General features: G+C 62.7%; 53 protein-coding genes and 1 pseudogene (1 of these 54 only partly in view). 29 read left to right on the top strand and 25 right to left on the bottom strand.

Annotation, left to right across the window (positions count from 1 at the left end; genetic code table 11):
• Positions 1-572, top strand: the 3' portion of a protein-coding gene (gene glmM, locus HHJ18_RS15045) for a phosphoglucosamine mutase (RefSeq protein ID WP_296916593.1). The gene continues 760 nt to the left of window position 1, outside the view; 572 of the gene's 1,332 nt are visible here — the last part of the coding sequence; its start codon lies beyond the left edge, outside the window; its stop codon occupies positions 570-572.
• A gap of 147 nt (positions 573-719) precedes the next feature.
• On the opposite strand, the pseudogene HHJ18_RS15040 reads toward glmM, so the two are convergent.
• From HHJ18_RS15040 to HHJ18_RS15025, 4 genes and pseudogenes are all read right to left on the bottom strand, one after another.
• Positions 720-876, bottom strand: a pseudogene (locus HHJ18_RS15040) (aldehyde dehydrogenase family protein); the annotation flags it as partial.
• A 17-nt stretch (positions 877-893) separates the two neighbouring features.
• Positions 894-2,591 (bottom strand): hypothetical protein, encoded by a 1,698-nt coding sequence (locus HHJ18_RS15035; protein ID WP_296916575.1) that lies wholly within the window; start codon positions 2,589-2,591, stop codon positions 894-896.
• Between the two features lie 74 nt (positions 2,592-2,665).
• Positions 2,666-3,154, bottom strand: coding sequence for a pyridoxamine 5'-phosphate oxidase family protein (locus HHJ18_RS15030; protein ID WP_296916573.1), 489 nt, complete (start codon positions 3,152-3,154; stop codon positions 2,666-2,668).
• Positions 3,155-3,353: 199 nt separating this feature from the next.
• The gene (locus tag HHJ18_RS15025; protein ID WP_296916651.1) at positions 3,354-3,884 is read right to left on the bottom strand and encodes a Uma2 family endonuclease; all 531 of its coding nucleotides are present in this window, start codon (positions 3,882-3,884) and stop codon (positions 3,354-3,356) included.
• Positions 3,885-4,084: 200 nt separating this feature from the next.
• Between HHJ18_RS15025 and HHJ18_RS15020 the strand changes: the two genes are divergently transcribed.
• The 11 genes from HHJ18_RS15020 (at position 4,085) to HHJ18_RS14970 (ending at position 13,232) form a co-directional block, all read left to right on the top strand.
• Complete coding sequence (locus tag HHJ18_RS15020) at positions 4,085-4,858, top strand: lytic enzyme (protein WP_296916572.1); 774 nt, start codon at positions 4,085-4,087, stop codon at positions 4,856-4,858.
• A gap of 6 nt (positions 4,859-4,864) precedes the next feature.
• The gene (locus HHJ18_RS15015; RefSeq protein ID WP_296916570.1) at positions 4,865-5,281 is read left to right on the top strand and encodes a hypothetical protein; all 417 of its coding nucleotides are present in this window, start codon (positions 4,865-4,867) and stop codon (positions 5,279-5,281) included.
• 586 nt (positions 5,282-5,867) lie between these two features.
• Complete coding sequence (locus HHJ18_RS15010) at positions 5,868-6,701, top strand: DNA-binding response regulator (protein WP_296916568.1); 834 nt, start codon at positions 5,868-5,870, stop codon at positions 6,699-6,701.
• Positions 6,702-7,050: 349 nt separating this feature from the next.
• A complete protein-coding gene (locus tag HHJ18_RS15005) occupies positions 7,051-7,491 on the top strand; it encodes a hypothetical protein (RefSeq protein WP_296916566.1) in 441 nt (146 codons plus the stop codon).
• Positions 7,488-8,144, top strand: coding sequence for a hypothetical protein (locus HHJ18_RS15000; RefSeq protein ID WP_296916565.1), 657 nt, complete (start codon positions 7,488-7,490; stop codon positions 8,142-8,144). Before HHJ18_RS15005 ends, HHJ18_RS15000 begins: the two co-directional genes overlap by 4 nt.
• 36 nt (positions 8,145-8,180) lie before the next feature.
• On the top strand, positions 8,181-9,707 hold the full coding sequence (locus HHJ18_RS14995; protein ID WP_296916563.1) for a hypothetical protein: 1,527 nt from the start codon (positions 8,181-8,183) through the stop codon (positions 9,705-9,707).
• A 19-nt stretch (positions 9,708-9,726) separates the two neighbouring features.
• A complete protein-coding gene (locus HHJ18_RS14990; RefSeq protein WP_296916561.1) occupies positions 9,727-10,311 on the top strand; it encodes a hypothetical protein in 585 nt (194 codons plus the stop codon).
• 17 nt (positions 10,312-10,328) lie between these two features.
• Positions 10,329-10,703, top strand: coding sequence for a hypothetical protein (locus HHJ18_RS14985; RefSeq protein WP_296916559.1), 375 nt, complete (start codon positions 10,329-10,331; stop codon positions 10,701-10,703).
• A gap of 22 nt (positions 10,704-10,725) precedes the next feature.
• Entirely contained in the window at positions 10,726-11,289 is a 564-nt protein-coding gene (locus HHJ18_RS14980; protein WP_296916558.1) for a hypothetical protein, read from the top strand.
• A gap of 15 nt (positions 11,290-11,304) precedes the next feature.
• The gene (locus HHJ18_RS14975; protein ID WP_296916556.1) at positions 11,305-12,729 is read left to right on the top strand and encodes a hypothetical protein; all 1,425 of its coding nucleotides are present in this window, start codon (positions 11,305-11,307) and stop codon (positions 12,727-12,729) included.
• A gap of 14 nt (positions 12,730-12,743) precedes the next feature.
• Positions 12,744-13,232: a HEAT repeat domain-containing protein gene (locus HHJ18_RS14970; RefSeq protein ID WP_296916554.1), complete on the top strand. Its 489-nt coding sequence runs from the start codon at positions 12,744-12,746 to the stop codon at positions 13,230-13,232.
• Between the two features lie 165 nt (positions 13,233-13,397).
• Here the strand turns inward: HHJ18_RS14970 and HHJ18_RS14965 are convergent, their stop codons facing one another.
• The 4 genes from HHJ18_RS14965 to HHJ18_RS14950 all read right to left on the bottom strand — a co-directional run bounded on the left by HHJ18_RS14965 (position 13,398) and on the right by HHJ18_RS14950 (position 23,625).
• Entirely contained in the window at positions 13,398-14,813 is a 1,416-nt protein-coding gene (locus HHJ18_RS14965; RefSeq protein WP_296916553.1) for an efflux transporter outer membrane subunit, read from the bottom strand.
• Positions 14,814-14,955: 142 nt separating this feature from the next.
• Positions 14,956-18,255 (bottom strand): efflux RND transporter permease subunit, encoded by a 3,300-nt coding sequence (locus HHJ18_RS14960; protein ID WP_296916551.1) that lies wholly within the window; start codon positions 18,253-18,255, stop codon positions 14,956-14,958.
• Positions 18,256-18,919: 664 nt separating this feature from the next.
• The gene (locus tag HHJ18_RS14955; RefSeq protein ID WP_296916649.1) at positions 18,920-22,171 is read right to left on the bottom strand and encodes an efflux RND transporter permease subunit; all 3,252 of its coding nucleotides are present in this window, start codon (positions 22,169-22,171) and stop codon (positions 18,920-18,922) included.
• A gap of 41 nt (positions 22,172-22,212) precedes the next feature.
• Positions 22,213-23,625 carry an efflux RND transporter periplasmic adaptor subunit gene (locus HHJ18_RS14950; protein ID WP_296916549.1) on the bottom strand — a complete coding sequence of 471 codons (1,413 nt, stop codon included), beginning with the start codon at positions 23,623-23,625 and terminating at the stop codon, positions 22,213-22,215.
• Between the two features lie 299 nt (positions 23,626-23,924).
• Here HHJ18_RS14950 and ltnD point away from each other — a divergent pair, with 299 nt between their 5' ends.
• From ltnD to otnI, 4 genes are all read left to right on the top strand, one after another.
• Positions 23,925-24,848 (top strand): L-threonate dehydrogenase, encoded by a 924-nt coding sequence (gene ltnD, locus HHJ18_RS14945; RefSeq protein WP_296916547.1) that lies wholly within the window; start codon positions 23,925-23,927, stop codon positions 24,846-24,848.
• 155 nt (positions 24,849-25,003) lie between these two features.
• The gene (gene otnK, locus HHJ18_RS14940) at positions 25,004-26,302 is read left to right on the top strand and encodes a 3-oxo-tetronate kinase (protein WP_296916546.1); all 1,299 of its coding nucleotides are present in this window, start codon (positions 25,004-25,006) and stop codon (positions 26,300-26,302) included.
• An 8-nt stretch (positions 26,303-26,310) separates the two neighbouring features.
• Positions 26,311-27,015 (top strand): aldolase, encoded by a 705-nt coding sequence (locus HHJ18_RS14935; RefSeq protein WP_296916647.1) that lies wholly within the window; start codon positions 26,311-26,313, stop codon positions 27,013-27,015.
• Positions 27,016-27,082: 67 nt separating this feature from the next.
• Positions 27,083-27,904, top strand: coding sequence for a 2-oxo-tetronate isomerase (gene otnI / locus HHJ18_RS14930; RefSeq protein ID WP_296916544.1), 822 nt, complete (start codon positions 27,083-27,085; stop codon positions 27,902-27,904).
• A 243-nt stretch (positions 27,905-28,147) separates the two neighbouring features.
• Here otnI and HHJ18_RS14925 read toward each other — a convergent pair whose 3' ends face one another.
• On the bottom strand, positions 28,148-29,044 hold the full coding sequence (locus tag HHJ18_RS14925) for a LysR family transcriptional regulator (protein ID WP_296916542.1): 897 nt from the start codon (positions 29,042-29,044) through the stop codon (positions 28,148-28,150).
• 139 nt (positions 29,045-29,183) lie between these two features.
• Between HHJ18_RS14925 and HHJ18_RS14920 the strand changes: the two genes are divergently transcribed.
• A complete protein-coding gene (locus HHJ18_RS14920; RefSeq protein WP_296916541.1) occupies positions 29,184-30,659 on the top strand; it encodes an MFS transporter in 1,476 nt (491 codons plus the stop codon).
• A gap of 164 nt (positions 30,660-30,823) precedes the next feature.
• Here the strand turns inward: HHJ18_RS14920 and HHJ18_RS14915 are convergent, their stop codons facing one another.
• From HHJ18_RS14915 to HHJ18_RS14885, 7 genes are all read right to left on the bottom strand, one after another.
• Positions 30,824-31,771 carry a ribokinase gene (locus HHJ18_RS14915; protein ID WP_296916539.1) on the bottom strand — a complete coding sequence of 316 codons (948 nt, stop codon included), beginning with the start codon at positions 31,769-31,771 and terminating at the stop codon, positions 30,824-30,826.
• Positions 31,772-33,070 (bottom strand): TRAP transporter large permease, encoded by a 1,299-nt coding sequence (locus HHJ18_RS14910; RefSeq protein WP_296916538.1) that lies wholly within the window; start codon positions 33,068-33,070, stop codon positions 31,772-31,774. It lies immediately after the preceding gene.
• Complete coding sequence (locus tag HHJ18_RS14905) at positions 33,067-33,546, bottom strand: TRAP transporter small permease (protein ID WP_296916537.1); 480 nt, start codon at positions 33,544-33,546, stop codon at positions 33,067-33,069. The genes HHJ18_RS14910 and HHJ18_RS14905 overlap by 4 nt, the downstream gene beginning before the upstream one ends.
• Before the next feature lie 25 nt (positions 33,547-33,571).
• A complete protein-coding gene (locus HHJ18_RS14900; RefSeq protein WP_296916536.1) occupies positions 33,572-34,588 on the bottom strand; it encodes a sialic acid TRAP transporter substrate-binding protein SiaP in 1,017 nt (338 codons plus the stop codon).
• A gap of 68 nt (positions 34,589-34,656) precedes the next feature.
• The gene (locus tag HHJ18_RS14895; protein ID WP_296916534.1) at positions 34,657-35,598 is read right to left on the bottom strand and encodes a dihydrodipicolinate synthase family protein; all 942 of its coding nucleotides are present in this window, start codon (positions 35,596-35,598) and stop codon (positions 34,657-34,659) included.
• A complete protein-coding gene (locus HHJ18_RS14890) occupies positions 35,595-36,302 on the bottom strand; it encodes a GntR family transcriptional regulator (RefSeq protein ID WP_296916532.1) in 708 nt (235 codons plus the stop codon). Before HHJ18_RS14890 ends, HHJ18_RS14895 begins: the two co-directional genes overlap by 4 nt.
• Positions 36,299-36,745: an RbsD/FucU domain-containing protein gene (locus tag HHJ18_RS14885; protein WP_296916530.1), complete on the bottom strand. Its 447-nt coding sequence runs from the start codon at positions 36,743-36,745 to the stop codon at positions 36,299-36,301. The genes HHJ18_RS14890 and HHJ18_RS14885 overlap by 4 nt, the downstream gene beginning before the upstream one ends.
• Positions 36,746-36,886: 141 nt before the next feature.
• On the opposite strand from HHJ18_RS14885, the gene HHJ18_RS14880 reads away from it, so the two are divergent.
• Genes HHJ18_RS14880 through HHJ18_RS14870 form a run of 3 tightly spaced genes read left to right on the top strand, consistent with a single transcriptional unit; the run spans position 36,887 to position 39,284 of the window.
• A complete protein-coding gene (locus tag HHJ18_RS14880) occupies positions 36,887-37,891 on the top strand; it encodes an aldo/keto reductase (protein WP_296916528.1) in 1,005 nt (334 codons plus the stop codon).
• Positions 37,888-38,721, top strand: coding sequence for an amidohydrolase family protein (locus HHJ18_RS14875; protein ID WP_296916526.1), 834 nt, complete (start codon positions 37,888-37,890; stop codon positions 38,719-38,721). Before HHJ18_RS14880 ends, HHJ18_RS14875 begins: the two co-directional genes overlap by 4 nt.
• 59 nt (positions 38,722-38,780) lie before the next feature.
• On the top strand, positions 38,781-39,284 hold the full coding sequence (locus HHJ18_RS14870) for a GNAT family N-acetyltransferase (RefSeq protein ID WP_296916524.1): 504 nt from the start codon (positions 38,781-38,783) through the stop codon (positions 39,282-39,284).
• 136 nt (positions 39,285-39,420) lie between these two features.
• On the opposite strand, the gene arsB is transcribed toward HHJ18_RS14870, so the two are convergent.
• From arsB to HHJ18_RS14845, 5 genes are all read right to left on the bottom strand, one after another.
• Positions 39,421-40,470, bottom strand: coding sequence for an ACR3 family arsenite efflux transporter (gene arsB / locus HHJ18_RS14865; RefSeq protein WP_296916522.1), 1,050 nt, complete (start codon positions 40,468-40,470; stop codon positions 39,421-39,423).
• A 37-nt stretch (positions 40,471-40,507) separates the two neighbouring features.
• Positions 40,508-42,280, bottom strand: a complete 1,773-nt coding sequence (gene arsA, locus HHJ18_RS14860; RefSeq protein WP_296916520.1) for an arsenical pump-driving ATPase — start codon at positions 42,278-42,280, stop codon at positions 40,508-40,510.
• A gap of 17 nt (positions 42,281-42,297) precedes the next feature.
• Complete coding sequence (gene arsD / locus HHJ18_RS14855) at positions 42,298-42,660, bottom strand: arsenite efflux transporter metallochaperone ArsD (RefSeq protein WP_296916518.1); 363 nt, start codon at positions 42,658-42,660, stop codon at positions 42,298-42,300.
• 58 nt (positions 42,661-42,718) lie between these two features.
• A complete protein-coding gene (locus HHJ18_RS14850) occupies positions 42,719-43,219 on the bottom strand; it encodes an arsenate reductase ArsC (RefSeq protein WP_296916516.1) in 501 nt (166 codons plus the stop codon).
• A gap of 121 nt (positions 43,220-43,340) precedes the next feature.
• The gene (locus HHJ18_RS14845) at positions 43,341-43,691 is read right to left on the bottom strand and encodes a metalloregulator ArsR/SmtB family transcription factor (protein WP_296916514.1); all 351 of its coding nucleotides are present in this window, start codon (positions 43,689-43,691) and stop codon (positions 43,341-43,343) included.
• Between the two features lie 87 nt (positions 43,692-43,778).
• Here HHJ18_RS14845 and arsC point away from each other — a divergent pair, with 87 nt between their 5' ends.
• From arsC to HHJ18_RS14805, 8 genes are all read left to right on the top strand, one after another.
• Complete coding sequence (arsC, locus tag HHJ18_RS14840; RefSeq protein WP_296916512.1) at positions 43,779-44,210, top strand: arsenate reductase (glutaredoxin); 432 nt, start codon at positions 43,779-43,781, stop codon at positions 44,208-44,210.
• Between the two features lie 88 nt (positions 44,211-44,298).
• A complete protein-coding gene (gene arsH / locus HHJ18_RS14835) occupies positions 44,299-44,946 on the top strand; it encodes an arsenical resistance protein ArsH (RefSeq protein WP_296916646.1) in 648 nt (215 codons plus the stop codon).
• A gap of 226 nt (positions 44,947-45,172) precedes the next feature.
• The gene (locus HHJ18_RS14830; protein WP_296916509.1) at positions 45,173-45,442 is read left to right on the top strand and encodes a hypothetical protein; all 270 of its coding nucleotides are present in this window, start codon (positions 45,173-45,175) and stop codon (positions 45,440-45,442) included.
• 135 nt (positions 45,443-45,577) lie between these two features.
• Positions 45,578-46,447, top strand: coding sequence for a GNAT family N-acyltransferase (locus tag HHJ18_RS14825; RefSeq protein ID WP_296916507.1), 870 nt, complete (start codon positions 45,578-45,580; stop codon positions 46,445-46,447).
• Positions 46,447-47,322, top strand: a complete 876-nt coding sequence (locus HHJ18_RS14820; protein ID WP_296916505.1) for a UDP-2,3-diacylglucosamine diphosphatase — start codon at positions 46,447-46,449, stop codon at positions 47,320-47,322. Before HHJ18_RS14825 ends, HHJ18_RS14820 begins: the two co-directional genes overlap by 1 nt.
• Positions 47,319-48,446, top strand: coding sequence for a glycosyltransferase family 1 protein (locus tag HHJ18_RS14815; RefSeq protein ID WP_296916504.1), 1,128 nt, complete (start codon positions 47,319-47,321; stop codon positions 48,444-48,446). Before HHJ18_RS14820 ends, HHJ18_RS14815 begins: the two co-directional genes overlap by 4 nt.
• Before the next feature lie 40 nt (positions 48,447-48,486).
• Positions 48,487-50,598 carry a polyphosphate kinase 1 gene (ppk1, locus tag HHJ18_RS14810; protein ID WP_296916644.1) on the top strand — a complete coding sequence of 704 codons (2,112 nt, stop codon included), beginning with the start codon at positions 48,487-48,489 and terminating at the stop codon, positions 50,596-50,598.
• A 3-nt stretch (positions 50,599-50,601) separates the two neighbouring features.
• Positions 50,602-51,075 (top strand): histidine phosphatase family protein, encoded by a 474-nt coding sequence (locus HHJ18_RS14805; RefSeq protein ID WP_296916503.1) that lies wholly within the window; start codon positions 50,602-50,604, stop codon positions 51,073-51,075.
• Positions 51,076-51,081: 6 nt separating this feature from the next.
• Here HHJ18_RS14805 and HHJ18_RS14800 read toward each other — a convergent pair whose 3' ends face one another.
• The 4 genes from HHJ18_RS14800 to HHJ18_RS14785 form a co-directional block, all read right to left on the bottom strand.
• Positions 51,082-51,558 (bottom strand): hypothetical protein, encoded by a 477-nt coding sequence (locus HHJ18_RS14800; protein WP_296916501.1) that lies wholly within the window; start codon positions 51,556-51,558, stop codon positions 51,082-51,084.
• Between the two features lie 85 nt (positions 51,559-51,643).
• Positions 51,644-53,143 carry an exopolyphosphatase gene (gene ppx, locus HHJ18_RS14795; RefSeq protein ID WP_296916498.1) on the bottom strand — a complete coding sequence of 500 codons (1,500 nt, stop codon included), beginning with the start codon at positions 53,141-53,143 and terminating at the stop codon, positions 51,644-51,646.
• Positions 53,144-53,215: 72 nt separating this feature from the next.
• On the bottom strand, positions 53,216-54,364 hold the full coding sequence (locus tag HHJ18_RS14790; RefSeq protein WP_296916496.1) for an ABC transporter substrate-binding protein: 1,149 nt from the start codon (positions 54,362-54,364) through the stop codon (positions 53,216-53,218).
• Between the two features lie 146 nt (positions 54,365-54,510).
• Positions 54,511-55,002: a fasciclin domain-containing protein gene (locus tag HHJ18_RS14785; RefSeq protein WP_296916494.1), complete on the bottom strand. Its 492-nt coding sequence runs from the start codon at positions 55,000-55,002 to the stop codon at positions 54,511-54,513.
• A 198-nt stretch (positions 55,003-55,200) separates the two neighbouring features.
• Here HHJ18_RS14785 and pstS point away from each other — a divergent pair, with 198 nt between their 5' ends.
• Complete coding sequence (gene pstS, locus HHJ18_RS14780; RefSeq protein WP_296916493.1) at positions 55,201-56,244, top strand: phosphate ABC transporter substrate-binding protein PstS; 1,044 nt, start codon at positions 55,201-55,203, stop codon at positions 56,242-56,244.
• The last annotated feature ends 97 nt before the right edge of the window (positions 56,245-56,341 follow it).

Genomic DNA, 56,341 nt, shown 5'->3' with positions numbered 1-56,341 from the left:
GCCGGCTTTTCAACGGCGATGAGGTGCTCTACCTGATGGTTACCGAGCGGCTGGCGCGCGGCGAACTGGTGCCTGGCACCGTCGGCACGCTGATGACCAACATGGCCGTGGAAGTCGCCCTCAAGGCCAAAGGCGTCGAATTTGTGCGCGCCCAGGTCGGCGACCGCTATGTACTTGAAGAGCTTGACAAGCGCGGCTGGCTGCTGGGCGGCGAAGGCTCGGGCCACCTGCTGGCGCTGGACAAGCACACCACCGGCGACGGCTTGGTCAGCGCCCTGCAGGTGCTGCAAGCCTGCGTGCGCAGCAAAAAGACGCTGGCCGAGTTGCTCAGCGATGTCGTGCTGTTTCCCCAGACGCTGATCAATGTGCGGCTCAAACCCGGCCAGGACTGGAAAGCCAGCGCGCAGTTGGCCGCCGCCAGCAAAGCCGTCGCAGCCGAGCTCGGTGACAGCGGTCGCCTGCTGATTCGCGCCAGCGGCACTGAGCCGCTGCTGCGCGTCATGGTCGAGGCGCGCGACGCCGTGCAGGCCAGGGCTTGTGCCGAACGCGTGGCCGACACGGTGCGCTCCTAAAAAACCGTCCAGAACGCTATTTCCCAAATAAATAAGCCTCTAGCCCACTAGCTATAAGCGTAGCCAGCTATCAATTACATAGCATATGCCCGGCGTGAGCCGGCCGTCGGGCGTCGCCCCGGCGCCATCGTTCAGTCCAGCGTATTGGGCCGTCTTCACCGCCGTGAAGAACTCCTGCGCATACTTGCCCTGCTCGCGTGAGCCGTAGCTCGATCCCTTACGCCCACCAAACGGCATGTGGTAGTCGACCTGGCCTCAAGAAGTAGCCACGCGGCTGATCAGGTAGCCCGCAAGCCAGGCGTTGAAGCCGCAAAAGCCCCATCAATCCGACCCCGGCCGCCACACCCGCGCCAGCGCGGCGAGCTTGCCACGTACGCTGAGACGATCGTTTGACAGCGCGTCGATGAAGTCTGACAGCCGCTGCGACTTGATCATTGTGTACAGGGTGAGCCAGGTGGTCGCGATGAACACCACGCCGAACCAGATGGCCTTGCGCCACAGCGGTGCATCGGCCTCGGCCAGCAAATTCATGCCGAGAAAGCCGGTGGTGACGGTGCCGATCAATCCGAACAGCGTGACCACGGTAAGCCGCACTACGGTGCTGGCCTGGCGGCGCAAGCTGTCAGTGTCGAGATAGGTGTTCATGTCGGCAATACGTTCCTTGACCTCGGCGTAGAGCGGATCGAGTCCGAGGTGCGTGGTGCACAGGTGCGACAGCGCGCGTACCTGGGCCTGTTCGGATATTTCGTGGAACCAGTAGCGGTGGGTAAAGCGCAGGAAGCGCTCAAAGCTCGCGCGGATCGCGCGCTTGAAGTCCTTGACGCTGGGCGTGCTGTGGATGTCAAGCCGCTTGAGCGCCTCGACCAGCTGGTCCGAGAACATCAGCAGCGAGGCCTTTTGAAAGTGCGCGATCAGGAACAGCAAAAAGTGCTGGTGCCGGAACTGCGCCAGCACGCCGCGTTCGGGGCCGCAGAAATATTCCGAGCGCGCGTCGCCGACCACGATCAACGCATGGCCGTTGCACAGGTAGCGTGTGTTGGGGGCCGCGCCGGCATCGGACCAGAAGCGGTCGTAGCAGTAGCGCTGCTCGAAATCGGCGAGGTGCTGCTCGGCGTAGGGCAACTCGGCGTCGCTCGCGCCGGCCCCTGTCACCAGCCCGAGCCGGATGAAGTCGTTGCGCGTGAGGCGGCGCGGGTCGTCGAGCGCCAGATAGGCCATCACCGGCATCCGGTAGTACTCGATCTGGCGGTAGCGCAGCGCGCCGGGCGCGTCGGAATTGTCACTTACCAGCGGCTGCATCAGGTAGGACCAGTGTGCCGCAACGCGTGGCGCGCGATGCTCCGCGACATGCGAAAGGAAGGCATCGCGCTGCTGCGCGTCGGAACTCGCCAGCACGCTGCCGTCGGCGGCCATCCATTCGACGCTGCTCATGCAGTGCAGCGCGCCACCCTGGGCGTCCCAGCCGGCCGGATAGGCGCGGCCGAAGCGGTAGATCTGCTCTTGCGCCTGCGCCAGGGTCAGGTGCTCGGCGCTGACTTCAAGGTTGAGCAGCACCACGTCGACATCGAAGAAGAAATAGAGGTCGCAATGCACTACGTTGAGCGTGACGGGCACGTCCCCGGGCTGCGCCACGACCCGCAGCGCAGCGATGTCGTGGCGCCGGAAGATCCGCATCGGTGAATCACCGTCATTGCCGGCGCTGTTGCCGCTGCGGTTGCGCGAGCGGCCTTCTCCATACAGGAAGCGCTGCACATAGGGCAGGAAGCTCACAAACTCGTTGTAATGGCGCTCGTGAAAGCGGCTGCTGTCACCGCTGTACTCGTCAACCTCCTCGCGCCAAGGCGAGGCATCGCCCATGTCGCGCAGCACCTGCCAAGGGCGATGCGTGCGCTTCGTGCCGGCAATCGGCATCAGCCGCACGGGCCAGAGCAGGGCCTGGCGGAAATGCTGTACGACCGGTGCACTGAAGGCGCCGGCTGCAGCCCCTGGGGTGGAAGTGATCGTCGGTGAAATCGGCATCGCGCCAGTGTAATTAATAAGCGGGCTGGTGTACCAGGCAATCCCTGATGCTTCTGTCAAAGCCGTTGATGCAGTCAGTCACTCAGCAATCGGGCCAGCTCGCTCGCATCCACGTTGCGAGCGGCCCCGAAGCCCGCCACCTGCCGCGCACCGGTGGGCCGCAGCAGTACAAACATGAAATCGCCCAGCTCCGTCATAGGCGCCGCCTCGGGAAAGCGCGCGAGGTAGGCCGTGCGTGCGGCGGTCCAGGCTGGGCTGTCGCGCTCGGGTAGTTGCGCCACCGCATCGAATGTCACGCGCGGCAGGGCGTGCACCGGCTCGGCGTCGGCTTCGGCGGCCATCACCAGCAGCGACACCTGCGGGTGCGCCAGCAGATTGCGCGTGTGCGCCGCCAGGGCGCTGACATGGATCACCAGGCAGGCCTCAGCGCCCAGCCGCGCGAACGGCACCATGGAGACAAAGGGCTGGCCAGGGTCGCTCGCGTCCAGCGTGCCCAGCGCCGCCACGCGGCGGCTGTTGAGCAGATCGCGCAGGGCGCGGGTCAGGCGGGGTTCGTGGGTCATGGTGGGGTAGCGTTGAAAAGAGAAGGTCAGACTGATTCTGGCACCACGCGCGGCTGCGTGGCGCTGCAAACTTTGATGTGATTGGCCTTGCAGCAACCCGGCGGATTCAGCGCGGCGAACGGATAGCGCTGTGTTCAGGTATCAAATCAGTGCCTAGCCCAATGAATACGGGCGCATGAAGCTACTAATTCAATAGCAATCAGATTTCCGGTACTTCCGGCACTTCGGCAAACAACTGCGCTGCGCTCAGTTCCAGCGCCACGCTAGCCAGCGTTACCTGTTCACCGCGGGCAAAGAGATGCAGCACCCACAGCCCGTCGGCGCCTTTGCGATAGCTGTCGGCGCTGCGGCTGTCCAGGTCGATCAGCAGGTATTCCTCCAGGCTGGCAAGGCGGCGGTACTGGCTGAATTTCAGTCCCCGGTCAAAGGCTGCCGTGCTTGGCGAAAGCACTTCCACGATCAGTTTGGGCTCGGTCTTGACTATGGAACTGGCCAGGTCAAGCGGACTGCAGGTCACCAGCACATCAGGGTAAAAGTAACTATTGGCAGCGGCCACGTGCAGCCGCATGTCGCTCATGAACGTGCGGCACGGGCTGCCGCTAAGATGCTGGCGCAGCGCAAACGCGACGTTCATGGACACCGTCACATGCCGGTCTTCGGCGCAGGCCATGGCAACTACGTCGCCATCCAGAAACTCATGCCGATACAGTTGCCCAGGCTTCCAGGCCAGATAGTCGGCGGCGGTAAAAATGGTTTTTTGTGCGGCTTGTCCTATGGCTATGTCCGTTTGCGTGAAACGTGGCTCAGTGACTTATTGTGAGGCCGTGCCAGAGCTGCCAGGGCATCGGCGACAGGGCAGCCGAAGCGCTTCCCCGGAACGCCCACGGCGTCCTATCATCGGGGACATGAAAGCGCTTTGCTTCGAGCCGTTTGGTCCGTCATCCTTTCTGCAGTACCGCGGATGTCGCCGATCCCGCTGCCGCTCTGAACCCGGCAGTCGTGGTCACTCGCGCCATCGGTCTTGATTCGAACTTGGTCCTCTTTTTTACAAGGAGCAATCTCATGACCGTCAATGTAAACCTTTCCCAAGTCCTTCATCTCGCACCCAATACGCGATCAAGCTATCGAGCCGCTTTTCAAAATGGCCAAACTGTTTTGGATCAGCACAAAATATCGGAAACGCCGCTGCGCGTGGCCCATTTCATGGCCCAGGTGCTGCACGAATCGGGTGGCCTGGCCATCCAGTTCGAGAACCTCAACTACAGCGCTGAGCGCTTGCCTAAAGTCTGGCCGTCCCGCTTCAAGCCCAGGGGTCCACTTGATCCAGACAACTATGCCCATAACCCGCAAAAACTCGCCAATGAAGTTTATGGTGGCCGCATGGGCAATACCGCTCCCAATGACGGTTTCACCTATCGCGGGCGCGGCCTGATGCAACTTACCGGCAAAGATAGCTACCGGGAAGCGACCACGATCCTGCGCAAGGAAAACCCCGCTGCCCCCGACTTTGTCGCGCTGCCAGACCAAGTCATCAGCGCCGAATGGTGCTTGGCCGTTGCGGCGTCTGAGTGGGTTTCCAAAGGCTGCAATGCGTTGGCCGACCTGGACGACATCAGAAAAATTACGCGCGCCATCAACGGCGGACTGACAGGTCTTGCCGAGCGGATCGAATGGGCAAGGCGCACCAAAGCGGTTTGGCGGTGACTCTGCATGTTGCAACCATTACGAAAGGACTGGGGGCTGAACCGCAGTGCAGCGCTGCCCATACCCATCGGTAAAACCATCACGTGGGCATCAGCCGTCAAGAGCGCGGTCTGTTTTATTCCTCTGCTTCTGGGCAGCATGGCTTACGGCGCGCCAGCACATCATTGTTCAAGCGCCGCAACGGAACAAGCCAAGAAACTGCTGGTGTTTCACTTTGGGCCTGATGACCGCATGGAAGTTTCCAAGTCCATGAGAAAACTCGCTCCCATGCAAAACCCCGCAAACAAGAAGCAATTATTCGACGTGTTGGAAGTGTGGGGATACATAGCTAAAGGTCAGTACCGGATGCGCTTGATCTACGCACGACTGCCAGGCGAATGCGTACTGATGGGCCAAGAAATCATGGAGTCTGCGGACTTGTGATGTGCAGCGGTCATGGCGGGGGATTTCGTATCTGAAGCTTATGACGAGGACCGGGGTCAATCCATTTCCTTGTGCAAGACTGGTGGCGATATTCGGGCCTGGGCTGCATGAGCGAGGCGACAACCTGGCTACGCGCCGCCCAAATTCCTTTGTACGCCGGCACCGTATTCACGACGCCAGTCAGGCGGCGTTTCGGCTGTTTTAAGGCATCAAATTAGCTTGTAGCCCAATGAATACGGGCGCAAGAAGCTATCAAAAACATAGCACACAGCCCGGCCAAACTACTTCCCAAGCTGCCAGCCGCCGACCAGCGACTGGATCAGCGCCCCTGCCGTGGCCTGCCGGTTCGCCATGGCTTGCACCCGCTTGCGGTGTGCAGCCAGTGTGCTGCCGCTGGGTGGCGTCGAAAGTTACAGATAAATGCACGAATGCAAGACGTGTAAATAGTTCTGTTTTCCGCGGACGAGATGAGGGACATCATGCATAACCCCAATTTAGTCGGCCGAGTTGAACCAAGGCGGCATTCCCGGCTATTCAGGCGCCCAGCCTGAATTTGCGCCGAGCAAAAAATGGAAGGGAGAAAACAATGTGCCCAGCGAATTTTCTGTGGCTTGATTTTCGACGAAACCTGTCCACCCCGGGACTCTTCCATTTGCTGCTTCCGGGGCACGATGTGCGCAATTTGGAGCATCCTTGCGACGCCACCCCTTACATTCAAGCGTGTCCGCCGTATTTTCTGTGCTTTGAGTTTGACTTCCCGAACGCAAGCGATCTGGCTGTTTTGCAGCAAACCAAACGGCAGCACCCCGAACTGCCGCTGTTGATGATTACCGAAAGCCATTCAGAGTCGTTGGCCGTATGGGCATTTCGTTCAGGTGTGTGGGACTACCTGGTCAAGCCACTGACGGCGGGCGATCTCAACAGACGCATCGAAACCCTCGCTGATCTTTGTCTTGAGCGGCCTCCTGGTGATCTTCGCCTGCCGCGGCATGCATCCATGCCTTGCTCCGTGCAGTTGGAGACACCACGGGAAATATCACAAGGGCATAAAACACTTTTGGCGCGTCAATTCGTCGAAAGCCACTTCGCGGAATCGGTGCGTCTGTCTGTCGTGGCCATGCATTGCCACATGAGCGAATCGGAATTCAGCCGAGTCTTCAAGAAAGAGCACGGCCACTCTTTCTGTGAATACCTGTTGAAATTCCGCATCAGCAAGGCCTGCGAGTCGCTGGCGGATCCGTCGATTCAGGTCAAGACGGTAGCCTTTGACGTGGGCTTCAATGACGTTTCCTATTTTGCGCGCACCTTTCGCCGCTACACGGGTGCGACGCCATCGAGCTACCAGCAGGTGCTGGCCATGAAAATTCCTGCGTCCTTCCATTCGTTGCAACCGGCGGCAACGTTGTCCAATCCGATTTGACATGCGATTGAGCGGAGCTTCCATGCAGGCGCCAGGAAGGGCGCGGGTGCGCAATAGCGAGCCGCTCAGGGCCACAGAATGCACCCCTCCATCCACGGCATTTGCGCAAGATAGTTCCAGCTTTGCGCGGAATTATCCTAACTGCTTCTTGCTTCTGTTTTTACAATTCAAAATGACATTTCAATTCGACGAAGACAAGTAAGGGTACCAAGGCAACACCATCCTTGTCGTACTTTTGGGCACAAGGGAAAAGTCATTGGCTTCAACGGCGGCGCCCAAGGGAAACGTCAATCCTAGACTGCACGCTCAACCCTCCCGGGCCATGGCGTGAGACAAAAAAGGCACTCACATGTCGCATCAGATATTCCTCATCAGCCTCCACGTGGCGGAACAGGACAACGATGCCGCGCGTGATGACCTGGCCGAGACGGTGCATCGCATCGGCGGCTTCATCCTGATGGCGACGGGGGCCGGCGCGCTGATTACTGCGTTCGACGAGCAATGGATGCCCCTGTTCAAGCGACATCCGGCGGTCGAGACGTGCGGCGCCCTCACGCTCGATCCGCACGGCGCGGCGGCTGACAAGTTGCGCCATTTGTTCGCAGCCAACGTGGCAGCCCAGCTGGCCGGCCGCGCTGGCCTGCAAAAGGAATGCGAGGCGCCGCCGGCGCAAGGCCCTCGTTACCGTCCGCTGGTCTGGCACAGGCCGGCGCTTCAGTACCAACCGGCCTACGCCACCGGCATCAGCGTCTCCACCAACCAACCCACTGCGAGGAGTAATCAATCATGAGCATCGGTCAGGAACTTCTGGATGTCCCCTTCCCCGACATGATCTACAAGATGGCGAACGCCATCGCCCAGGGACAGCGCAAGCTGGACAAGGCGTCGCTGGACACGGCGCGCGCGCTTGCCAAGGCCAAGGTCAAAGTGATTCCCGACATTTACGAGATCGTCGAGAAGAAAAAGCTCTCCGACACGCTGGAAGCCGGCGCCACGCTGCCCGGCGTGACAGCGGGCACGGCAACCGACCCCGACACCATCGCCGTGCGCACCGAGAGCGCCAAGGCGGTTGAAATGACACTGATGCAGGCCGGCTTGTTGCCGACCTTCTATCAGTTCACCGAGTCGCTGATCGAGGTCAAAATCTCGATCAGCCACCGCAGTTCGTCTTCAAGCGAGTTCGAGGCCGGGGCCGAATTCGAGATCAGCACCGAGGCTGAAGCGCATGGCTCGCTGTTCGGCTTTGGTGGCTCGGGCTCGGTATCGACCACTTTTGCCTCGCACGTCAACTACAAGAGCTCGTCCACCTACTCCTTTTCGGCTGAGGGCTCCAGCCTGCTGCGCACCACGCTCAAGCCGGTGCCGGCACCGGCACGCATCATCCCGCGCATCGTGACCGTGGACGCCACTGTGACGCCGACCAAGGTGACCTTCGGCGCTTGATGATGAACGCGCAGCACCGCCGTCATTCGTTCATTCATGTCTAGCCCACGGCATCCGCAGCTGGTAAGGTCGCGCCTCGACGCGGCAGCGCGGGCACGCCGGGCGCCGCAGCAGCGCCCCGAGCGACAACAACGCATGGACCGTGGTGCCAAACGCCGGCCCGGTTTGCCATTGCCGGCTCGCCAGCCGGTCGCCTCGCGAGCCGAACGTGCCGCGGGCCGTTCGCCGTTGCTGCCGAAGCGCGCTGCATCGCGCCCGACGCCGGCGCCACGCGCGCGACCGGCGGCGCTCAAGAAAGCGCAAGCGCCCGCGAAGCCGAAGGCACGACGCGTCGCGCCCGAACGTGACAAGGTGGCGGAGCACAAAACACGTTTGATGCCGCGTCCGTTGCCGCCGCCATTGCTCAGGCCCGGTGACCGGCCACCGCTAGCAGCGGCAGGCAAGGCGAGCGCGAGACAAGACCCCGTTCCTCGCCCGGCCCAAGGTGCTGGACGGCAGCGGGCTGCGCCGCGACTGGCCATCGAGATGGGTCGTGCGGCAGCGACAATCAGGCGCGCGACGCCTCCGGCGCCCCGGCCCTCTTCTTCTTCCACTGCCGCGCGACCTGTCTTGCGCAAGGCCGAGCGTCCTCGGCTCAGCGCCCGTGCCCGCGCGCTCACCCCGCGCCCCCGTCCCGATGCACGTCTCAATGCACGGCCTGCGATGACGGCGCGGCAGTCGTCGACCGTTGCCGCACCCATGCGGCCCAGGTTGAATGCGCTGCGCCGCACCGCCGCCGCCAATCGGGCCGAGGCGTCCAGCGACCTGGGCTGGCTCAGCGCCGCCGCCGGCAGCTTGCGTGGCGCCGACGGCGAGGCGGTGCGTTTGCTCGGTCTGCGCAGCCAGGGCGGCACGGCGGACGTCGATCTGCGCGATGCCGAGCTCCTGCTTGCCAGCGTCGCGCCGGGGCAGCGCTGTGTCGCCGTGTCGCTGGCACTGGTCGCGCAGATGAAGCCCGCCGCGCTCGCTGCGCTGGACGCGCGAATTGCCCTGCATGCAAGTGCCGGCATCTACACGCTGCTGCGCTTGGAGGCCCGCCTGTGGATGCTGGGGCACCACCTGCGGCTGGCGCGCCGCTATGCGCAGCAGCCAGCGGCGCTGTTCGCGTTGATCGGCCGCAATCCGCTCGCCGGGCGCTTGTGGGCCGCGGCGCAGACCTTGCGCACCGTACATCCGCGCGCCGTCGTGTGGCTGCCGCTGGAATCGGCCCATGTCGCGCTGGCCGCGGGTGCCGATGAAGGCGTGGGCTTGCTGTGGGATGCGGCGCGCCCCCAAGGCCCGCGCCATGCCGTGCTGCAGGGCACCTTGCGCCAGCCCGTGCTGCTCGATGGCTGGCAGCCTGGCGCCCACAACCCGATGGCGCACGACCGGCTGATCAGCCTGTGCCGCGAAGGCGGCGTCGGCTGGCTGGCGGCAAGCCCAAACGCGTGGCTGGTCAGTGAGCGCGGCACGCCAGTGCCCAGCCGCGCCGCGCGCGTGCTGCAACGCGCCGTGCACCTGAGCAACTTCGCGCCGTTCACTTAACCGATTCAAGGAGAGCTTCATGGCCATCGGACAAGAGTTGCTTGACCTCCCCATCGCCGACATGGTGCGCGACCTCGCCGCCGCGGTCGCTGAAGGGCAGTTGTCGCTGGATCGGGCGTCGATCGAGACGCTCAAGTTTTTGGCGAGCGACGCCAACGCGATTGAGCTGATCCCGCAGATCACGGAAGTGATCGCCCCGGCGCCCTCCATCGTGGTGGTGGGCGGCAGCAACGTGACCGTGCCGGGCTTCAGCGTGACGCAGCAACCGGTGGCCCCTGTCAAGACCACTTTGCTGCAAGCCGGACTGTTGCCGACCTTCTACCAGTTCACCGAAGCGTTGATCGAGGTCAAGCTGTCGATCACGCTCAAGGAAACCAGCGCCACGCAAACCGAGCGCCGACCCGGCTTCGCCAAGCGCGGCGTGATGGCGTTTGCGGCGCCGGTCAACTTTCGCAACGCGAGCACCTATTCGCACACGGCCGAGGGCTCCAGCCTGCTGCGCGTGACGATGAAGCCGGTGCCGGCGCCGGTGCGCCTGGCGCCTGACGTGGTGACGATCAACGCCACCGTGACCCCGCCCACGGTGACGCGCACAGAGCGCTGAACGCACAAGGAACTGTCATGGCCATCGATGTGAACATGGACGAAGTGCTGATCGCGCCGCTGTCGAGCATGGTGCGCGAGATCAGCGCCGGCGTCGCCGCCGCCCAGCGCGAGTTGGACGCCGCCGCGCTGGCGACCCAGACCCAGCTCGCCACCGAGCACCCCGAGCTGCAGGCGCTGGGCTACCAGGTGACCTGGTACCAGATCCCCGAGGCCACGGTCGAGATGCGCATGGCGCTGCACTTCGAAAAGAAGGATGCTGCCAGCCCCGCGCGCATGTACGTCGCGCCCTTCAACACCAAGTACCGCAACACCTTCAGCTTCAGTGCCGACGGCAGCAGCACCCTCAAGCTGAAGATCGTGCCCGTGCCCCCGCAGGGCCGCAGCGCCTGAGGCGCGAAGAAGGAATCAAGCTATGGCAACCACTTTCCTACCCTTCGAGCTCGGCGGGCTCACCGGCGACAACCTCAAGAACGTCGACCTGGTGCGCGGCAAGTTCAACGAGGCCTTGCAGGCCGTGAACGTGCGCGACGCCGAGATCCAGCGCCTGTCCAACGTCAACGGAGCGTTGCAGAAGCAGTTCACCGAGGCCAATCGCCTGGTGACAGCGCGCAGCGACGAGGTCACAGGTTTGCGCCAAGAGCTGGCGGTCCAGGCGGGGCGCGTGCAGGAGTTGAGAAACCAGCTCGAACAGCTCGCTATCAAGGTGCCGAAGATCGGCGTGCAGGATCTGGTGAGCCAGTTCAAGGGCAATATCGACCGCATCAACGCCGACGTCATCAGCCGCAAGACCACCGGCATGCTGGTCGACAGCGTCGAGGTCGAAGTGCGCGGCGGCATCGACGTGAGCGATGGCCTGCGCATCACGCAGCTGCCGCCGTCGGCACTCGGCGAGACAAGCGTCAGCGTGCTCAAGTTCAGCCTGCGGCCGACCTCGGCGCTGAAGATCGTTGAGGACGACGACGCGAGGCCGCGCTGATCGTTTGCTATTAATTTGATAGCTTTTAGTGCGCGCCAGCATGGGGTTGCAGGCTTTTTTCTTGAACTTGAAAAGCTTGCGCAGGCCCTTCCGGACAAACCGAACTTCAACAGGAGAACATCCATGTCGGACATTGATGTGAAATATGCTGCGCTCGGCGGCGCAGGCGGCTGGCTGGGCCCCGCGACAATAGCGGAACTGGGGGCGCCGGACGGCATCGGCCACTATCGGCACTACCGCAGCGGATCGATCTACTGGTCGCCGGCCAGTGGCGCGCACGAGATCCACGGCCGCATCCGCGACCGCTGGGCCGCTCTCGGCTGGGAGCGCGGCTTGCTGCACTACCCGGTCACCGACGAAACCGCCACACCGGGCGGCGGCGGCCGCTACAACCACTTCCAGGGCGGCTCGGTCTACTGGACCCCTGCCACCGACGCGCACGAAGTGCATGGCGATATCCGCGGCAAATGGGCCAGCCTGGGCTGGGAGCGCAGCTTCTTGGGCTACCCGCTGACTGACGAATCGACCACGCCAGACGGCATCGGCCGTTACAACCACTTCCAGGGCGGCTCGATCTACTGGACGCCCGTACTCGGCGCGCACGAGGTTCACGGCGCGATCCGCGGCAAGTGGTCGACCCTGGGCTGGGAGCGCAGCTTCCTCGGCTACCCGACCACCGACGAGTCGACCACGCCCGACGGTGCAGGCCGCTACAACCACTTTCAGGGCGGCTCGATCTACTGGACGCCGGCGACCGGCGCACACGAGGTGCATGGCGTGATCCGCAACCTGTGGGCCGGCATGGGCTGGGAGCGCAGCTTCCTCGGCTACCCGACCAGCGACGAGCTCAGCACCGAAGATGGCCTCGGCCGCTACAGCGAGTTCCAGCATGGCTCAATCTACTGGAGCCCGGCCACCGGCGCGCTGGCGTGCCGGGAAACCATGCGGCTGCATATCAAGTGCCTGACCGCGCCGACCCGCTTCAGCATCAACCAGATGATCTCCAACATGCGCCTGACCTATGCCACCGCGCAGATCGGCATCAAGTACGTGTCTTTCGAAGTGCTGAGCCTGCCGGCCCTGAACGACCTCGACGTGGGCGGCTGTACCATGGGCAGCGTGACGGCAGAGCAGACCGATCTGTTCTCGCACCGTAACTTCGTCAGCGGCAACGACGTGGTGGCCTACTTCGTTCGCAGCACCCAGCCGCCTTTCAACGGCTGCGCCAGCCACCCGGCAGGCCAGCCGGGCGCTGCAGTGGCCAGCGGCGCGAGCGCCTGGACTTTGGCCCATGAGATCGGCCATGTGCTCGGGCTCGCGCATGTCAACAACAACAACCGGCTGATGACCGGCAATGGAACCGACAACATCACCAACCCGCCGCCCGACATCGTCGCCTCCGAGAGCGCGACGATGCTGGCCAGCCCTTCGACCATCTAGTCTGGAGCCTCAAAATGTCCGTCACCATGCAACAAGTTCTTGCTGAGATCGACCGCGAGGAGCCCGTCTACGCGGCCTTCCCCAAACTCGGTCCCGAGGCTCTGCCACACCTGAAGATGATCATCGCCGCCAACGATCCACTGAAGGCAGCCAAAGCGGCCTATGCCGCCAGCCTCATCGGTGGCGCTGAAGCCATCGAGTTGCTGCGGGTTGCAGCCGAGCACCACGATCCGCAAGTGCGTATCGCCGTCGCCCACGGCTTGCAGAACCTGTCGAAGGCCGCGCCTGGCGATCTGGTCATGAAGGCGTTGAACGACGCGGATGCCGGCGTTCGCAAGCTCGCCTTGAACACTGCCGGCGTGCTAAAGCGACCCGAGTTCAGCGAGCGCGTGGCTCAGATCGAAAAAAGTGATCCGGCCGAGCACTTGCGCAGCGCCGCCACCGCCACCGCCAAGCAGTTGACACCCAGCGCACCGGCCAAGAAGGTGGCACCGAAGAAATAATAGAGAAAAGCGAAAAAGGGCAAGGCTCAAAATAAAGAGCGCCTTTTCTCTTTTTGACGTTCAGCGGGTGGCTAGCAAGTTTCAGGCATCAAATCAACGTACAGCTTAATGGGAATGGGTGCAACGCGCTATTAAAAACATAGCATTTGCCGGCACGTAGCGAAACTACTTCCCCATCTGCCAGCCGCCGCCCAGTGACTGGATCAGAGCCACTGCCGTAGTCTGCCGATCCGCCATGGCTTGCACCAATGCGCGGCGCGCATTGAGCGCGGTGGCCTGCGCGGTGATGACTTCGGTGAAGCTGACCTGGCCGCTGCGGTAGCGGTTGAGCACTTGCTGCTCGACCTGGTCGGCTGCGGTGGAGGCCTGGCGGCGCAGGTCCTGCTGGGTTTGCAGCACGCGGGTGGCGGCGAGCTGGTCTTCGACGCCCTGAAAAGCGCTCAGCACGGTTTGCCGGTACTGCGCCACGGCCTGCGCGTGCGCGGCCTGGCGGGCCTCTACGCGGGCGCCGGTGGCGCCGGCGTTGAAGAGCACTTGCGCGGCCGACAGACCTAGCGACCAGACGCTGCTGGAGGCGTTGAACAGGTCGGCAACGCGGCTGGCGCCGAATCCGGAAGACGCGCCCAGGGAAAGGCTGGGGTAGTAGGCGCTTTTGGCGATGCCGATCTGCTCGTTGGCGATGGCGACGCGGCGCTCTGCGGCGGCAATGTCGGGTCGGCGTTGCAGCAAGGTGGACGGCACGCCTACCGGAACCTCAGGCGCAACGGGGCTCCAGGCAGCGGGGGCGAGCGTGAAGTTGCCGGGCGCAACGCCTACCAGCACGGCAATGGCGTGTTCAAGCTGGGCGCGCTGGCGCTGCAGCCCGGCGTCGTCGGCCTGCGCATTGGCCAGCTGGGTTTGCGCCTGCAGCACATCGGTTTTGGCCGCAATGCCGGCGCTGTAGCGGTTTTGCGTGATCTCCAGGCTGCGCTGAAAGCCTTCAATGGTGGTTGTCAGCAGCGCTTTTTGCGCGTCGGTCTGGCGCAGCGACAGGTAATTGATTGCCAGTTCGCCCTGCGCCGACAGCCTGGCCGAGGCCAGGTCGGCGGCGCTGGCCTCGGCGCCTGCCTTCGCGCCCTCGACCGCGCGGCCCAGGCGGCCCCAGACATCGGGCTCCCAATTGCCGCCTATGCTGAGCTGGTAGCTGTTGCCGGTGCGCCCGCCGCTGCCGCTGCCGCTGCTGCTGGAACTGCTATGAGAGCGCGTGCCGCCGCCATCGAGCGTGACCACAGGAAACAGCCCGGCACGCTGCTCGCGCACCAGCGCGCGCGCCTGGGCGTAAGCGGCCACGGCAGCCGCCACATTCTGGTTGGACACCTCCACCCGCGCCGCCAGCTGGTCGAGCAGCGGGTCGTTAAACAACGACCACCAAGGGCCGCGCTCCAGCGCATCGGCGGGCGCGGCGGGAACCCAGCCCTCGGCTTCCTTGAAGGCGCTGACATCCACCGTGGCCGGGCGCTGGTAACTGGGGCCGACGGCGCAGCCGCTGAGCAGCACGGCCAATGCGGTGGCGCACTGGTAAGGGTGAAGGTTAGGGCGCATGGGCAACCTTATGGATTCGTCATTCCCGCGCTGGCAGAATCCAGCGCGCTTTGAACGAGGGGTGGGTGAGGTGCCGCGGCTTTTTGCCTGCGCGGCAATGACGGCAGCAGGGTGGTGACGCAGGCATGAGAACATAAATGACTCATTGCAGTTGCAGCGGCGGTCGCGGCGGTGGCTGGCTGGAATCAGCGGGGTGGCGGCTCAAATGGCGCTCCGAGGGATTGCGGCGGCGCAGCTTGTCGAGCAACACATAGACCACCGGCGTGGTCAACAGCGTCAGCAGCTGGCTGGCAATCAGCCCGCCGATGATAGCGATGCCGAGCGGGCGGCGCAGCTCGGCGCCCTCGCCAAAGCCGATGGCCAGCGGCAGGGCGCCCAGTATGGCGGCCAGCGTGGTCATCAGGATGGGGCGAAAGCGCAGCAGGCAGGCTTCACGCACCGCTTCAACGGCAGAAATGCCGCGCGCACGTTCGGCGTCGAGGGCAAAATCGATGATCAGGATGGCGTTCTTTTTGACGATGCCGATCAGCAGAAAAACGCCGATCAGCGCAATCAGCGAAAAATCGAGCTTGAACAACATCAGCGCCAGCACGGCGCCCACGCCGGCCGAGGGCAGGGTAGAGATTACGGTGAGGGGATGCACCAGGCTCTCATACAGAATGCCGAGCACGATGTAAATCACCACCAGCGCAGCCAGTATCAGCAGCGGCTGCTCGCCTTGTGATTCCTGCGCGCTGAGCGCCGTGCCTGAAAAACTGCCGCGCACATTGTTGGGCAGGCCAATGGCGGCTTCGGCCTGCCTGACAGCCGACTCGGCATCGCTGATGGTGCGGCCTTCGGCCAGGTTGTAAGAAACGGTGGTCGACAGCTCGCCGTCTTCGTGGCTGATGGAGGCGGCGGTGGAACCCTGGCTGAAGCGCGCAATGCTTGAGAGCGGCACCATGGTGCTGGCCGCTGTACTGAGCGACTGGCCGGAGGAGGGATCGCGCAGGGCCGGGTTCACCGGGATGGTGCTGGCCGCTGCGGGCGTGGCAACGGGCGATGTGGCCGCCGTGCCGTTGGCACTTGCACCGCTGTTGCCACTGACGTTTCTGGCCGGGATGTAGATGTCCTTGAGCGACTCGGGACTGCGCGTGAAGCGCGGCGCTACCTCCATGATGACGTGGTACTGGTTCAATTCGGCATAGACGGTGGCAACCTGGCGCTGGCCGAAGGCGTTGTAGAGCGCGTTGTCGACATCGCGTGAGCTGATGCCGAGTCGCGCCGCGCTTTCCTTGTCCACCGTGACCATGGTTTCAACGCCGTGTTCTTCCTGGTCGGTGTCCACGTCGGTCAGCGCCTCCTGCCGCTTCATCTGATCGGCCAACCGCGTGGCCCAGACCCGCAGGTCAGCGGCGTTGTCGCTTTTCAGGGTGTACTGGTAGGTTGAACTGCTCTGGCGGCCACCACCGCGCAGGTCTTGTACCGGGTTAAGGAAGAGTGAGACCCCGGTGACGCTCGCCAGCTGCGGGCGCAGCCGCGCAATGACGGCCTGACCGGCATCGCTGCGCTGCGCCACTGGCTTGAGGTTGATGAACATGAAGCCGCCGCCCGAGCGCGAGCCGCCGGTAAAGCCGACCACGGTGTCCACCGCCGGGTCACGCCGGATGATGTCGACCAGTTGTTTGAGCTTGCCCTGCGTGGCCTGGAAGGAAATGCTGCGGTCGGCGCGCAGGCCGCCGGCGATCTGCCCGGTATCTTGCTGTGGGAAAAAGCCCTTGGGTACCTTGACGTAGAGATAGACGTTGAGCGCGACAACGGCGAGCAGAATCAGCATCACCAGCAGCTTGCTGGCAAGTGCCCAGTCCAGCGCCACTTCGTAGCTGCGCAGCACGCGCTTGAAGCCGTTGTCAAACCAGCGGGAGATGCGTCCCGGCGGCTTGCGGTCTGTAGCGGGCTTGAGCAGCCAGGCGCACATCATGGGCGTGGTGGTCAGTGAAATCACCAGCGAGATCAGCACCGCCGCTGACAGCGTGACGGCGAATTCGCGAAACAGCCGCCCCATCTGGCCACCCATGAAGAGCAGCGGAATGAACACGGCTACCAGCGACAGGCTGATCGACAGCACGGTGAAACCGACTTCGCGTGCGCCCAGCAACGCCGCCTTGAAGCGGTCCATGCCAGCTTCGATGTGGCGGCTGGTGTTTTCCAGCACCACGATGGCGTCGTCCACCACAAAACCGGTGGCCACGGTAAGCGCCATCAGGCTCAGATTGTTCAGGCTGAAGCCGAGCAAATACATCACGCCAAAGGTGCCGAGCAGCGACACCACCGTGGCAACCGCAGGAATCAGCGTGGCGCGCGCGCTGCGTAAAAACGCGCTGACCACCAGCACCACCAGAGCAATCGATATCAGCAGCGTCAGCTCAATTTCGCGCAGCGAGGTGCGAATAGAGTTGGTACTGTCCGACGCGACCTGCAATTGCACGTCGGCAGGCAGCTGCGCCTGCAGGGCCGGCAGCAGAGCCCGCACGCCGTCCACTGTTGCAATCACGTTGGCACCGGGCTGGCGTGTGACCAATACGACGACGGCCGGCTCGCCGTTGAAAAGGCCCAGGGTGTTGGTGTTCTCAACGCCGTCCAGCACCTCGGCCACATCACCCAGCCGTATTGCCGCACCGTTGCGCCACGCCACCACCAGCCCCCGGTAATCGGCAGCACGACGCCCGCCGCTGGCGGTGTTGGCGCCCGAATAGATCTGCAGGCGCCGGCCGGCCCCTTCACCGCCTGCGTCGTTAACTTCAATGGCGCCCTTGGGCCGGTTGGCATTCGACGCCTGCAGGGCCGCCCGCACGTCCTCCATGCTGATGCCATAGCGGTTCAACGCCAACGGGTTCAGCTCAACACGCACGGCCGGCAGCGAACCGCCACCGAGTTCCACATCGCCCACGCCCGGCACCTGGGCAATCTTTTGCTGCAGCAGGTTGGAGACTTCGTCGTAGATTTGCCCGGGCGAGCGGCTTTTGGAAGTGAGCGCCAGGATGATGACGGGCGAGGCGGCCGGGTTGGCCTTGCGGTAGGTCGGGTTGCTGCGCAGTGTGGCGGGCAGGTCGGCGCGGGAAGCGTTGATGGCGGCCTGCACTTCGCGTGCGGCCGCGTCGATCTTGCGGTCCAGGTCGAACTGCAGCGTGACGCGGGCCGAGCCGGTGCCGCTGTTCGACGTCATCTCATTGACGCCGGCGATCACGCCCAGGCGCCTTTCCAGCGGCGTGGCCACGCTGCTGGCCATGGTGCTTGGGCTGGCGCCGGGCAGCGAGGCGCTGACCGAGATGACGGGAAAATCAACCTGCGGCAGCGGCGAGACGGGCAGCACAAACAGCGCGCCTATGCCCGCCAGCGCCAGGCCTATGGTCAGCAATACCGTGGCTACGGGCCGGCGGACGAAGGGCTCGGAGAGGTTCACTTCTTTGCTCCCACCTTGGCTGTCGTTCTTGGGTCCTGCTGCGCTGCTGAGGACTGCTGGCCGGGGGTAGCCCGGCGGCTAGTCACTTTCTTTTGCTTCGCCAAAAGAAAAGTAACCAAAGAAAAGGCGACCCTACTGTCTGCGTCCCTTCGCTGCGCTACGGGCAACCTGCGGTGCTCGGTCCAGTCGGGGTATCGTGCAAACTCGCTTCGCTCAGACAAGCACGATCCCTGATCCGTCTGGCCCTGCGCTCCTCGGCGCATACAGAAGGGCTTTGGGGTCGGATTCGGGTTCGAGTTTGGATTCGGGTTCAGGAATTTTTCGACTTCTTGCCAGCGCTGCCGGATCCGATCCCACCCCGTCCTGGCTGGGCCTGTGCTGCTTGAGAGAAGCGGGATCAGGGCCGGCACTTGTCTGAGCGAAGCGAGTTTGTGCCGGACCCTCGCTTTTCTCAAGCAGCGCAGGTTGCCTGAAGCGAAGCGTAAGGACCCAGACTGCGGGTCGCCTTTTCTTTGCTTACTTTCTTTTGGCGAAGCAAAAGTAAAGTGAGTCGCCGCCGGGCGACTCCCGGCCAACGCACCAAGAAAAGAAAGCACGCTATCAAATATATAGCTACTTACGCCCATGGATAATGGGCTAGAGCCATAAACAGCACAAGAAAGCATCAAACCCGCTCCCTTCCCCGAACCCGCCGCCCCAGCCGGTCAAACGCCAGATAAATCACCGGTGTAGTGAACAGCGTCAACACCTGACTCACGATCAAGCCGCCAAAAATTGCCAGCCCCAGCGGCCGCCGCAACTCGGCCCCTTCACCCCAGCCCAGCATCAGCGGCACAGCAGCAAACAGCGCCGCCAGCGTGGTCATCAAAATTGGCCGAAAGCGCAGCAGCGCCGCCTGGTGAATCGCTTCCTGCGCGGACTTGCCTTCGTTGCGCTCGGCGTCAATCGCAAAGTCGATCATCATGATGGCGTTCTTTTTCACGATGCCTATCAGCAAGATAATGCCGATGACGCCGATCACGCCGAGGTCAGAGCCGCTGATCATCAGCGCCAGCAGCGCACCCACGCCGGCCGACGGCAGGGTCGACAAAATTGTCAGCGGGTGGATGTAGCTTTCATACAGCACGCCCAGCACGATGTAGACGCAGATCACGGCCGCCAGAATCAGCCACAGCTGGTTGGCCAGTGACGACTGGTAAGCGCCCGCCGCGCCCAGAAAGGTCAGCGTGACGCTGGCCGGCAGTGCCATGTCATTGGCGGCCTGCTTGATCTGGTCAACCGCCTTGCCCAGCGACACGCCGGGCGCCGTGTCAAAGCCCAACGTGGTGGCCGGGTACTGGGCGACGCGGGTGATCTGCAGAGGCGCCGGGCGCTCGCTGATGCTGGCGATGCTGGACAGCGGCGTGGTGCCGCCCACGCCGGCTTTCAGTTGCAGGTTTCCCAGCGAAGCTACGGTGTTGAGCGGATCGGGCAGCGCCTCCAGAATCACGCGGTACTGGTTGGTCTCGGTAAAAATTGTCGAGACGATGCGCTGGCCAAAAGCGCTGTACAGCGCGTCGTCAATGGCCGAGGTGGTGATGGCCAGGCGTGCTGCGGTGTCGCGGTCTACCGTGATGAAAGCCGCGCTGCCGCTGGCGCCGGCGTCCGATGAAATATTGCTCACGCCGCTCAGTTGCTGCATGCGCTGTGCCAGCTGCGTGGCCCACTTCACCACCGTGGCGTTGTCGGAGCCTTCGAGCGACACGCGGAACTGCGTTGGGCCGGTTTCGGCGTCAATCGTCAAGTCCTGCGTTGGCTGCAGATACAGCGTGACGCCGGCGATGTTGCTGACGCGCCGCTTCAGCCTGTCCATGGTGGCCTGCTGGCTGCCGCTGCGCGTGGCCTTCAGGTTGATCAGCATGCGCCCGGTGTGCAGCATGGTGTTGTTGGCCGCGTCCACGCCGATGAAGGAGCTCAAGGTGGCGACGTCCGGGTCTTCCAGAATCGCCCGGGCGGCGGCCTGCTGCAGCTCGGCCATGCGGCCATAAGACACCGACTGGGCGGTTTCGATTCTGCCTTGCAACTGGCCGGTGTCCTGCGTCGGAAACAGGCCCTTGGGAATCAGCACATACAGCAGCACTGTGAGCGCCAGCGTGGCCAGGGCCACCAGCAGCGTGGCGGTTTGACGCGCGAACACCCAGCTGAGCGAGCGGTCGTAACGCACGATGACGCCCTCAAAAAGCTGCTGCAGCCGCGCGGCGACCGTGCGGTCAGGCATACCGGCTTCGGCCGCCAGCGCCGGGCCGCCCCAAGCCAGGCCAGCCCCTTCTTCCGATTCAAGGGGCAGCGCACCGCCGTAGGCTCGCGAAGCGACAAGCGTGGGGTTTTTTGCTTTGAGCCAGCGTGCCGACATCATGGGCACCAGTGTCAAGGACACCACAGCCGAGATCAAAATCGTGATGGCCAGCGTGATGGCGAATTCGCGGAACAGCCGGCCCACCACATCGCCCATGAAGAGCAGTGGAATCAGCACGGCAATCAGCGAGACCGTCAGCGAAATGATGGTGAAACCGATCTGTTTGGCGCCCTTGAAGGCGGCGGCCATGGGCTCTTCGCCTTTTTCGATGTAGCGCGAGATGTTTTCAATCATCACGATGGCGTCGTCCACCACGAAGCCGGTGGCAATCGTCAGCGCCATCAGGCTCAGGTTGTTCAGGCTGTAGCCCAGCAGATACATCGCGCCGCAGGTGCCTATCAGCGAAATCGGCACGGCCACGCTGGCAATCACGGTAGCGCGCAGGTTGCGCAGGAACGCGAAGATCACCAGCACCACCAGCAGCACGGCCAGCATCAGCTCAATCTCGACATGCAGCACCGACGCGCGTATGCCGGTGGTGCGGTCGCTCAGCACCTCGACCTTGATGGAAGCGGGCATTCCAGCCTGCAGCTCGGGCAGGCGCGCCTTGATGGCATCGACCGTGTCAATCACGTTGGCGCCGGGCTGACGCTGCACGTTCAGGATGATGGCTGGCTTCAACTGCTTGGCGAGCGCCCCCAGACAGTCATTTTCTTCCGTGGGCACGCGCGCAGCCGCCGGCGGGCAGTCACCGCCAGACCAGGCGCCGAGCTTGGTGTTTTCGGCGCTGTCCACCACCTGGGCTACATCGGCCACACGCACCGCGGCGCCGTTTTTGTAGGCAATGATGAGGTTTTTATAGTCGCTGGCGGCCAGCAGCTGGTCGTTGGAATTGATGGAATAGGCGCGCGTCGGGCCGTCTATGCTGCCCTTGGCGCCATTGGCGTTGGCCGCCGCAATGGCGGTGCGCAGCGCGTCAAGCGCCAGCCCGTAAGAGGCCAGCGCACGCGTGTCGGCCTGAATCCGTACGGCGGGGCGCTGGCCGCCGCTGAGCGACACCAGGCCGACGCCATTGACCTGGCTGATCTTCAGCGCCAGCCGCGTGTTGACGATGTTCTGCACCTCCGTCAGCGGCAGCGTGTCGGAGGTGATGGCGAGCGTTAGCACCGGTGCATCGGCCGGATTCACTTTGGCGTAGACCGGCGGCGCCGGCAGATCGGCCGGCAGCAGCGAGCCGCCGGCATTGATGGCGGCCTGCACCTGCTGCTCGGCCACATCCAGCGCCAGCCCGAGGTTGAATTGCAGCGTGACGATGGACACGCCGGCGGCGCTGGTCGAACTCATGCGCTGCAGCCCGGCCATCTGGCCGAACTGGCGCTCCAGCGGTGCCGTCACGGTTTGCGCCATCACCTCGGGGCTGGCGCCGGGGTAAAGGGTCTGGACCTGAATCGTCGGGTAGTCGACCTGCGGCAGCGCCGACAGCGGCAAGAATTTGAAACCGACCAGGCCCGCCAGCACGATGGCGAGCATCAGCAGTGCGGTGGCGACCGGCCGGCGAATGAAGGGACTTGAGGGGCTCATGTCGGGCGTGGGCTCGGATGGCTGGTAGTCCAGCGGCTGGTTCATGTGCCTTCGGCTTGCGAGGCGCGGCGGCGGCGTTGCGGTGCGGCCGCGCTGGCGGGTGCCTCAGCAGCAGGCGCGGATGCTGCCGCTGCAGCCGGCGGCGCCACGCCATCGGGCACGCCTTCGCGCTGGCCAGGGCGCTTGCCACCTTTTGCACCGCCCTTGCCACCGCCTCTTGCGTCGCTCGGCGCGTCGCCCGGCAGCACCACGCTGGCGCCGTCTTTCAGCCGGTCGGCGCCTTCAGTGATGACGCGTTCTCCGACCTGCAGACCGGAGGCGATCACGATCTTGTCCACCGTGGCCTGCCCGGGCCGCACCGGCCGCAAGGCCACGGTGCGTTCGGCGCTATTGAGCACATACACATAATCGCCGCTGCTGCCATGGCGTAGTGCCGTCACCGGCACCACCACGGCGTTTTCAATAGTTTTGACGAGCAGCTGCACATTGACAAACTGGCTCGGGAACAGCGCCAGCTTGCCGTTGGCAAAACGCGCCTTGGCCTTGACGGTGCCGGTCTGAATGTCCACCTGGTTGTCGAGCGAGGCAAACACCCCCGTGTCCAGCGTGCTGGAGCGGGTTCTGTCCAGCGCGCTGACCTTCATCGCAGTGCTGCCGCTGCTGGCCGCCTGCTGCAACTCGCTGGCCTGGTCCTGCGGCACGGCAAACACCACATCAATCGGCGTGACCTGCGTGATCAGCGCAATGCCGAGGACGTCGCTGCTGCTCACCACATTGCCGACGTCAACGCTGCGCAGGCCGACGCGCCCGCTGATGGGCGCCACGACGCGGGTGTAGCTCAGGTTCAGCCGCGCCGTGCCTTCGGCCGCCTTGTCAATCACCACCGTGCCCTCGAGCTGCTTGACCAGCGCGGCCTGCGTGTCGACCTCCTGGCGGGCAATCGAGTCCTGCTCGAGCAGGGTTTTAAAGCGTGTCAAGGTGACGCGGGCGCTGTCGAGTTGCGCCTCATCGCGCAGACGCTGACCGCTGGCCTGCATCAGCGCCATTTCAAACTGGCGCGGGTCGATGGTGGCCAGCAATTCACCGGCGCGCACCATCTGGCCTTCCTTGAACAATACTTTTTCCATCACGCCGGAGACCTGGGGGCGCACCCGCACGCTGGCTTGCGGCGTGACGGTGCCCAGGGCTTCCAGAACAATCGGAATGCTGGCGCGCTCTGCGGTGGCGACGCCCACGGTGGTGGCCGTTCTTCGGTTCGCGCCGCCCGGCCTGCCGGGACCGCTTGCCGAGCTGTCCGCCTCTGACGCAGGGCGCGTGAGGTGCCAGGCCAGCCAGCCGGTGCCGGCCAGCAGCAGCAACGCCAGTAGACTGCCGATCAAGGTCGCGCGGCGGCTCAATCGTTTGCGGGGCGTGGGCTGGGGGCCGGAGTAGGGAATTTCGGCGTTGGGGTCCATCAGCGGCGTCCTTGTTGCCTGCCGCGAAGGGGAATTGCGGCATTCTGGGTAATTGTTGTGGCGCCGTCTGCAACGCTTGCTGCAGAAGGCGGCGCATTTTTTTGAGCCAGCGCTGAATAATTATCACTGCAAGGCCACGCGAGCGGGTGTCGGCGTGGAAAGAGGTAAGTAAACGTGCGGTAAAGCGGCATCGTGGCCTGTGCCGCCCGCCGGGACAGACGAGCATGAGCGCCAGGTACTGGACGAAGAAGGACTTTCGTTGCAACAATCTGCCCCTAAGCTGAACTCAAGGAATCGGAATGAGCATAAAAAAAGACCAGAACGTGGGCCTGGTGGGCCTGGGCGCCATGGGCAGCGGCATGGCGCAGTCGCTGCGCCGGGCCGGCTACACGGTTCACGTGTTTGATGTGCGGCCCGGTGTGGCGCAGGCGTTTGCCCAGTTCGGCGGCGTGGCCTGCGACACGCTGGAGCAACTGGCCGCGCAATGCACGGTGGTGGTGTCGGTGGTGGTGAACGCCGCGCAGACCGAAAGCGTGCTGTTTGGTGACCCCCATGGCGCGAATCCCACCAAGGGCTGCGCCGCCGCCATGGCGCCCGGCAGCGTGTTTGTGATGTGCTCCACGGTGGACCCGCTCTGGTCGGTGGCGCTGGAGTCGCGCCTGGCCGAGCTGGGCCTCCTGTACCTGGATGCGCCAATTTCCGGCGGCGCGGCCAAGGCCGCGTCGGGCGAGATGACCATCATGAGCGCCGGCAAGCCGGCCGCCTATGCGCTGTGCGAGCCGCTGCTCAACGCAATGGCTGGCAAGGTCTACAAGCTCGGCGACAAGGCCGGTGCGGGCAGCAAGGTCAAGATCATCAACCAATTGCTGGCCGGCGTACACATTGCCGCCGCCGCCGAAGCCATGGCGCTCGGCCTGCGCGAAGGCGTGGACCCAGAGGCGCTGTACGAGGTGATCACGCACAGCGCGGGCAACAGCTGGATGTTCGAAAACCGCATGGCGCATGTGCTGGCAGCCGACTACACGGCGCTGTCGGAGGTGGATATTTTCGTGAAAGACCTGGGGCTGGTGCTTGATCTGGCGCGCGCCAGCAAGTTTCCGCTGCCGCTGTCGAGCACGGCGCACCAGATGTTCATGCAGGCCAGCACGGCGGGCTTTGCCAAAGAAGATGACAGCGCCGTGATCAAAATTTTTCCCGGCATCGAGTTGCCTAAAAAATCATGAGTAGCGAGCACAGCGAACGACGCGCAGCGGGGAGCGTAGGAGCGGTGGAATCGCCCGCGTCAGGACTACCCAAGCGAGGGCCGCAGAACAGGCTTTGCCGGGCTGCAGGCGCAGCGGCCCCCTCGGGGGGCAGCGAACCACACGCAGTGGGGAGCGTGGGGGCCCGCCTCCTTCTAGGCTGTATTGCCGACGATTTCACCGGCGCCACCGATCTGGCCAACAACCTGGTGCGTGCCGGCATGCGGGTGCTGCAAACCATAGGCGTTCCCGATGCGCCGCTGGACCGCGAAGTTGACGCTGTGGTGGTGGCGCTGAAGTCGCGCACCATCGCGCCCGAAGCGGCGGTGCGCCAGTCGCTGCAGGCCCTCGCATGGCTGCAAGCGCAAGGCAGCCGGCAAATCTACTTCAAATACTGCTCTACGTTTGACAGCACCGCGCAAGGCAATATTGGCCCGGTGACAGAGGCGCTGATGGACGCTTTGGCGAATGTGGAGGGTGGGGATTTCACCATTGCCACGCCCGCCTTTCCGGACAACCAGCGCACCGTCTTCAAGGGCCATTTGTTCGTCGGCGATGTCCTGCTGAGCGAAAGCGGCATGCAAAACCACCCGCTGACGCCCATGACCGATGCCAATCTGATCCGCGTGCTGCAGGCGCAGTGCCGCCGCCAGGTCGGGCTGATCGACTACCGCGTGGTGGCGCAGGGCGAGGCGGCAATCCGCGCGCGCATCGCCGAGCTGCGCGCGCAGGGCATCGGCATCGCGGTGGTCGACGCGCTTTCGAACGACGATTTGCTGCGCCTGGGGCCCGCGCTCAAGGAGATGGCGCTGCTGACGGCTGGCTCTGGCGTGGCAATCGGGCTGCCGGCCAACTTTGGTCTGGCGCCATCGTCGATCGCCAGCGCGCTGCCGGCGCCTACGGGTTGGCAGGCGGTGCTGTCGGGCAGCTGTTCGCTGGCGACCAATCGGCAGGTGCAGGCCTTCATCGCCTCTAGCCGACCGGCGCTGGCGCTGGACCCGCTGCGCATGGCCGAGCAACTGGCCGCGGGCGTCGATGTCGCCGCCGAGGCGCTGGCCTGGGCCACGCCGCTGCTGGCTGGCGGCCCGCTGCTGATTTATTCCAGCGCCGACGCCGAGGCCGTTAAATCGGTTCAGGCGCGGCTGGGCGCCGCAGAAGCCGGCACGATGGTCGAGCGCGTGTTGGCGGCCATCGCCCGCGTACTGGTCGAGCGCGGCGTGCGCCAGCTGGTCGTGGCCGGCGGCGAAACCTCGGGCGCCTGCGTGCAGGCGCTGCACATCACGCAAATGCAGATAGGCCCGCAGATAGACCCCGGCGTGCCGTGGTGCCACGCGCAGTCGGACGCCGCCGGGCAGGGCGGTTTGCACCTGACGCTGAAGTCCGGCAACTTTGGTGGCGATGACTTCTTCAGCAAAGCCTTCGCGGTGTTGCCATGAACGCGGCGCTGACAGAGAGCAAGGCCAGGGAAGAAATCTGCCGCATCGGCAAAAGCCTGTTCGACCGGGGTTATGTGCATGCCACGGCCGGCAACATCAGCGTGCGGCTGGGCGCGGCGCAGGGCGGCGGTTTTTTGATCACGCCCACCGACGCCTGCCTGGGCCAACTCGACCCGGCCCGGCTGGCCCGGCTGGACGACAAGGCGCAGCAGACCGGGGGTGAAAGTGCTAGCAAAACAATAGCGCTTCACGCCCATATCTATTGGGCTGCAGCATTATTTGATGATAAAATAAGCTGCGTTATCCATACCCACAGCGGCGCCTGCGTGGCCGCCAGCCTGCAGCCAGCGCAGCAGGCTGGCACCGAACAGCGCGAGTTGCTGCCGGCGCTGACGCCGTACTTCGTGATGAAAGTCGGCCATGTTCCGCTGATTCGCTACCACCGGCCCGGCGACCCGCAAGCCGCAGAACGGGTTGCGCAAGTCATCCAGCAGTATGGCGCCAGGGGTACGCCCATCCGCGCCGTCATGCTGGAGCGCCTCGGCCCCAACGTCTGGCACAACTCGCCCGCTGCCGCCATGGCCACGCTGGAAGAGCTGGAGGAAACGGCCAGGCTCTGGCAGCAGTGCCGAGCCAGCGGCCAGCCCATGCCCGCGCCCTTGTCGGCCTCGCAGATCGACGAATTGCGACAGAATTTTGGCGCGCGCTGGTAGCTTGCGCTGATAGCTCCTTTACGCTGCGTTTTTACGTTTCAACCCGCCACATCGAGGTCAAACCGCCATGCCCCAATTTGCCGCCAACCTCTCCATGCTTTACCCCGAGTTCAGTTTTCTCGACCGCTTCGAGGCCGCCGCCAGCGACGGCTTCAAGGCCGTGGAATTTCTCTTTCCCTACGACCATCCGGCAGCTGAAATCAAGGCGCGGCTGCAAGGCAACGGCTTGCAGCAAGTGCTGTTCAACGCGCCACCTGGCGACTGGGCCGGCGGCGAACGCGGCATGGCCTGCCTGCCCGGACGCGAAGCCGAGTCCCGTGACGGCATGGCGCGCGCCATCGACTACGCGCTGGCGCTGGAATGTCCGCGCATCCATGTGATGGCCGGTCTGGTGCCAGCCGGGGTAGCGCGCACCAGCCTGCAAGCCGGCTATATCGCCAGCCTGCAATACGCTGCGTCAGAAGCCGCCAAGGCCGGGCTGGATGTGCTGATCGAGCCCATCAACACCCGCAACATTCCAGGCTTCTTCCTGAACCGCCAAGACCAGGCGCATGAACTGATCGCGCTGATAGGCGCGCCCAATGTCAAGGTGCAGATGGATCTGTACCACTGTCAGATCGTCGAGGGCGACCTGGCCATCAAAATTCGCCAGTATCTGCCGACCGGCCAGGTCGGGCATTTCCAGATCGCCGGGGTGCCCGAGCGCTTCGAGCCCGATGTCGGTGAGCTCAACTTTGCCTACCTGTTCGACGTGATTGACGAGGTGGCACAAGCCTGCGGCTGGCAAGGCTGGATTGGCTGCGAATACAACCCGCGGCTGGGCGCGCAGCCCGGCGGCACCTCGGCCGGGCTGGGCTGGCTGAAAAAATTGCCTGGCATGGGCCGCTGATCAATCGCCCCGCTGGCCAGCAGAGTGGCGTGGTTGCTATCATTATAATAGCTACTTGCGCTCGCTGTTGTTGGGCTAGAGGCACTTTTAATGCCTTTTTTAGCTTCCCGGCTGACTGCAGGATGCGCTACGTGGGTCGCCTCAAAAAAAGAATATTCCGTGCACTTTGTCGGCTTCGCTAGCTATACGTCTGTACTGTCGTCGCTTCGCGTTCACGAATGATCTGGAAATGGAATGACCCCTTCAGCGCATCGCCGCACAGGTATCCAGAACAAGGCCGCGCAGCCAACGATGCGCTAAATCGGCATTCAGCCGTGGGTGCCATAGCAATGAAACCGTGACCTCGGGTGTGAAGAACGGAAGGGAAAAACTATGCATTTCGTCGCGCAGGTTTCCAGTGTGCCGTTCGGGGACACTGGCGATCAGGTCGGAAGCCCGAGCGAGAGCCAGCGCGGTCGAAAAGCCACCGACGATCGTGACGATCTCCCGTTCCAGCCCCAGCGTACTCAAAGCTTCATCAATCGGTCCTTTATCGAGACCTCGCCGCGAGATGCTGATATGCCTTCCAGCTGCATAACGGGAAAGGGTGACCTCGCCCTGGCTCAGCGCGTGCCCCATTCGCACGACGCCAATGAAACGGTCCCGGAACAAGGCCTGCGCTCGCACCTCCGGACCAGTCGCCATTCCGATAACTCCAGTTTCCAGATCGACAGCGCCGTCGCGAAGTGGCGTGCTGTCTTTGTTGGGCTTCTGCACAAAGCGCAGCCGCACGCCGGGTGCTTCCTTGCCGACGCGAGCAATCAGCGCCGGCCCGAAATTTTCCACAAAACCTTCACTGGTCCGCAGCGTGAAGGTTCTGACCAGCTGTTTGAGCTTGATCTTCCCGGCAGGGCGTAGAGCCGCTTCTGCGTCCTGCACCAGCTGGCTGACCCGCTCGCGGAGTTCGAGCGCTCGGGGTGTGGGAACGAGACCTCGTCCAGCCCTGACCAGCAGCGGATCGCCCGTCGTCTCACGTAATCGCGCCAGCGCCCGGCTCATCGCCGACGGGCTCAGCCGCAACCGCTGCGCTGCGCGCGCCACGCTGCCTTCCGCGAGCAGCACATCCAGGGTGACTAGCAAGTTGAGATCGGGTGTAGCCATGCATCGACCATAGCGCAGTTTGATCGTGATATGGCGTCAAACGCACGGATAAAGTGAAAACGGAGCGCCTTCCGCTATGTCAGACAAAGAACTACGCTTGCATATCAGCCATTTCGGGCGTCGTTAGAGGAAGGAATTCATGTTGAAGTCAATCATTGCAGGACGAGATGAGGCAGTCGCTGGAAGTGCCGGAAGTGCGCAACGGACATCTCCGGTTCGGTGGGCGCTTGCCAGTCTTTCGCTATCCATGTTGCTGTCCTCGCTCGGCACCAGCATCGCCAATGTGGGGCTGCCGACTTTGGCACAGGCATTCGATGCCTCCTTCCAGCAGGTCCAGTGGATAGTCCTGGCTTATCTGCTCGCCATCACCACCCTGATCGTCAGCGTCGGACGGCTCGGTGACATCATCGGCCGCCGCCGGCTGCTACTGGCCGGAATCTTCCTGTTTACGGTGGCATCCAGCTTGTGCGGCGTTGCGCCCACACTCTGGCTGCTAATTGCCGCCCGGGCGGCGCAGGGCTTGGGCGCGGCCATCATGATGGCCCTCACCATGGCTTTTGTCAGTGAGATAGTGCCGAAGGCCAAGACCGGTAGCGCCATGGGGCTGCTGGCAACCATGTCCGCGATTGGCACCGCGCTCGGTCCATCGCTTGGCGGCGTTCTTATCGCCGGACTCAGTTGGCGGGCCATCTTCCTCGTCAACCTACCGCTGGGACTCCTGGCTTTTTCTCTCGCGCATCACTACCTGCCGGTGGATCGCCGCGGGCCGAAGACCGACAGTGCCGGCTTCGACAAGGTGGGCACGCTGCTGCTGGCTCTGACGCTCGCGGCGTATGCCCTTGCCATGACGATAGGGCGGGGCAGTTTCGGTCCGCTAAACCTGGCGCTGCTGTCCGCTGCGTTCTTCGGTGTCGGCCTCTTCGTGCTCGCCGAGTCGAGAGCTGCGTCACCTTTGATCCGATTGGCGATGTTCAGCGATCCCGCGCTGAGTGCGAGCCTTGCCATGAGCGCGCTTGTCTCGACGGTGATGATGGCGACGCTGGTGGTCGGGCCGTTCTATCTCTCTCGTGCGCTTGGACTCGATGCGGCCATGGTTGGACTAGTGTTGTCGGTCGGCCCGCTTGCCGCCGCGCTGACCGGTGTGCCGGCCGGTCGCATTGCGGACCGTTTTGGCGCACAACGCATGACCCTTGTTGGGCTCATTGGAATGGTGGTTGGATCCTTCATTCTGTCCATGCTGCCGGCGACGCTCGGCATCCCCGGCTATATCGCTCCCATGGTCGTCATCACCGTCGGCTATGCGCTGTTCATGACGGCCAACAACACCGCCGTCATGACCGATGTTCGCGCAGATCAGCGGGGCGTCATTTCAGGCCTGCTCAGCCTGTCGCGCAATCTCGGGCTTATTACCGGTGCATCCGTCATGGGCGCCGTGTTCGCGTTTGCATCGGTGACGGCCGACATCACCACAGCGCTTCCCGAGGCCGTTGCCTCGGGTATGCGGATCACGTTCGCAGTCGCGGCGATTCTGATCGTCGTAGCGCTCGCCATCGCAGTGGTAACTTACCGCCGCACATTGCGCAACTTGGTACTTGCTCCGGAAGCAGAGTTGTAGGTGAACAAGAAAAAGTCGGATGACCTAGCGGCGCTTTAATTCGCTCGGGCTCGACCTTCAAGATCAAGCGTGAGTGTCCGTGGACCTTCGTCATCTTCGCTATCCGGGGTATGCGGCAGAACCCCGGAAAATTCTCTCGGGAAACATCGACACTGAAAAGACCTCTACGTCAGCAAGGCAGCCACCGCCGCCAGCGTCGGAATACCCTCAATCGCTCCCGCACGCGTGACCGACAGTGCCGCAGCGGCATTGGCCCACTGCATGGCGCCGGCCAGCGCTTCGCCGCGCGCCAGGGCGGCCGCCAGCGCGCCGGTGAAGGTGTCGCCGGCGCCTACGGTGTCGCGCACAGCCATGGCCCTGCCCGCGACTTCGACCGGCGCCTGGTCGCGCTGATAAAGCCGGCAACCGGCAGCGCCCAGCGTGACCAGCACGGCGCCAACGCCGCGTGTCAGCAACTGCGCCGCTGCCGCATCAATCGACCCCGCGTGCGCCGCGCCCGCCAGCTGAAACAGCTCGCTCTCATTGGGCGTGAGCACGTCCACCCGTGCCAGCAATTCATCGGGCAGCGGGCGTGCCGGTGCGGGATTCAAAATGGTGAGGGCCTTGCCAGCGCTGCCGTGGGCCATTTGAAAAGCCTGCAGCGCAGCTTCAATCGGGACTTCGCACGACGCCATGACGACGCGGCAGCCGGCCAGCAAAGCGCCGGCCGCCTGCACCTGCTGTGCGCCCAGACCGGCGCCGGCACCCGGATAGACGGCAATGCTGTTGTCGCCGTCGGCGTAGACCAGGATTTGCGCCACGCCACTGCGCTCGCCGGGGGCGCATTCGACATGGCCGGTGGCAATGCCTTCGCCGTGCCACAGCGCCAGGCCCATGCGCCCAAACTCATCGTCTCCAATGCGCGCAATCAGCGCCACGCGGGCACCCTGGCGGGCTGCGGCGACAGCGGCATTGCTGCCTTTGCCGCCGGGGCTGATGCTGAAAGCACTGGCCATCAGCGTCTCGCCGCGCGCCAGGGGTCGGGCGACGTGGGACACCAAGTCAGCGTTCCAGCTGGCGACGCAGACCACGTCAACCGTTTTGCGGCTGGACGCGCTTGAATCGCTGGTCATTTACTTGCCCCCGTAGCCCATGGTCTGCGGCAGCCACAGCACGATCTGGGGAAAGAATGTCATGGCCAGCAGCAGCAGTAAGAGCATGACCAAGAAAGGCCAGCCTTCCTTCATCATCTCGGCAATTGGAATGCCGGTCAGCGCCTTGGTGACGAAAAGCAGCATGCCGAAGGGTGGATGGATCAGCCCAATCATCATGTTCAGCACCACCAGCACGCCGAAATGCACCAAATCCACGCCCAGCAGCTTGGCCGCCGGCAGCAGCATCGGCACGAACACCAGCAGCAGCACCGACACATCCAGGAAGCAGCCCAGCACCAGGAACATCACGTTGACCATCAGCAAAAAGCCGATCTGGGAGAAATGCATGCTGTCCACCCACAGCGCCATGGCCTGTGGCACGCCTTCGGCGGTGAAGGCATAGTTCAGGATGAAGGAGCCCGCCAGAATCATGGTGATGACCGCGCTGCCCCGAGTGGACTCCATGACGACGCCCCAGAAGGTGCGCCAGGTCAGCGCCCGGTACACGACGCCGGCCAAAATCAAGGCATGGAAGGCTGCCACCGCCGCCGCCTCGGTCGGGGTGAAGGCGCCCGAATAAATGCCGCCCAGCAGCACGATGGGCATGGACAGCGGCAGGGCGCCCCGGTAGATGATGGCCGGCCATTCGTTCAGGGGTATCTTGGCTTCGCGCGGCATGTTGCGCTTCACGGCAATGAAATGCACGACCACCATCATCAAGATGGCCATCAGGAAGCCCGGCACCACACCGCCCAGGAACAGCGCGCCCACCGACGCGCCCGACACCATGGCGTAAATCACCATGGGAATCGACGGCGGAATAATGGGGCCGAGCGTGGCGCTGGCCACAACCACGGCGCCGGCAAAACCCCGGCTGTATTCGGGCTTTTTCAGCATCTGGCGAATCGTCACCAGGCCCGGCCCGGCGGCGTCGGCAATGGCGCTGCCGCTCATGCCCGAAAACACCACGCTGACCAGAATGTCAACTTGCGCCAGCCCGCCGCGCATGCGCCCGACCAGGATGCGGCAAAAGTCGAAGATCCGCTCGCTGACGGTGCCGGCATTCATGATGTTCGCGGCAAACACAAACAGCGGCACGGCCAGCAGCACGTAGCTGTTGTACAGCCCGTTGCCGACCTGCTCGGCCACCAGGCCGATGTCCTGCTGCTTGGCAATCAGGTAGGCAATGCCGGCAGCCAGCATTGAAAAGCCGATGGGCATGCGCAGCGCCATGCCCGCCACCAGGACGAGGGAGAGAACCAGAATTCCGGACGTCATATGCGCAGCTCCGCTTCAAGACCAATACCTAAAGCCGCGTTCCAGATGGCTAAAGCCGAGCGAATCACCAGTGCCGCCAGCAGCAGCACGAAGGGCAGAAAGACCCACATGAAGGACACGCCCAGCACCGGTGTTCCTTCCCGGGCCATGAAATGCACATAGTCCCAGCTAGCCGGGATGCTGTACAACGCCAGGCCGCCGATCAGCAGGTTGCCGACGATCTGCATCACTTGGCGGGCACGCTGGCTGACGCTGTTCCACAGCAGGTCGAACACCACATGCTCGCGCTCGGGCACCACAAACGCGGCCGCCCACAAGATGACCCAGACATACAAAATCACGGCGGCTTCGTCGGTCCACGCCATCGGCTTGTTGAAGCCAAAGCGCGCTGTGACCTGGACCACAAATACGATGAACAGGGTCAGGAACAGTCCGCCGCCAATCACATTGGCGGATTTTTGGAACCAGCTTTTCATGATGATTCAAACAGGCGCGCTGCGTTTACTTGGTCGCATTGATGCGCTCAAGCAAGCCTTTGGGCCAGACCTTGGCGTAGTCGGAATTCTGGTAGGTCGTTTGCACCGACTTGCGGAAGGCGTCCACATCCGGCGTGGTGACCTGCAGGCCCTGCTGCTTGAAGAAATCCACCAGTTGGCCTTCTTCCTTCAGGCGGTTCTCGTTGTTGTAGCCTGACGCGGCCTGTGCTGCCGCCTTGACCTTTTGCTGTTGCACAGGCGTCATTGCGTTCAGGGCCTTGCTGGAAATGGCGATGAAGATGCCATCGACAAGATGGCTGGTCAGCACGATCTGTTTGGTCACTTCATAGAACTTGGCGGCGCGCACCGAGGGCAGCGGATTGTCCTGGCCGTCGATGGTGCCGGTCTTCAGGCCCAGGTAGACCTCGCCAAACGCCAGCGGCGTGGCGGTTGCGCCCAGCGCTTCGCCCAGGAACAGCCATTCCTTCGAACTGGGCATGCGCAGCTTGATTCCCTTGAGGTCAGCCGGAACCTTGACGTTGCGCGGGTCACGCAGGTTGATCTGCCGGGTGCCAAGGTAGACGGTGGACAGCGGCGTCACATCCATCTTCTCCGCCACGGCCTTGAACATCTCGGCACCGATGGGGCCGTTAAACACCTTTTGCTGGTGCTCCGGGCCCGTGATGACGTAGCCGGCGGTGAAGATCGAGAACTCGGGCACCAGCTTGGCAATGTCGAACGCGGAGATTGACGACAGCTCCAGGTTGCCGCGCGCCATGGCCGTCGGCTCGGTGCCCTGCTTGAACAGCGTGGCGTTCAGGTTGATTTGCACGTCGAATTCGCCGGGCGCGGACTTTTCCAGGTTGTCCTTGAAGACGGTCCACATCTTGGCATGCCAGTCGTCGGGCACGGCTGGGGTTGAAACGCGCAGCAGCACCTTGTTCTGGGCCTGGGCCTGTTGGGGGTAAAGCAGCAGGGCGCCCATCAGCACGATGGCCGAAGCAGTGGCCAGCAGGGTGCGGCGAAGCAGGGAATGGGTCATGGTTGTCTCCTTGTCGTTAATCGGTTGGCTAATTTGTCAAAAAAATCGGGGCCATCGGCAGGCCGGGTTCAGTCGGATTCGGGATCGATGCCAAATGCCCGGATAGACTTTTCCAGCGCCTTGAACTCGTCGGCGGTCAGCGCCACCAGCGGCGCGCGCACGCGCAGCCACGCGGGCTCGCCGCTCAGCATGGCCATGATGCCCTTGAGCGCTGGCATCAGCGAATAGCCATCGAGCAGGCCGATCAGCTGGACCACGCGCTGGCGTTCGGCCGGCGTGGTGGGCTCATCAGGCTGCGTCACCAGGCGATCAACCACGCGCGGCATGAAGTTGGCCAGGCCGCTGATGGCGCCCGTGCTGCCGCGCCGGCCCATTTCCGGCAGGTCGGGCTCGAAGCCAACATACACCGTCATGTCCTTCATGAAAGCCTCGGCCAGGCCGATGGAATGCGCGGTCGTGCAGGCGCTGTCCTTGATGCCCAGAATGGTGTCGGGGTACTGCTGCTTGAGCGCGGCAATGACATGGTGCGACAGGCTGACGCCCGTCACCTGCGGGATGTGGTACAGGTAAAGCTTGAGTTTTGGCAGGTCCTGGCCCATGCCGTCGATCACGTAGCGGTAGCTGTCGATGACGCCCTGGTCGGACACGCCCTTGAGGAAAAACGGCGGGAGCATCAGGCAGCCGTGTACGCCGGCGTTGACCGCATGGCGCGTCAGCTCAAGCGTCTCGGGAAGGGCGGCGCAGCTGGTGGACACCATGATGTGCGCGGCCGGGATGCCATTGGCAATCAGCTGCTCGATGGCTTCCTTGCGCTCGGCCACGGAAAACGACGGACCTTCGCCGGTGGTGCCGAAGGCCGTCACGCCAGGACAGCCCCGGGCGATCAGCGACTTGCAGTGTGCCGCGAACCGGGCGTGGTCGATGCCCAGGTCAGCATTGAGCGGCGTGAGCAGGGCAGGCCAGATGCCGCGAAAGGCGTCAAGCTGGGCGGAATTGGGGGGTGTGGTCATCCAAGGTTCTCCAAAGACCACGGCATGGCGGGCCGTGGCAGTCCAAGCACGCGAAGGTGCGCGCTTTCAATGTGGTGGCCGAGCCGCTCCAGCACGGCCTGCGCATCGCGCCGTTTGAGGGCCTCGATGAACCAGAGGTGCTCTTCCATCGCTGGAACCAGCACCTGCGGCGACAGGGTCGAGCATTCGAGCTTGATCAGGCGCACGCGCAGGCTGTTGATGCGGTACACCTCGGAAATCAGTTCGTTGCCCAGCGCGTCGATCATCAGGTCGTGCAGGCCCCAGTCCACGGCGGTGGCGTCCTTGAGCAGGTTGTCGTCAATGCGGCCGCTGCGCGCGCGCCGCACGATGTCCAGGTGGTTTTGCTCAATGACGGCCAATTCGCGGTCGGACACGGTGGTAACAAAGCGGCTGGCGGCCTCCCCCTCCATCAGCCGGCGCAGCTGGAAGGCGTTGTTGATCAGCTTGAGATCTACATGGGCGACCTGCAGGCCGCGCTGCGGCACGGTTTTAAGCAGGCCCTCGGCTTCCAGGCGCGGAATCAGTTCGCGCACCGCGCCCAGCGGCATGCCCAGCAGCTGCATCAGCTCACGCTGCGAGATGAATTGACCAGGGCGGATGTTGGCATCGACGATCTGCTGCTGAAAGCTTGCATAGGCCTGCGCGCGCAGGCTGCCGGTGGCGACGGAGGAAGCGGTGCTCATGGCGAGTCGCTTGCGATAACGCCCTTGCGCAGCACAATATTGCCGTATTTGCGCGAGTCGCCGGTGCGCAGGATCACAAAGGCCGACTGCGCGCGCTGGTAAAAGTCAAACCGCTCCAACGTCGCGGCCGGCGCTTCGCCAGCCGCTTGCAACGCAGCGGCGAATTCTGCCACCGGCCCGGGCACCGTGACTGCATCGCCCACCATCTGCATGGTCCAGGCCGCTTCAGGCACGAAATCGTCCAGCGGCAGGATCTGCAGCACGGCTATCAGGGCCTGCGTGGCGTTGGCGCCGGCCAGCTGCACCAGCCGCGCGCCGCCTTGGCGGGCCAGGGCGGCTGCAGGAAAGTTCGCATCGACGATGGCCACGTCGTCGCCATGGCCCATGCTGGCCAGTGCATGCAGGGCATCGGGTGTCAGCAGCGAAGGAATCTTTTTCAGCATGGAAAAGGCGTTGTTTCTTGGTCAGCGCAACGTTGTGCCAAGGTGTGAAGTGCGTGGAATTTGTAGTCCGGGATTTCCCGGTGTTCACGACTGACATGTTAGTTATAGGATAGGTAAACTTTTATCGGGATTTACCCTGAAATGACATCTTTCTTTCCTCCCTGTGCCGACAGCGGCCTGCGACTTGGCTTGGGTGGTGCGCCGCTGGGCAACCTGTTCGCTGCCGTCAGCGATGAAGATACCAGCGCACTGCTGGATGCGGCCTGGGCCAGCGGCTGCCGCAGCTTTGACACCGCGCCGCATTACGGCCATGGCCTGTCCGAGCATCGGATGGGCCAGGCCCTGCGCAAGCATTCGAGGAATGACTTCATGCTGTCGAGCAAGGTGGGGCGCTTGCTGACGCCCGATGCCGGCGCGCCGCGCGCTCAGAACGGCTATGTCGAGATATTGCCATTCCGGCAAGCCTGGGATTTCAGCGCCGCCGGCACGCGCCGCAGCGTCGAAGACAGCCTGCAACGGCTTGGCCTGTCGCGGCTGGATGTAGCCTATGTGCACGACCCCGACGTGGCGACACATGGCGCGCGCGCGCCCGAGGTGTTGCGCCAGGTGCTGGCTGAAACCTTGCCGGCGCTGCAGCAGCTCAAACGCGAAGGCCTGGTCAGAGCCATCGGGCTGGGCACCAACGATGTGGCAGTGGTGTTGCAGGTGCTGCGCCAGGCCGACTTGGACGTGCTGATGCTGGCCGGGCGCTACAGCCTGCTTGACCACAGCGCGCTGCCCGAACTGCTGCCGCAATGCCGGGCGCGTGTCGTGCGAGTTGCGCTGGGTGGGGTGTTTAATTCGGGCATTTTGGCCACAGGTACGCGGGGCGGTGTGGCGACCTTCAACTATGCACCGGCTGCGCGTGATTGGGTCGAACGCACCGCGCAGATCGAAGCGCTGTGCCAGGTTTATGGCCTACCGATGCGGGCGGCGGCGCTGCAGTTTCCGCTGGCGCATCCGGCCGTGGAGATTGTGATGCTGGGCGCGCGCAGTGCGGCCGAATGGGCCGACGCGCAGGCCATGCTGCAGCACCCGATAGCGCCCGAATTCTGGGCGGCGCTGCGTGCGCAGGGGCTGATTCCTCCTGAATCGCCCACGCCATGAACATAGATGCCATAGACGCGCACTTTCATTGCTGGGAGCTGGCGCGCGGCGACTACGGCTGGCTGACACCCGCGCTGGCACCGATTTACCGCGACGTGACGGTCGGCGACTGGCAGGCCCAGTCGGCGCCGCAGGGCGTGAGCGGCGGCGTGCTGGTGCAGGCCGCACCGAGCGAGGCTGAAACGCACTTCCTACTGGCGCAGGCCGACGCGCATCCGGCCGTCCTCGGCGTCGTCGGCTGGGTCGATTGGCTGGCCGTCTATGCGCCCGCGCGCATTGAAGCGCTGGCGCAGCACGCCAGGCTTAAAGGTCTGCGCCCCATGCTGCAGGACCTGGGCGATGCGCGCTGGATCCTGCAGCCCGCGTTGGCACCGGCACTGCAGGCCATGTCCGATTGCGGCCTGGTGTTCGACGCACTGGTGAATGCCGTGCACCTGCCGCACATCGTGACGCTGGCCCGCCGTTACCCCGAATTGCGCCTGGTCATCGACCACGCGGCCAAGCCCGACATTGCAGCGGGCCAGTGGCAGCCCTGGGCCGACGGCATCGCGCAGCTGGCCGCTGAAACTTCTGCCCTATGCAAACTCTCAGGTTTGCTGACCGAGGCTGGCCGCCACCCCGCCGCTGGCGCCGTGCGGCGCTGGGCCGATCATGTGCTGGCCTGCTTCGGCCCCGAGCGGCTGCTGTGGGGCAGTGACTGGCCGGTGCTGGAATTCTCAAGCAGCTACGCGCAATGGTATGGCGAAACGCAGCAGTTGCTGGCCCACCTGAGCGCGCCAGAGCAGGCCGCCATCATGGGCGGGAACGCCAAGCGCCTTTATCGGCTTTGAACTATCGGTTTTGAGCAGTCTTTAGAATCACGCCATCATCCTTGACGGGGAAACATCGCGTGACCAAATCCACCCATTCCTACCTGCGCGTCTGCCGGGCCGACTACCACAACCCGGTGCATGCCAGCGCGCTGATTTTGCTGCTCGATGCCTACGCACGCGACCCGGCCGGTGGCGCCGACGCCCTCAGCGCCTTCACCAAAAAAAACCTGATCAAGGAACTGGCCGCGCGTCCGCAAGCCTTCAGCGTGCTGGCGTTTGACGACGTGCAGCCGGTGGGCCTGATCAACTGCATTGAAGGCTTTTCGACTTTTTCATGCCGACCGCTGATCAATGTGCATGATGTGGCCGTGCTCCCCAGCCATCGCGGCCAGCGCGTGGCCGAGAAGATGTTGGCACTGGTCGACCAGATCGCCCGCGAGCGCGGCGCCTGCAAGCTGACGCTGGAGGTGCTGCACGGCAACGCCAGCGCGATCAAGCTTTACCAGCGCGTGGGCTTTGCCGCCTACCAGCTTGATCCGGCGATGGGGCAGGCGCAGTTTTTTCAGAAGTGGCTGGATTGAGGCTTGGCTAGCAGCCGGTACGCAACTGCGTTGTCGAATTCAGGTGTCAAATCGGGCTTTAGGCCAATTCAAGATACAACCTCAAGCTGTAAAAACAGGCGGAAAGACATGGACTGGCGCATGGCCCGAGTTTTTGTCATGCTGGTGATTTCTCGTACCAGCCCTTTGAAGCGTTGACCACCCGTACAACCAGCAGCATCGCCGGCACCTCAATCAGTACGCCGACCACTGTCGCCAGCGCTGCGCCGGAGTGGAAACCGAACAGGCTGATGGCGGCGGCCACTGCCAACTCGAAGAAGTTGGATGCGCCGATCAAGGCGGACGGGCAGGCGATGTTGTGTTTTTCACCAACGGCGCGGTTCAGCCAGTAGGCCAGGGCCGAATTAAAAAACACTTGAATCAGGATCGGCACGGCCAGCAGCGCGATCACCAAGGGCTGCTTCAAGATCGCTTCGCCCTGAAAGGCAAACAGCAGCACGAGGGTTGCCAGCAAGGCGGTAATCGACCAAGGGCCGATCTTCGCCATCGCTGCGTCAAATGCCGCTTCGCCTTTGGCCAGCAGCGCCTTGCGCCAAAGCTGTGCCAGTATCACCGGAATCACGATGTAGAGCACCACCGACGTGATGAGTGTTGTCCACGGCACGATGATGGCCGAGATGCCCAGCAGAAACGCTACCAGCGGGGCAAAGGCGACGACCATGATGCTGTCGTTCAACGCCACTTGCGAGAGCGTGAATAGCGGATCACCGTTGGTGAGCCGGCTCCAGACAAAAACCATCGCCGTGCAGGGCGCGGCGGCCAGCAGGATCAGGCCTGCGATGTAGCTGTCGATCTGGTCCGCCGGCAACAGGGGCGCGAACAGGGTACGGATAAACAGCCAGCCGAGGAAGGCCATCGAGAACGGCTTGACCAGCCAGTTCACGAACAACGTGACGCCGATGCCGCGCGCATGCTGGCGCACTTCATGCAAAGCGGAAAAATCAACCTTCATCAGCATCGGGATGATCATGACCCAGATCAGCAGCCCGACCGGCAGGTTGACATTAGCGATTTCCAGGCGGCCGATTGCCTGAAAGAGTCCTGGCAACAACTGGCCAAGGGCGATGCCGATGACGATGCACAGGAACACCCACACCGTCAGGTAGCGCTCAAATACGCTCATCGGCGCGCCCGACGTTTTTTTCATGATGATTGCACATTGGGCAGACAAAGCATTGGCCTTTTCAAGTTGTCGGTTGCGTGATGCAGCCGGCGAGTTTCAGCAGACGCTCAACGCCGACCGGTTCTTCTCTCAGAAGCGGCACAAGCGCATAGCGCTGGGCGTGGCGGGTGGCTACGGCGTCGATTTCCCGCAGCTCGTTGCGCGCACGCTGACGCAGCAAGGGGGCGTTTGGCTGCGCGGCTGCCACGCTGTTATTGATGATCCAGGCCCAGGGCTCGATGCCGGCCCGGCGCAAGTCGGCCTGCAGGTTGGCCGCTTCCAGCACCGGCGTGGTTTCCGCCAATGTCACCAAGAGCACCTTGGTCTGTTTTGGATCTTGCAACTGCATCATTGGCGTGGTGAAGTGCACGGAGGTAGAACCCATCTGGCGCTCTATTTCACGATGGTAGGAACCGGTGGCATCAAACAGCAACAGCGTATGGCCGGTGGGGGCCGTGTCCATCACCACGAACTTTTTGCCGGCCTCGCGGATGATGCGCGAAAACGCCTGGAACACGGCGATTTCCTCGGTGCAGGGCGAACGCAAATCTTCCTCCAGCAGAGCCCGGCCCGCCGCATCGAGCTTAGCCCCTTTGGTCGCCATAACGTGCTGCCGGTAGCGCTCGGTCTCAAGCTGCGGGTCAATCCGGCTGACCGTCAGATGGTCGAGTGCGCCAGGCAGCGTTTCGGCCAGATGAGCAGCCGGATCGGACGTGGTGAGGTGGACCGGCAGGCCGCGATGGGCCAGTTGCACTGCGACGGCTGCGGCCAAGGTGGTTTCGCCAACGCCGCCTTTGCCCATCAACATCAGCAGGCCATGGCCGCCTAAGGCGATCTCATCAACCAGCGCCGAGAGACTCGGTGCTGCCAGGGCAATGGGCGGTTCTTCGTGGACCGCCAACTCGGGGCCTGTATCGGCGAGCAATTGCTGCAGGGCATCAAGCCCCACCAGATCGAAAGGTTTGAGCGCCACCTGATCGCACGGCAAGGCCTTGAGTACATCGGGAATAGCCGACAAAGCGGCTTGTTCGCGCTCGCAGATCGCCGCAGCCAGCGCATCGGTCGCCGCTTCGCTGCGGGGGAGAATGCCGTTGATGACGAGATACTGCTGCGACAGGCCGATGGCAGCGAGTTCGTCATGCGTGCGGGCGGCTTCGCGCAAGGTGGCCGCTTGCGCACGAGCGACCAGCACCAGGCGCGTGCGCCTGGCGTCGGCCAGGGCATCGACGGCGGCCTTGTACTGACTGCGATGTTTTTCAAGGCCGGCCAATGGGCCGAGGCAGGACGCGTCGCCTTTGCCTTCTTCCAGAAAGTCGCTCCAGGCACCGGGCAGCTGCAGCAGCCGGATGGTGTGGCCGGTCGGCGCGGTGTCGAAAATGATGTGGTCGTAGTCGGCATTGAGGGCCGGATCGGTCAGAAACGACGTGAACTCATCGAAGACCGCAATTTCGGTGGTGCAGGCGCCGGAAAGTTGTTCTTCGATGCTCTTGACCACGGCTTCCGGCAGTACGCCGCGCACCGGGCCGACAATGCGGTCGCGGTAGGCCTGTGCCGCTGCCTGCGGGTCGATTTCCAGCGCGGACAAACGCGCAACGGCAGGAATGGCGGTAACCCGGTTGCCGATGCTGACACCGAATACCTGCCCGACGTTCGACGCCGGATCGGTGCTGACCAGCAGCACGCGCTGCCCGGCTTCGGCGAGCGCGATGGCTGTGGCACAGGCGATCGATGTTTTGCCCACGCCGCCCTTGCCGGTGAAGAAAAGGAAACGCGGGGGCTGTTCGAGAAATTTCATGACGGCGGCCCCTTGGTTCAGCAGCAATTGCCGCCGGAGCAGCAGTTGCTGGCAGGTTTCGATTCGGCCCCAGGCTGTGCAATGCCCGCCCAGCGGGCCAGTTCGGCACGGCTGGGGTAGCGGCCGGCCAAGGCAACTTCGCCATCCAGAAGAATCAGTGGCAGCGCCTCGTGGCCGGAGCGTTCCAGGAAACTCTTCACAGCCGGATGTTCAGCAAACGCCATTGGTTGCTGGGCCAGGTTGAAGCGCTGGATCTGCGCGCCATTTTGTTTGGCCCAATCCGCGTCGGCCGAGAAGCTGAGCAAAGCCTGATCGATCTCGACACCGCACACACCGGTGCTGCAGCACAGCGCCGGGTCAAATACTTGTATGGTTTTCATTTTGAGCTCCATCTAACGTTGAAATAATGATTTGGACACTGACCGTTTCATGACTGGCTCAGGACTGGGTCAGATCGCGCGCGCTGGTCTGCAGCATCAGTTTGCCGACGCCGCTGGGCGGCAGATTGACCAGCAGGTCCAGGCGGCGGCGCATGGCGTGCAGGGTCAGCCGGAAAGCCTCCAGCTTTTGCGCGTCGTCACCGCCGCCTTTGGACGGGTCGGCATAAGCCCAATGGGCCGTGGCAGGCTGGCCGGGCCAGCAGGGGCAGACTTCGCCCGCCGCGTTGTCGCAGACCGTGATCACCAGATCCATGTGGGGGGCGTCGGGATGGCCAAACTCATCCCAGGTTTTACTGTGCAGGCCCTCTGTCGAAATGCCTGCGTTTTGCAGCACCTGCAAGGCCAGCGGGTGCGGCTGCTGATTCTCGCGCGGGCTGCTGCCTGCCGAATACGCTTTGAAGCGCCCCTTGCCTATATGGTTGAGCGTGGCCTCGGCCAGGATGCTGCGGGCCGAGTTGTGGGTGCATAGAAATAACACGTTGATGGCTTGGTCGGACATGGCATTTACCTTAAGGGGTTGGTTGGACAGTCGTGAGGCCATGGTGCTATAAAATAAATAGCGGCTTACGCCCGTGTCTATTGGGCTAGAGGCCTAAATCGTTGTTATTCGTCATGAATTTTCAGCAAGCGGCCGGCTTCGGGCCGCAGACCTGGCCTTCGCAGCAATGCTCGGTCAGATAGGCCAGCAGCGCGTTCATCTGCGCGATGTCGGCGCGGTAAATCAGGTTGCGGCCGCGTGGCTCGCTGCTGACCAGGCCGGAGTGCGCCAGCTCCTTGAGGTGAAAAGACAGCGCGCTGGGCGCGATGCCCAATTGTTCGGCCATGACGCCAGGCGTCAGCCCGTCAAGACCGGCTACCACCAGCGCCCGGAAAGCGCGCAGGCGCTGCGCCTGCGCCAGCGCCGCCAGCGCCTTGACGGCGGAACGCTCATCGAGTGAGATCATGGCTTCAGTCAGGGATATTGTTTCCATAATTCAAATATAATTGAATAATTAAATCGTTGCAAGTTTTCCCAATTTTTTTGTCCGCGGGAAGCGCTTTCAAAGGAGCTTCAAACCATGTCCAGCATCACAATCTTTCACAACCCGGCATGCGGCACCTCGCGCAACACGCTGGCGCTGATCCGCAATACGGGCGCTGAGCCCGAGGTGATCGAGTACCTGAAAACGCCGCCCACACGCGACCAGCTGCTGGAGTTGATTGCGCAAATGGCCGTGCGCATCCGGGACGTGATGCGGCGCAAGGAAAAAGCCTATGACGAGCTGAATCTGGACAACCCGGCGCTAGGCGACGACGCGCTGCTAGATGCCATGCTGACCCATCCGGTATTGATCAACCGGCCCATTGTGGTGACGCCGCTGGGAACGCGTTTGTGCCGCCCGTCGGAAGCGGTGTTGGACATCCTGCCACTGCCGCAGCGCGGCGCTTTCAGCAAGGAAGACGGCGAGGCGGTCATCAACGAGCGGGGAGAGCGTGTTGCTGGACACTAATCCTTTTAATCTGGTTAATCCCATTTCATCCGATCTGCCGAATATTGACGCAGCCTCGTTTGAAGTGCCTGCCACGGCGCGGCCGCAAATGGCACCACCCAGCAGCCACGCGCCGCGCGTTCTGCTGCTTTACGGCTCTTTGCGCGAACGCTCTTACAGCCGACTGCTGAGCGAGGAGGCGGCCCGCCTGCTGCAGGCCATGGGCGCCGAAACCCGCACTTTTGACCCGCGCGGCCTGCCATTGCCCGACGACGCGCCCGACACCCATCCCAAAGTGCAGGAACTGCGACAACTGGCGCACTGGGCCGAAGCCATGGTCTGGACCTCGCCCGAACGCCACGGCGCCATGACCGGCCTCATGAAGGCGCAGATCGACTGGATTCCGCTGGCCGACGGGGCTGTGCGGCCCACGCAGGGCAAGGCGCTGGCGGTGATGCAGGTGTCGGGCGGCTCGCAGTCCTTCAATGCCGTCAACCAGCTGCGCGTGCTGGGCCGCTGGATGCGCATGCTGACCATTCCTAACCAGTCATCGGTGGCCAAGGCCTTCCTTGAATTTGACGAAGCCGGCCGCATGAACCCGTCGGCGTATTACGACCGGGTGGTGGACGTGATGGAAGAGCTCGTCAAGTTCACCTTGCTGACGCGCGACCTGTCGCCCTGGCTGGTGGACCGCTACAGCGAGCGCAAGGAAAGCGCCGAGGCGCTGTCCAAGCGGGTGAACCAGCGCGCTTTGTAGGCGCACATCAGCACTTTTTAGACACTCAGCGGCGTGTTGCCGGTCGTATGGTTGGCGCGCCTTGCGTGCTCAGGCCTGCATGCATTTTAGGCCTGTAGCCCATGACTGACGGGCGCAAGCAGCTCCTGATTTGATAGCAAATGAGTTGTTGTGCCGCGCCGGCGCTGTCACACAACTGCCATTGAACTGACACGCCCACGTCACCCCCGGCTTTCACAATCACCGCATGACTTGCACCAAGGAGCACGCGATGATGAATTTGAACCCGGTCGGTGGTATTGAAAAAAGCCTGGCGCACGTCGCCCACGCCGCACGCCTGGCGCTTCACGATTTCGACCAGCAACGCCTGCGAATTTTGCGTTGCACGGCGCACGCCATGGCCGCCAGCCCAGGTGGCTTGCGCTTCAAGGCGGGTACCAAACCCTGGCTTGAAGGTTTGTCGGCTGCAGCGTCTGGCCGACGCCAGAAAGGCGCTGAACAAGTCGCCGCTGCTTGAAGAGTCAAAGCCCCGTCGCCGGGGCTTTTTTACAGCGCGTTTGGTGTTGGTGTTGGTGTTGGTGTTGGTGTTGAAGTTGCCTGTGGGTTAGCAGGTTGTGTTGTGTCCGGACATCCAAAAAACAAGGAGTTATTCATGAAAGAACTGCCCAATCCAACCTTTGCATTGTCGCCAGTCGCAATGCCACGGGGGTCACTTCATCAAAGCTGTCATGCAATCATTCCAGCAGCCGCTTTTCAAAGGCCTGCCGTGGGCAAAATCGAGGTCACCTGGGCCCACCATCAAGACGAGGTCCGACAGGCGCAGCGCCTGAGGTACCAGGTGTTTGCGCTGGAGATGGGGGCCAAACTGTCCAAAAAACTGCCCGGCCATGACGTGGACCTGTTCGATGACTACTGCGAACACCTGCTGGTGCGCGACGCCGCCAGCCAGCAAGTCATAGGCACCTACCGGGTGTTGACGCCGACGCAGGCCAAGCGCGTGGGCAGCACTTACAGCGACACCGAGTTCGACCTGACGCGGCTGCGCGGCCTGCGCGAGCGCATGGTCGAGCTGGGCCGCAGCTGTGTGCATGCTGATCATCGGCATGGCGGCGTGATTCTGGCTTTGTGGGGTGCGCTGGCCGAGTTCATGGCGCGCAACCAGCTTGACACCATGATTGGCTGCGCCAGCATTCCGATGCAGCACCAAGGCGTTTCTTGCGGCCACGCGGCGGCCAGCATCTGGCGCCAGGTCAAGCAGACGCATCTGGCCGCCATCGAATACCGCGTGACGCCGCGCCTGGCCTTGCCGGTAGAGCAGCTTGATGATTCGCTGGAGGTGGAGCCACCGGCACTGATCAAGGGCTATCTGCGCCTGGGCGCCAAGGTGCTGGGTGCGCCGGCCTGGGACCCGGACTTCAACTCGGCGGATTTGCCGATGATGATGCGCATCGCCGATTTGCCGACGCGCTATTTGAAACACTTCTCCGGCAAAGTCTTGCCCGGCCACCCAGCGGTGGCGTGATGCGAAGCCTATTTGACGCCATGGGACCACTGGCTGCGGGCTTCGGTCCGGGGTTTGGCTCAGGCGATCAAGACCCGGACGATGATGAATCGCAGCGCCAGCGCTACCGCACGATTTTCATTTCCGACATTCATTTGGGCACACCCGGCTGCCAGGCCGCGGCGCTGCTGGACTTTTTGAAGGCTCACCCCAGCGACAACCTGTACCTGGTGGGCGACATTGTTGACGGCTGGCAGCTGCGCCGCAAGTGGTACTGGCCGCAAGCCCACAACGACGTGGTGCAAAAGCTGCTGCGGCGCGCCCGCAAAGGTTGCCGCATTATTTTTGTCCCCGGCAACCACGATGAGTTTGCGCGTGAATTTATCGGCCACCAGTTCGGCGGTATTGAGGTAATGGAGGAGGCCGTGCACACCACCTTTGATGGCCGCCAGCTGTGGGTCATCCACGGCGACTACTTTGATGCCGTGGTGCAGTGCGCCAAATGGCTCGCCTACGTGGGCGACAACCTCTATGAATTCACGCTCAAACTCAACCGCCACCTGAACCGGCTGCGCGCCCGCATGGGCTTGCCCTACTGGTCGCTGTCGGCTTACCTCAAGCACCGGGTCAAGAGCGCGCTCAACTACGTGACGGACTTTGAAGTGGCCGTCGCCAATGAAGCGCGCCGCCGCGGCCACCAGGGCGTGGTCTGCGGTCATATCCACCGCGCCGAAATGCGTGACATCAACGGCGTGCTTTACTGCAACGACGGCGACTGGGTCGAAAGCCGCAGCGCACTGGTCGAGCATTTTGATGGTTCACTGGCGCTGGTTTATTGGGCGCCGGCGCACGAAACGCAAGGCCGCAGTCATGCCGGTCTGGCGGTGACCGCATGAAAATCGCTCTTATCACTGACGCCTGGCTGCCTCAGGTAAACGGGGTGGTGACGACGCTGGTGGAACTGGTGCGTGAACTGGAGCAGGGCGGGCATAGCGTGGAAGTGATTCAGCCCGGCCAGTTCACAACCCGCCCTTGCCCGGGCTATGCGGGCATCGATCTGGCGGTGCGCCCCAAGCGCGCCCTGCGCGCAAAACTCGACGCGTTTCAGCCCGAAGCGATCCACATCGCGACCGAAGGGCCGCTGGGCTGGGCAGCCCGCCGTTATTGCTTGCAACGTCGCCTGGCTTTCACGACGGCGTTTCACACCAAGTTTCCCGAAATCCTCAACGCATACCTCAAAATTCCGCTGGCCTGGGGCTACGCGCTGTTTCGCCACTTTCACAAGCCGTCGGCCGGCGTGATGGTTCCGACCAACGGTGTGCTGCGCATGCTGGAGCAGCGCGGCTTTCGCAAACTGCGCAGCTGGACGCATGGCGTGGACACGCAGCTGTTTGCCTATCAGCCGCAGCCGCGCCTGTATCCACCGTTTGCCCCACCCACCGGAACGCTGGCGCGCCCGCTGTGGATGTTTGTCGGGCGGGTGTCTCACGAGAAGAACATTGAGGCTTTTTTGCGACTGGACCTCCCTGGCAGCAAGGTCGTTTGCGGGGTAGGGCCGTTGGAAGGAGCGCTGCAGCAGGGCTATCCCCAAGTGCACTGGATGGGTGTGCTGGCCAGGGATGAGCTGGCCAAAGCCTATGCGGCGGCCGATGTCTTTGTGTTTCCGAGCAAGTCGGAAACCTTTGGCCTGGTCATGCTGGAAGCCATGGCAAGCGGCACACCGGTGGCGGCCTATCCGGTCGACGGCCCGCTGGAGGTGCTTGGAAAACCCGACGGCAGCTGTCACGGTGGCGTCATGCATGCTGACTTGCGGCAGGCTTGTGATGGCGCGCTGGCCGTGCCCAGGCGCGAGGCCCGTTTGCGAGCCTTGGACTTCAGCTGGGCGCAGTCGGCACAGCTGTTTGAGACCTACCTGGTAGCGGCCCGGGCCGGCAGTGAAGCTGAAGGTGCTTGCCAGCCGCTCCATGCTGGTGCAACATCAGTCAAAAATACTGTCACACAATTGTCATCAAACCAGTAAATACTGGGCTTACTTTTGATAACAATAATCTCTTTTGTTGATACCCACTCCACCCGCTGCGCTGGCCTTGTCCGCGCCACCCGTTCAGTTTCTGGACCGCGATCACAGCATTCTTGCCTTCAATGAGCGGGTTTTTGATTGGGCCCGGCGCCCGAGCGTTCCTTTGTTGGAGCGGCTGCGATTTTTATGCATTGTGTCGTCTAATCTTGACGAATTTTTTGAGGTCCGCGCGGCGCCGCATCTGACAGCGGCTCTGAGCAATGAGCAAAAAGGCTCCTACACCGCCCAATCTTTCGAGACGCTAGCCTCTGCCGCGCACGACATGGTGGCACGCCAGTACAGCCTTTACAACGATGAGCTGCTGCCCGCGTTTGCGCGCGAGGGTATTCGCATCGTCGCGCACGGCGAGCGCAACGCTGCGCAGCGGCGCTGGGTCAAGGACTATTTCGAGCGAGAGGTGCAGCCGCTGCTGATTCCGGTCGGGCTGGATCCCTCTCACCCGTTTCCGCAGGTGGCCAACAAGTCACTGAACTTTATCGTCCGGCTCGGCGGGCGCGACGCCTTTGGACGAGAGAACGAAATTGCCATCGTCAAAATACCGCGCGTCCTGCCGCGCTTCATCCGCATGCCGGGCAGCGGCAAGGCCGCAAGCAAGGGCAGCAGCAAGGAGCGGCTGTTTGTCTCTCTGTCCAGCGTCATTCGCGCCCATCTGACCGAGCTGTTTGCGGGGCGCAGTGTCGGGCAGTTCTCGCAGTTTCGCGTCACCCGTCACTCCGATCTAGCAGTGGATGAAGACGACGTGAAAAACCTGCGCACCGCTTTGCGCCAGGGTCTGGAGCAACGTCACTACGGCCAAGCCGTTCGGCTGGAGGTGTCGGCTGGCTGCTCGGACTACCTCTCCGAGTTTTTACTCCAGCAGTTCAACTTGCCGGCGCTCGCCTTGTACCGGGTGCACGGCCCGGTCAATCTGGTGCGGCTGACCCAGCTGGTGGACCTGGTCAATGATCCCAAGTTGCTGTTTTCGCGTTACAGCGCCTGCTACCCGACCCAGTTGCAGCCCGGCCAATCTTTTTTTGAGCGGCTAAAGCAGGGTGACGTGTCTGCCCACCAGCCATTTGAGAGCTTTGACGCAGTGCTGGACTTCTTGCGCGAGGCGGTCAACGACCCCCAGGTGCTGGCGATCAAGCAAACCATTTACCGCACCGGTACTGATTCGGAACTGATGGCGCTGCTGCGCGAAGCGGTGCGCCGCGGCAAGGAAGTTACCGTGGTGGTGGAGCTGAAGGCGCGCTTTGATGAGGAGGCCAACATCAATTGGGCCGAAATGCTGGAGTCGATTGGTGCGCAAGTGGTTTACGGCGTGGTGGGCTTGAAGACACACGCCAAAATGCTGCTGGTGACGCGGCGCGAAGGCCGCAAGCTGGTGCGCTACGGCCACCTGTCTACCGGCAATTACAACCGGAACACGGCGCGCCTTTATACCGACGTGAGTTATCTGACGGCTGATCCTTTGCTGACGGCTGACATCGACAACGTGTTTGTGCATCTCGCCAGCCAAAGTCGCTTGCCCAAGCTGAACTATATTTTGCTGGCGCCGTTCCAGTTGCAACGCAAACTGGTCGAAAAAATTGACGCGCTGGGCGAGGCCGCGTTGCAGGGCAAAGACACGCGCATTGTGGCCAAGATGAATGCACTGACCGACGAAGACCTGATGCTGGCGCTGGTCCGGGCGGGGCAACGCGGAGTCAAGATTGATTTGATCGTGCGCGGCGCTTGTATGCTGCCGGCCCAGGTAGCCGGCGTGACGGACAACATCCGGGTGCGCTCGGTGATTGGGCGTTTTCTGGAGCATTCGCGCGTGTTTTATTTTCGGTGCGGCGGGGAAGAAAACCTCTACCTCTCCAGCGCCGACTGGATGAATCGCAACATGTTGCGCCGGGTCGAACTGGCCTGGCCGGTGACTGATCCTGTGCTGCGCCAGCGCATCATTGATGAGTGCCTGGTCGCCTATTTACATGACGGCGTTGACGCCTGGGACTTGCAGCCCGACGGCACTTATGCGCTCGTCAATCCGGCCGACCCCATGCAGCGCCTAGGCGCGCAAGCTGCGCTGATGGCCCGCTATTCACCCCTTCACAACACCGGAAAGTAAACCATGGACCTGATCTTGTGGCGCCATGCAGAGGCAGAAGACTGGCAGGAAGGGGGTGCGCATGGCGCCAGTGATCTTGAGCGTTCACTAACGGCCCGAGGGGAGAAGCAGGCCTTTCGCATGTCTGGCTGGCTGGACCGGCAATTGCCCGAAGGTGTGCGCATTGTGGTGAGCCCGGCGCGACGCTGCGAGCAGACCGCGATGGTGCTGGGGCGTAAATACAAGATCCGTCCCGAGCTGGCACCGGGTGCAACGCCGGCGCAATTGCTCGAATTAGTGCAGTGGCCCTTGAGCAAATCCCCGATTCTGGTGATAGGGCATCAACCCACGCTAGGGCAAACCATTGCGCAGTTGTTGGGCTTGCAGGCCCATGATTGCCCGGTCAAAAAAGGCGCTCTCTGGTGGCTACGTAGCCGGGACCGTGATGGTCACAGCCAAACCGTCGTGGTGACGGTGCAGTCACCCGAGGTGCTGTGATCAGAATTAATTTTTCGAGGCCGGGCGGCCGGTCTTGATGGTCGGAACCTGCGCCAAGGCTGTCAGCAATGCGGCGTCGGACAGGGTGGCTAAAATTTTGATGCCGGCACGCAGCAGTTCGCTCTTTTTTGCGGGGCGGCTCAGTTTGTCTGCGCGCTGCTTGAGCGCGTCGAGCACACCGTATTCGGCTTTGGGAATGGTAAAACTGTCTCGCACCAATTTGGGTTTCTTCTGCTTGACGGCCTGTTGGGGCTTGGACGGGACCATGGTTTTAAAGATAGGAGCCGTCAGAGCGGCTTTCCTGGGTGCAGCCTTCTTGACCGGGGCCTTTTTTACGGCAGCTTTTTTGACAGGAGCCTTGCCTGTTACGCCCTTGACGGCAGGTGATTTTGCCGCTGCTTGAGCCGCTCTTTTTTTTGCCGGCGCTTTGGGCGTATCGGCCGGTGCTGTCGTTGTTACGGCTATTGGGTTTGCGGTTGCCATGACGATGTCTTTCTAATATAAACGGTTCAATTAAACGGTTTATATAGTTTAAATCACCGCTGGAAATGCTGTCAAGTCCGCTGCTTTACAGGCCGCAAACGTTCAGCGTCCAGGGCGTTTTTTGCCAGGCCACGACTTCTTCGCGCAGCAAATGGGCTGATTGAGGAAAAGCTTCGCCCCAGCCTAGCCTGCAGTTGAGAACAAAAATTCGACCGGACTCGGTGCCTGATTCAAGCTGCAGGCCTTTTAGGTCCGGGTCGCGCCTGGCATGACACAAAATGACCGCCAAGCGCAAGCAGAGCAGTTGCTGCACAAAGCCCCGGTCTTCAAAGTCAACTTCGAGCTTGCGCAACTTGCCGCGGTGCCCCAACACAAGCTGGCTCAGGCGGTGCAGCTCGGGCTGCGCAAAGCCGGGTGTGTCGGCATTGTCCAGAATGTAGGCGCCATGCTTGTGGTAGTCGCTGTGTGAAATCTGGCTGCCAATTTCATGGAGCTGCGCAGCCCATTGCAGTTTGCGGTGAAAGCGTCCGGATCCGGTTTCTGATAGGCCTGCGCGCGCCATCAGCAAGAGGTGCCGCGCGACCTTACTAACGCGCTGCGCCTGCAAGGCGTCCGTATTGAATTTGCTGGCCAGGCGCTGCACTGCCGTGGAGCGCAGGTCGGTGCATTCCTGCTCCCGGGCAAGCAAGTCGTAGAGTGCGCCATGGCGCAGGGCGCCTTGCGCTGCCTGCATCCGCTCGATGCCGAGCAAGTCAAAAACGGCGCGCAGCACACTGACGCCGCCGCCAATTACAGCGCGCCGGTCGTCCTTCATACCATCGATTTTCAGGCGGTCAGCGCTTTGCGCCTTTAGCAAACGGTCAAGCAGCCAATCCAGGCCTTCTCGCGTGACCAAGCCTACTGGCGCGCCAGCGGCGGTAAGCACGTCGCTGACGGCGCCAATGGTGCCAGACGACCCGTAGGCCACCTCCCATGCGCCGGCTCGGTAGGTTTGAACCGCCTCGTCCAGTACCGCCTTGGCGGCAATTTCGGCTGTCTCGAAAGCGCGTGCGCTGAACTGCCCGTCAGGGAAATATTTCATCGACCAAGCCACGCTACCGACCCGATAGGACTCCATGGCATGTGCTTCCAGGCCCTTGCCTACGACCATTTCGGTTGAGCGACCGCCTATGTCCACCACCAGCCGGCGCTGGTCTGACTGCGGTAGCAGGCGCGCCACGCCCTGGTAGATCAGCCGGGCTTCTTCCCGGCCCGAGATTACGTCAATGGGAAATCCGAGGATCTTGCAGGCAGGCTTTAAAAATTCTTCCCGGTTGCGTGCTTCGCGCAAGGTTTGGGTGGCTACCGCCCGGATCTGCGCTCGTTTGAAGCCGGCCAGCCGCTCGCCAAAGCGGGCCAGGCAGTCCCAGCCGCGCTGCATCGCTTCGGCCGTCAGGTTGCGGTCTGCGTCGAGTCCGCTGCCCTGGCGCACCGTTTCCTTAAGGTATTCGGTGCGGTGGATACGACCGTGTTCAAAGCGGCCAATTTCTAGGCGAAAGCTGTTGGATCCTAGATCCACAGCGGCAAGCAGCGTTCCGTTTTGCATGTCTGGGTTTCTTTTCTCGCGCTCAGCATAGCATTCACGCGACACCCGTTTCATCGTTTTAGCCGCCTAACCCTAACCTATTAGACGGCCGTCCAGCGTCATCATGCTTTGCGTGACATAGGCGTTGCTTCGGCGCTGGGGGTTGAAGCTGATTCGAAAACCGCCCAGGTCGAGGCTGCTGCGCTGCTGAAAGGCCGTCAGTGCGCTCTGGCGTGTCAGCGGGCCCACCACGTCATTGAGCACCTCGTAGGTGTAGCGTGCGGCAATGAAACCAGCCAGGCTTAATGGGGTGGGCGGCTCATCAAACAAGCGCCCCAGCGTTTCTCGGTAGCTTCGGACTATGGGCATGCGCGCATTGACGAGCGGCACCGGCTGGGTCGCAATTACAGGCGTGTGGCGGGCAGCGCCCATTTGCAGCAAGGATTGCAGGTTAACGTCGGCGAGTGCCACGATGTAACGCTGGCGTGCCTGCTTTTCCAGCCCCTGGGTGAATCCGGCAAGTTCCGGCGTTCCACCGACAAAAATCAGTATTGCCGGGGTGCCCGACGTCAGCTTCTGGCCGAGTGCTCGCGCATCACCGGTACTTTGGAACGATTGCAGTTTGAGTTGCATGCCGCTGGCAATGCGTTCAAGCTCGCCGTGGTAGGCGCTGTAGTCCTGCGCGGTGCCGTAAACCGCGCCCAGATCCTTCAAACCCATGACGGACAGCGTTTTCAGCGCATAGGCGATCTGTTCCTGACGCGCAGCAAAAATCGGAAAGGTCTTGTCGTCTATTTCTAGGTTTGAGTTTTGCAGCCAGGGTGCAACGTGGGCGATGTTCAGATTTCCCTGACGCGACAAGGCGGCGACCTGGCTGGCGATCTGGTCGCCGGCGCTGCCGGACAGGACCACGCACGCCGGATTGTCCCTGACCGAGGCCAGCGCAGCACCCAGGCTGGCAGGCGTGCCATCGGTTTCGAGCGCCAGATGTTGCACTGGCTTGCCGCCAATCCCCCCGCGCAAGTTAATCTCCTGCCAGGCGGCACGCGAGCCGATCAGGAAGTCCTTGGACACGTCCTGCTGCGCCGGCGAAAAGTCAACGATTTGCGCAACGACAATGCTGCGTGTTGCGGCGACCGCTTTGCCCGGCTGCGCCCAGCCTGGCGTGGCGGCTGCCGCCGTCAGCGCGCTGGCGCGCTGCAGCATCTGGCGACGATTGAGAACTGGTTTTTGGAATGGCATGTCTGGATTGGTCAGCGGGGCAGCGCCCGCCGCTTTGTTTTGTCTGCTATTAAATTCATAGCTGTTAGCACTCGTACTTATTGGGCTGCAGCCTTATATTGTAACTTTTTAGGAATTTCGGCCGGCTATTACTGTCCGGCATTCCATTAGCGCGCAGCTGGAGGAATCAGAACGCTGTCAACAATATGGACAACGCCGTTGGTCGCGGAAATGTCGGCCGTTTGCACCATCGCATCTTCAACGGTGACGAAGTCGCCAGCTTTGGAGAGTGCTAGGTTGGCGCCGTTGACTGTTTTGCTGTTGCCGTTTTTGACATCGGCAGCCATGACCTTGCCGGGAACCACGTGGTAAGTCAAAACTGCCTTGAGTTTGGCCGGATCCTTGGCGAGATCGTCCATCGTTTTTGCCGGGACCTTGGAGAAGGCTTCGTTGCTGGGCGCAAAGACCGTGAAGGGCCCCGTGCCTTTGAGTGTGTCTGTGAGCCCGGTTTTGGCTACCAGCCCGTTAAGCGTGCTTAGTTGCGGCTTGGCAGCGATAGTGTCGGCTACCGACACCGGGCTGGTTTGTGTCGCGCAGCCCGTGAAGGCGATGGCGGCAAGCACAGCTGCGGTGATGGACAGAATACGGCGGTTTGGCATGGAGTTTCTCCGAGTTAAGACAGCGCCAAGCGTAGGAGGAATTAATGACAGATTAGTGACAGAAATTTGAAGGTTCTGTGACATGTTTTTTTTTGGGGCACTGCTTGAATAGGCGATAGAACGGCGGTTTGTCACATCTTTGTCACATAAGCTTCCTACAGTTCAAGCATCTTTCCTACCAACCCAAAAGGTGTCCCGATGAACTTGTATTTCAAAGCTTCCATCACTGCTGTGACGGGTGTTGCTGTTATGTCGTTTGCGACTCTGTCGTCTGCCCAGGACGTCACCGGCGCAGGCGCTAGTTTCCCCGCACCGCTTTATTCCAAATGGGCTTCTGACTACAACAAGGCGACTAACGTCAGGATCAACTATCAGTCCGTAGGCTCTGGCGCCGGCATGCGTCAGATTGAAGCCAAAACGGTGGATTTCGGCGCGTCCGACATGCCGCTGAAAGATGACGAGCTCACCAAGAAGGGCTTGGTGCAGTTTCCGACGGTGATCGGTGGCGTGGTGCCCGTTGTCAATATCAAGGGCATTGCCCCCGGCCAGCTCAAGCTGAATGGTCAGGTGCTGGGTGATATCTATCTGGGTAAGATCACCAAATGGAGCGATTCCGCCATCAAAGCCCTGAATCCATCGCTGCCATTGCCTGATGTGGCCATTGCGCCAGTTCGTCGCGCGGACGGATCCGGTACCAGCTTTATTTTCACCAACTACCTGAGCAAGGTCAATGCCGAGTGGAAGTCCAAGGTCGGCGAAGGCACGGCCGTGAATTGGCCCGTTGGTGCGGGTGGCAAGGGTAATGAAGGCGTGGCTGCGTTTGTCGGCCGCCTGCCCAACTCGATTGGTTTTGTTGAATATTCCTACGTCAAGCAGAACAAGCTGACTTTTGCCCAGATGAAAAACGCTGCCGGCAATTTTGTGTCGCCTGACGACACGGCCTTCAAGGCGGCCGCTGCCGGCGCTGAGTGGTCCAAGAGCTTCTACCAGATTCTGACCGAGCAGTCCGGCAAGGATGCGTGGCCAATCACGGGCGCAACCTTCATCATGATGCACAAGTCGCAAGACAAACCCGCGCAGGCCGCTGCATCGCTCAAGTTCTTTGAGTGGGCCTATAAAAATGGCGACAAGACCGCAGACAGCCTGGACTATGTGCCCATGCCCGACGGCGTCAAGACCATCGTCGAGAAAGCCTGGGGCGAGATCAAGGATACCTCGGGAAAAGCGGTCGCTTACAAGTAAGCAGGCTTCGCGTTTCAGCAACAAACCTTAGGGATTTTTATCGTGTCCTCTACAATTCCGGTCAGCCGGGACGCTTTTGACTCCCCGGGAAAAGTGA

The sequence above is a fragment of the Polaromonas sp. genome, from assembly GCF_012927455.1.
Lineage (GTDB): Bacteria > Pseudomonadota > Gammaproteobacteria > Burkholderiales > Burkholderiaceae_C > Polaromonas.
Note: the sequence above shows the minus strand (reverse complement) of the source record. Positions and strands in the feature narration are given on the sequence as shown.

Excerpts from the sequence above, each read along its gene's own strand:
- HHJ18_RS15035 (WP_296916575.1), bottom strand. The coding sequence starts at position 2,591 with ATGCCGATTTCACCGACGATCACTTCCACCCCAGGGGCTGCAGCCGGC.
- HHJ18_RS15030 (WP_296916573.1), bottom strand. The coding sequence starts at position 3,154 with ATGACCCACGAACCCCGCCTGACCCGCGCCCTGCGCGATCTGCTCAAC.
- HHJ18_RS15015 (WP_296916570.1), top strand. The coding sequence starts at position 4,865 with ATGTTGCAACCATTACGAAAGGACTGGGGGCTGAACCGCAGTGCAGCG.
- HHJ18_RS15010 (WP_296916568.1), top strand. The coding sequence starts at position 5,868 with ATGTGCCCAGCGAATTTTCTGTGGCTTGATTTTCGACGAAACCTGTCC.
- HHJ18_RS15005 (WP_296916566.1), top strand. The coding sequence starts at position 7,051 with ATGTCGCATCAGATATTCCTCATCAGCCTCCACGTGGCGGAACAGGAC.
- HHJ18_RS15000 (WP_296916565.1), top strand. The coding sequence starts at position 7,488 with ATGAGCATCGGTCAGGAACTTCTGGATGTCCCCTTCCCCGACATGATC.
- HHJ18_RS14995 (WP_296916563.1), top strand. The coding sequence starts at position 8,181 with ATGTCTAGCCCACGGCATCCGCAGCTGGTAAGGTCGCGCCTCGACGCG.
- HHJ18_RS14990 (WP_296916561.1), top strand. The coding sequence starts at position 9,727 with ATGGCCATCGGACAAGAGTTGCTTGACCTCCCCATCGCCGACATGGTG.
- HHJ18_RS14985 (WP_296916559.1), top strand. The coding sequence starts at position 10,329 with ATGGCCATCGATGTGAACATGGACGAAGTGCTGATCGCGCCGCTGTCG.
- HHJ18_RS14980 (WP_296916558.1), top strand. The coding sequence starts at position 10,726 with ATGGCAACCACTTTCCTACCCTTCGAGCTCGGCGGGCTCACCGGCGAC.
- HHJ18_RS14970 (WP_296916554.1), top strand. The coding sequence starts at position 12,744 with ATGTCCGTCACCATGCAACAAGTTCTTGCTGAGATCGACCGCGAGGAG.
- HHJ18_RS14965 (WP_296916553.1), bottom strand. The coding sequence starts at position 14,813 with ATGCGCCCTAACCTTCACCCTTACCAGTGCGCCACCGCATTGGCCGTG.
- HHJ18_RS14955 (WP_296916649.1), bottom strand. The coding sequence starts at position 22,171 with ATGAGCCCCTCAAGTCCCTTCATTCGCCGGCCGGTCGCCACCGCACTG.
- HHJ18_RS14950 (WP_296916549.1), bottom strand. The coding sequence starts at position 23,625 with ATGGACCCCAACGCCGAAATTCCCTACTCCGGCCCCCAGCCCACGCCC.
- ltnD (WP_296916547.1), top strand. The coding sequence starts at position 23,925 with ATGAGCATAAAAAAAGACCAGAACGTGGGCCTGGTGGGCCTGGGCGCC.
- otnI (WP_296916544.1), top strand. The coding sequence starts at position 27,083 with ATGCCCCAATTTGCCGCCAACCTCTCCATGCTTTACCCCGAGTTCAGT.
- HHJ18_RS14925 (WP_296916542.1), bottom strand. The coding sequence starts at position 29,044 with ATGGCTACACCCGATCTCAACTTGCTAGTCACCCTGGATGTGCTGCTC.
- HHJ18_RS14920 (WP_296916541.1), top strand. The coding sequence starts at position 29,184 with ATGTTGAAGTCAATCATTGCAGGACGAGATGAGGCAGTCGCTGGAAGT.
- HHJ18_RS14915 (WP_296916539.1), bottom strand. The coding sequence starts at position 31,771 with ATGACCAGCGATTCAAGCGCGTCCAGCCGCAAAACGGTTGACGTGGTC.
- HHJ18_RS14910 (WP_296916538.1), bottom strand. The coding sequence starts at position 33,070 with ATGACGTCCGGAATTCTGGTTCTCTCCCTCGTCCTGGTGGCGGGCATG.
- HHJ18_RS14905 (WP_296916537.1), bottom strand. The coding sequence starts at position 33,546 with ATGAAAAGCTGGTTCCAAAAATCCGCCAATGTGATTGGCGGCGGACTG.
- HHJ18_RS14900 (WP_296916536.1), bottom strand. The coding sequence starts at position 34,588 with ATGACCCATTCCCTGCTTCGCCGCACCCTGCTGGCCACTGCTTCGGCC.
- HHJ18_RS14895 (WP_296916534.1), bottom strand. The coding sequence starts at position 35,598 with ATGACCACACCCCCCAATTCCGCCCAGCTTGACGCCTTTCGCGGCATC.
- HHJ18_RS14890 (WP_296916532.1), bottom strand. The coding sequence starts at position 36,302 with ATGAGCACCGCTTCCTCCGTCGCCACCGGCAGCCTGCGCGCGCAGGCC.
- HHJ18_RS14885 (WP_296916530.1), bottom strand. The coding sequence starts at position 36,745 with ATGCTGAAAAAGATTCCTTCGCTGCTGACACCCGATGCCCTGCATGCA.
- HHJ18_RS14880 (WP_296916528.1), top strand. The coding sequence starts at position 36,887 with ATGACATCTTTCTTTCCTCCCTGTGCCGACAGCGGCCTGCGACTTGGC.
- HHJ18_RS14875 (WP_296916526.1), top strand. The coding sequence starts at position 37,888 with ATGAACATAGATGCCATAGACGCGCACTTTCATTGCTGGGAGCTGGCG.
- arsB (WP_296916522.1), bottom strand. The coding sequence starts at position 40,470 with ATGAAAAAAACGTCGGGCGCGCCGATGAGCGTATTTGAGCGCTACCTG.
- arsA (WP_296916520.1), bottom strand. The coding sequence starts at position 42,280 with ATGAAATTTCTCGAACAGCCCCCGCGTTTCCTTTTCTTCACCGGCAAG.
- arsD (WP_296916518.1), bottom strand. The coding sequence starts at position 42,660 with ATGAAAACCATACAAGTATTTGACCCGGCGCTGTGCTGCAGCACCGGT.
- HHJ18_RS14850 (WP_296916516.1), bottom strand. The coding sequence starts at position 43,219 with ATGTCCGACCAAGCCATCAACGTGTTATTTCTATGCACCCACAACTCG.
- HHJ18_RS14845 (WP_296916514.1), bottom strand. The coding sequence starts at position 43,691 with ATGGAAACAATATCCCTGACTGAAGCCATGATCTCACTCGATGAGCGT.
- arsC (WP_296916512.1), top strand. The coding sequence starts at position 43,779 with ATGTCCAGCATCACAATCTTTCACAACCCGGCATGCGGCACCTCGCGC.
- arsH (WP_296916646.1), top strand. The coding sequence starts at position 44,299 with ATGGCACCACCCAGCAGCCACGCGCCGCGCGTTCTGCTGCTTTACGGC.
- HHJ18_RS14830 (WP_296916509.1), top strand. The coding sequence starts at position 45,173 with ATGACTTGCACCAAGGAGCACGCGATGATGAATTTGAACCCGGTCGGT.
- HHJ18_RS14825 (WP_296916507.1), top strand. The coding sequence starts at position 45,578 with ATGAAAGAACTGCCCAATCCAACCTTTGCATTGTCGCCAGTCGCAATG.
- HHJ18_RS14820 (WP_296916505.1), top strand. The coding sequence starts at position 46,447 with ATGCGAAGCCTATTTGACGCCATGGGACCACTGGCTGCGGGCTTCGGT.
- HHJ18_RS14815 (WP_296916504.1), top strand. The coding sequence starts at position 47,319 with ATGAAAATCGCTCTTATCACTGACGCCTGGCTGCCTCAGGTAAACGGG.
- HHJ18_RS14805 (WP_296916503.1), top strand. The coding sequence starts at position 50,602 with ATGGACCTGATCTTGTGGCGCCATGCAGAGGCAGAAGACTGGCAGGAA.
- HHJ18_RS14800 (WP_296916501.1), bottom strand. The coding sequence starts at position 51,558 with ATGGCAACCGCAAACCCAATAGCCGTAACAACGACAGCACCGGCCGAT.
- ppx (WP_296916498.1), bottom strand. The coding sequence starts at position 53,143 with ATGCAAAACGGAACGCTGCTTGCCGCTGTGGATCTAGGATCCAACAGC.
- HHJ18_RS14790 (WP_296916496.1), bottom strand. The coding sequence starts at position 54,364 with ATGCCATTCCAAAAACCAGTTCTCAATCGTCGCCAGATGCTGCAGCGC.
- HHJ18_RS14785 (WP_296916494.1), bottom strand. The coding sequence starts at position 55,002 with ATGCCAAACCGCCGTATTCTGTCCATCACCGCAGCTGTGCTTGCCGCC.
- pstS (WP_296916493.1), top strand. The coding sequence starts at position 55,201 with ATGAACTTGTATTTCAAAGCTTCCATCACTGCTGTGACGGGTGTTGCT.